The following is a 57,671-nucleotide window of genomic DNA, read 5'->3' on the forward strand; positions in this document are numbered from 1 at the left end:
GAAAATATTATCGCATAAAATAATTAAAAAGTATAGTGTGTTATCTATAAAAATTTAAAGTTTTTAAATTCTATCTCTGACAAAATAGCGAGGTGAAGAACTAAACCTTATAATCTGTGATTCAATTTGTTAAGCTCACCATAGAAATAAGCACGTTCCCCATGTTGTATATAATCCAGACCTACTTCTTCTTCATCTTCTGTTGTGCCTAATTCACTAAAGCGGCCAATAATCTTAGCAATAAGGAAGGTCATGATACCACTGAAGAGCAGTGTCACAGCGACTGCGATGAACTGTACAACAACTGCATACCAATTGCCTCCTAACAGCAGACCATCCGCAATTTTAGAATTGATTTGATGGGATTGAAAGACACCTGTCAATAAAGCGCCGATAATTCCGCCGATACCATGTAAACCAAAAGCATCTAAAGCGTCGTTGTAGTTGAGCTTGACCTTAATATAATTAATGGTGAAGAAACAACCTATACCACCGATACCAGATAAGATTAATGCACTGATTAAATGGACATATCCCGCAGCAGGCGTAATGGTAACAAGTCCTGCCAACACACCTGATAACATACCCACTAAGCTGGTTGTACGTTTAGTGAGGTATTCCATTGCCATCCAAGAAAGCGCACCTGCACTTGCGCCGAGTACTGTGTTAACGAACGCAGTCATCGCAATTGCATTGAATGTGTATGCACTGCCTGCATTAAATCCATACCAGCCCAGCCAAACCATGATGGCGCCGATTAAACTAATAACAAGATTGTGCGGCGGTCTTTTATCAAAGGTGCGTCCTGCGCCAATCATCATAGCTAATACAAGTCCGGAAACACCAGATGAAATATGTACAACCGTACCGCCTGCATAATCAATTGCGCCAAGACGATCAATCCAACCGCCGCCCCATACCCAATGTGCGACAGGACTATATACCACAATGACCCAAACAAAGACAAAAATGAGGTAAGGGAAAAACTTCATCTTCTCAGAAATCGAACCAGATAAGATTGAAACAGCAATCGTACAAAACATAAGTTGGAAAATCATAAATAAAGCAAAAGGAATATGCGGTGAAAGTTCCGATTGTGTTGAAAAGCCGACATGCTGCGCAAAGAAATATTGAAGTCCGCCGATCCATGATGTTCCTGGCGCAAAACTAAGTGTAAAACCTAATACAATCCAAGCAACAGTCACCACCACAATGGCAGCCATACTTTGCATTATCGTATCTAAAACGTTTTTAGACTGCACTAACCCTCCATAAAATAAACTCAACCCAGGTGTCATTAACCACACTAAAAGCGTACATAAGAAAATAAATAAAGTATCGTTGATATTCATGATGTCTTCACTCCTTAAAAAGAGCATAGCGTGTCACACTTTAAAGTACAAAAATAGGTGAGAAAAACTGACATAATAGGTAAGAAAATATAACATGGCAGTCTAGCGGAGTGTCTTAAAAAATTAGAAAGGGCAGAAGAATTGTTGCTCTTTTAGTTATTAAAAAAATACCCAGTCAATCAATCATTAAAAAATAAAATCCTCAAACAGTTAAGCATACGTTTGGGTCGAGTAGGCACACACCTCCGAATAACTGCAAAAATATGCTAGGGTAAAATCAGAGGTTTATGGTAAAAAAAGAGGCAAGGACTTTTGAATTTGTCCTTGCCTCATCTTTAATTTCTTATTGTGTGACTAATGCATCAAAGTTTTTAAGACGTCTTTCTTTTTCCTCATCGCTGATGTTGTGTTTTGCGACATAGCGATTACGTTCGTGCTGTGCACATTCTTTACAGCAAGCACCTAAATAACGGTGTTCGTTTTCTTCTGAAACTAAGATTTGTTTATTGCAGTCAGGGTCGCTGCAATTGATATAACGTTCGCATGGTGTACCGTCGAACCATTCTTTGCCGATGACTGTTTTTTCTACTTGGTTGACGTCTACACTGATACGTTCGTCAAAGACGTACATTTTACCGTCCCATAATTCGCCTTGTGTTTCTGGATCTTTACCGTAAGTTGCGATACCGCCTTCTAATTGTGCTACATCTTCAAAGCCTTCTTTAAGCAAGAAGCCTGAGAATTTTTCACAGCGGATACCGCCGGTACAATAAGTGACAATTTTTTTGTCCATGAACATGTCTTTGTTTTCTTTGATCCAATCTGGCAAGTCACGAAAACGTGTAATGTTCGGACGTACTGCACCGCGGAAATGGCCTAAGTCGAATTCATAATCATTACGTGCATCAATAACGATTGTATCATCGTCTTGTAATGCTTCTCTGAATTCAACCGGAGATAAATATTTACCTGTTGTTTCGCGCGGGTCAATATCATTTTCTAAGTCCAGTGCAACAATTTCTTTTCTTGGGCGTACATGCATTTTCTTGAATGCATGGCCTTCTGCTTCATCAATCTTGAATGTAATATCTTTGAAGCGTTCATCTGCACGCATATGTGCAATATAAGCATCCGTATCTTCTTTTGTGCCTGAAAGTGTACCGTTGATACCTTCAGTAGACACTAGAATACGGCCTTTTAAATTATGTGCTTTGCAGAAGTCTAAATGTTCTGCCGCATAAGTTTCTGGGTCATCAATAGTGACATATTTATAATATAATAATACTCTATAATCCATAATATGATACTCCTCAATCTTTCTATCTATTTCTCATTATAAAGGAAAAAGCCAAGACATAAATGATGCATAAGACCTATTTTTCTCTCACGAGTTTCATTTTTCCACTATGATAGCTTAACAAATAATTGTAAATATGCAATAAGTTCGTTTCGAAAATTAAAATATATATGCCTAATTAACCCTTTAAGCATAATCCGATTGGTTTCACACTTAACCGGGTATAATAAATATATGAACAACTTTAAATGAGGTGAATAAGATGGCTGAAATTAAACACAATAATAATAGATTCTATGTAGGCGATGAATCTAAACCAACTGCAGAAATGGATTATACTCCAAATGGTGATGTAATGGTTATTACGCATACAGGTGTAGATCCAAGTTTAAGAGGTCAAGGCGTAGGCAACCAGTTAGTTCAAGCAGGTGTAAAATACGCAAGAGAAAACAACATGAAAATCGACGCAAAATGCTGGTTTGCGAAGAAACTCATTGAAGATAATCCAAATGATAAAGACTTATTAGTCGAAGAATAAATTTGATAGTCAGTATGATAGGCAAACATTTTTAATAGGTGTTTGCCTATTTTTAATGGGTTATATCAAGGAATTAAAGAGTGCCGGGGGTGTCTAGGATGTTTGATAAAACCTTGTATAACAAGTACTCGTAGTATTACCTGGGAAATAACATGGCAGTCTAAAATGAAGTGTCTTTAAGGTAGAGTGTATACTGTCGAGGAAGCTGCAGGCAATAGAAAACGCACACCTTGAAGATGTGCGTTAACTGTTATTTATGGCTGTTATCTTGATTTTGATTTGAGCTTTGTGCAGGCGGTGCCTGTTGCGGTTTTGCTTGTTCAGGTTTAGCCGGCTCAGGTTTTGGTTCTGGTTTAGGCTGTGGTTTCTCTTCAGCTTTTTCTTCTTGTTTCGGCTCTGAATTTGAGTCAGGTTGTGCTTTAGGTTGCGGTGCAGGTGCTTGGTAAACAGGTTGTTGCTGAGGCTGCTCATAGTGCACCTGTTCTTGTGCTGCTGTATCTTGCTGATTGTCGTTTTGTTCTTCTTTTTTCTTATGTTCTTTTTCTGGCTGCTTTTTATGTTCTTTCTTATCTTTGTTTTCAAAGTATTTAGCCGCATCGATATTACTGCTGTGTTTATATTTATCATAAGCGATCATACCGCATATGATGATTGCGGTGATTAATAGCGCTGTTATTACTACTGCTGCGATTCTCTTGAAAGCTTGTAACATAACTGATTGTCTCCCTATATCTATAGTTTACTCTTGATGCATGGTGTAGAGCTACATGTTAATTTTATAGAATTGTTCAAGGTATTTCCACCTTTTTATATGTTCTTTAGAATGAGGTGTCAGATATAAAAGGTTTGAGAAATATATTTGCGTGTAAAATGAATAAAGAATGAAAAGGTGTGATGTTTAGAAATAGTACTAAGTGGTATAGTTTTTATATCAAACAATTCATAAAGTGAGGTTGATACAATGGCAGAAGTAAAACATGGCAATAACAAGTTCTATGTAGGAGATTCTGAAGCACAACCCGATGCAGAAATGACATATGTACCGACAGGAGAAGACAAAATTATTATTGACCATACAGGTGTAGGCGAAAGCATGCAAGGCCAAGGTGTCGGGAAACAATTAGTAGAAGCAGGCGTTAATTGGGCACGTGAAAATAACGTGAAGATTTTAGCGACTTGCCCATTTGCTAAGAAAGTCTTAGAAGAAACACCTGAATATCATGATGTATTGATTAAACACTAGACTGAAGGGTGTCTTAAAAGCTTATCATAACAACCTTTCGACTTATATTTATAATAAAGCAGCGCCCTAGTTTTTGAAGCTTAGGACGCTGCTTTTTAACGGTCTAAATGTCTGTATAAAGTTGCTCGGCTGATATTGGTTTTAGCTTTGATTTCATCAAGTGTATATTTTTTCGACATGTACATTTCAATCGCATCTTTCAAGTTTTGATCATTACGTTTTGGACGTCCAGGCGACTTGCCTTCTCTAACATATTTTTCGATACCGAGACGTGTTCTGAACTTAACGACATCGCTTTGAAATTGGGTTAAATATTTTAAATGCGTATGGAAATTTTGATGAGTATTGCCTGTAAGTACTTGATCAAGATTAATAACATACAAGGAGATGTGCTGTTTTTCAAGCAAGTCTAAAATATCTAAAAGCTGACGTGTTGAATCTGCCAGGATACACAAGTCAGTGACATACAATGTATCGTTTGGTTTGAGTGTAGTATGCAGCAGTTCATCTAATACAATGCGCTTTTTAGCTTCAGCATGCTTTTCCTCTAAGAGTTTATCGGTATAATTTTGGATTTTTTGACGTTGTACGGTACATGTATCATTGATTTCTACAGGACGGAGATAGCCGTATTTCATTATATTCACCTAACTTATAGTCAATTAGTTTCAAAAAGGGATAGAAATATGAAACTTTTCTGTTATACTTGCTTAGTAGTATTTCACGTAAAGGAGATTCATTATGTTTGAGACATTTAAAACAGAATGGCTGCAGCAGCCTGGCAAGAACTTTATGGCCGGCTTAGTTGTTGCTTTGGCATTAATACCTGAAGCGATTGCCTTTTCAATTATCGCAGGTGTCGATCCGATGGTCGGCTTATATGCTGCGTTTATTATTGCGACTGTTACGGCAATTGCAGGCGGACGTCCAGCCATGATTTCCGGCGCTACAGGTGCTGTTGCCTTAGTTGTTACACCTTTAGTACGCGACCATGGTTTAGAGTATCTATTAGCAGCCACTATCTTAATGGGGCTGATTCAATTTATTTTAGGTGTACTTAAAATCGGACGCTTGATGAAGTTTATTCCGCGTTCTGTCATGATAGGTTTCGTAAATGCTTTAGGTATCATGATCTTCATGTCTCAACTTGAACATATCTTTGGTATTTCGATTCATACTTATATCTACGTTATTGTAACACTTCTCATGGTATATATCATTCCGTTGTTTAAGCGTATCCGCATACCCGCACCGCTGATTGCGATTGTCGTATTGACTGCGATTTATATGATATTTGGGTCTGATGTGAGAACGGTAGGAGATTTAGGCAATATTCAACAGAAATTACCGCATTTCTTAATTCCTGATGTGCCTTATAATTTAGAAACTTTACGAATTATTTTCCCTTATGCGCTCTCAATGGCGATTGTAGGGTTAGTAGAAAGCTTATTAACAGCTAAAATTGTAGATGACTATACAGATACGTACTCTAACAAGAATAAAGAGTCCAGAGGCCAAGGGATTGCGAACATCATCACAGGATTATTTGGCGGTATGGGCGGTTGTGCAATGATTGGACAATCTGGTATCAACGTACGTTCTGGTGCCAACAGTCGTCTTTCTACACTGACTGCAGGAGTCATGCTGATGTTCATGATTATGGTCTTAGGGGATATTGTAGTTAAAATTCCAATGCCCATTTTAGCAGGTATTATGGTGATGGTTTCAGTAGGTACAGTCGATTGGGGCTCTTTCAAATATATTAAGAATGCTCCGAAAACAGACGCTGTTGTAATGCTGTTGACCGTTATCATCGTCTTATTTACGCACAATCTTGCGATTGGTGTAGTTGTCGGGGTTGTCTTCAGTGCTTTATTCTTTGCTGCGAAGATATCCCAAGTGGACGTGCAGCAACATCAGCAAGGCGATCATGTACAGCTGGCAATTAATGGACAAATCTTCTTTGTTTCGATTGATAGTCTGATGGGACAAATCGATTTGAATCAGCATCATAAGACAATCACGATAGATTTAAGCCGAGCACACTTATGGGACGATTCTGCAGTAGTTGCGATTGACAATCTCGTAAATAAACTTAAGCACAAACAGAATCATGTAACAGTGGTAGGGTTAAATGCACAGAGTCATAAAATCATTAAAGAACTCAGCCAATTAAATCACAATCATTTTAAAGTCTGAAGCGCTTTGCTTCAGGCTTTTTCTGTGCGCATAAAAAAACACAAAGCACCAGAAAACTCTGTGCTTTGTGCAGTAAAATTATTAAATTTCTTTTAATTGGCGTTCGATTTCATCACGTTTATGTTCAAGGAAGTCAGGTAATGTCAGTTTGCTTCCTAAGTCTTTAACATCAGTATCTACAGTGAAGCCAGGTGCTTCTGTCGCAAATTCATAAAGGATTTTATTGTTGCGGTAGTAGATGGATTTAAAGAAATAACGGTCGATAATACCAGAGTTGTTGCCTGGCAATTGATCTAATTTTTCAAGTACCGTCTGCAAGGCTTCATCAGTCGGGATACTGACAGCGATATGATGGACATAACCGCGGCCTGGTTTAACACTTTCGCCTTGCTCTTCCACTAAGACAAAGTCGCTGTAACGTCCGCTTTGGTCAAGTGTATATACATTTTTATCGCTTGGGTGTGCTTGGTAGCCTAATACGTTTGTTAAGAAATCGATGGTAGGCGCTAAATTACGCAAATGCAATTCTACTGGCCCCATACCTAGAATTTGATGTTCGCTCGGTACATCTGTATATGGATTATAATGCCATACTTTTGGAATCGTATGGTCGCCGTTAACCATTAATACTAACTTCAAACCGTCTGGATCTTCAAAAGCTAAAGCCGGTTGATTTAAGTACGTTGTTGTTTCAGCATCTACATTATGCTGGCTTAAACGTTCTTTAAAGTATGTGATGGCAGCTTCATCTGGTACTAATAAAACTAAACGTTCAATACTGTTTGTACCTGAATGATGTTTGCCCAGCATACTCATTTCAAAGAATGTTAATAATGTGCCCGGTGCACCTGTTTCATCCCCGTAGAAGATATGATACATCGATGGATTATCTTGGTTTACAGATTTTTCGATTAAGCGCAAACCTAATACTTCTGTGTAAAATTGTTTATTTTCACGTGCATCTTTTGTGTACATTGAGATATGGTGATGTCCTGTAATCAGTGTCATACTATCCCTCCTGTTTATCTAGTATAATTATTATACCTACATCATACAATGTTTCTACAAATAAAGAAAGCTTTATGTTCTTCTACCCGAATTGTTAATGATATATGATAAAACACATACTTTAAGGGATATACTTTGTCGCACCTTACTGTATCCGTCATAATGGAATTAAGACCAAAGAGAGATAGATGGGGTGAAAGTATGAACTTTGTGAAGATATCACTCATAGTCGCGTTAATGTGCTTATTAGCACTGATTGAGATGATAGCAGCCGCAACAGTCGGTTTAAGTTATATAGTCGCAATAGCCATTTCTATTGTAATGGTTATATGTATCATCATTATTATCATGGAGATACTCAAAGGAAGGAAGAAGTCCTAGCATATACATAACCTGATCGCTGACAGTCCGTCACTGCTGGCAATCAGGTTATTTTTCTGTCGAAAATGAAAGAAAGTACTCGTATACGTAACAGTGTTATGTTACATTATTCCTAGGAGGATAATTATGACAGAACAATTAATCAGCAAAAAGGATTTGCTCGTTGAATGCGATATTACGTATGGCCAACTGTATCGCTGGAAAAGAAAAAAATTAATCCCAGATGAATGGTTTATTCGAAAGTCCACATTTACCGGTCAAGAAACGTTCTTGCCTAAAACGAAAGTACTTCAAAGAATCAAAGCGATTCAACAATATAAAAATGACTATGCTTTAGACGAAATGGCCAAGTTATTCGAAGCAGCATCTAATGAGCCTAAAGCAGAATACTGGGATAATGAAGCACTCATCAAAACATGGGCAGGTTTCTTTAAACAAGAAATCGGTGAAAAATTGTTAGCGCAATATCCGGAAGATACAGCGGTTTATGTCGGTACGATTCTAAACGAAGTCATTACACGCAGTATCTTATCGATGGATGAAGCACAAGCGCTGCAAGCATTCCTATTGGAATCTGCGCATAACAATAAAACGGCAGAGTTGTATATTTGCCGCAAGTTCGCAGTCACATTCTACTTGCTTGTGGAACAGAATACTCCTATTCAATTAGATAACAGTGTGAGGGTAATAGAAATAATCAGCGCAGAAAACTTATTTAAGAAAGAAGGCTAAACATCATGAGTCAGTCTATCAGAGGTATGGGAAAAAGAATCCTGGAAGCACACACCTATGACACTATTTTATTGCTTGGCGAAATAACAATATTAAACGAAGCCATCATCAATGACATCAAACTTACCGGAGACATTACCACAGCGGATAATGTGGAAATCCATAACTTGAAGCTGCTTGGAGAAATGAAATGCGATAAGAATGTGCGTATCGCGCAAGCATCTATTATCGGTAAAGTCCAGATCGCAGAGGATTTGGACTTCACTGATTTCAAAGTGAAAGGCGAAGTAAATGTTTCAGGGCGTTTGCGCGGAGATAATATCGATATTATCGGTATGATTCAAAGTACGCGCGATTGTGAAGTCGATACTTTTAATGTGAACGGCAAAGTGCAGATTGAAGGTATGTTAAATGCGGATTCAATAGAATTCAAAGTACAAGAAGACTCTTATATCCGAGAAATCGGCGGGGACCAAATTAAAATTCTTGAACAAAACAAAGAGAACAGTAAGAAGTCGTTCATCACTGTTGTTTCTAACCAAAAGACACCTGCTTATCTGACGGCAGAAATCATTGAAGGTGATACGATAGAGGTGAATGCGGTCAAAGCGAAAGTGATCAGAGGCGACCATGTGGTCATTGGAAATAACGTCGAAGTGGATAAAGTAGAATATACCAATTCGCTGGAATGTGCGCCGCACGCACAAGTCAAAGAGGTCGTGAAATTATAACATCATAGGTGAATTATCAAAATTCCTCAAAAAATATCAGAATAATTAGATTGTTGTTACTATTATTTTGATTATGTGCTAAAATAAATTTTTATTATCAAACTAATCGTTGGTTGACGATTAGTTTTTTATAGTTAAGGGGGAATTATGATGGGATTTTCTACTGAACCGATATTAATATGGTTTGTGTTAGGCTACGGTTTATTAATGATCGTATTAGGTTTTATTTATTCTAAGAAAGTTGAAAGCAACGAAGACTTTATCCTTGCGGGTAAATCATTAGGGCCTGTGGTGTTGATGGGGACATTGCTTGCGACATGGGTCGGCAGCGGTTCTGTAACCGGCGGTCAAAACTCATTAGCCTACAGTTTCGGCTTATGGCCGGCAATCGGCTATATGATTCCGAGTATTATCGGTATTGGGACGATTTACATAATCAGCTCTAAGATTAGAAACTACGGGAAGTATACAGTAGCGGAAATCCTTGAGATGAAATATGGTAAAGTCGCAAGTTATATAGCTGCAGTGATTATTATTTTAGCTTTCGTAGGGATTGTTTCTTACCAATATCAAGGTTTAGCGTATGTCTTGCATGTTTCAACAGGCATCTCTGTTGAACTTGGCACGATTATTGCGGCCGTGATTATTATCTTGCTTGCGACAATGGGCGGTTTAATGTCAGTCGCACCGACAGATGCCTTAAGTGCATTCCTGATTACTATCGCATTGATTATTGCGGTACCTGTCAGTATCGCAGTTGCGGGCGGCTGGGACAACATTGTCAGCCATGTACCAGATACACATTTAGAGCCGATGGGGACGTTAAGCTTCATGCAGATTCTCGGCTTCTATATTCCAATGCTATTCTTATTATTAGGCGACCAGAACATATACCAGCGTCTTGCTTCATCAAAGGACAATAAAGTAACGCGTGTCGGTACTATCGGCTGGGTTGTCGGCTTATTGATTGTAACACCATTGATTTCACTTCTTGCGTTTATTGCACGTTCGATTTTCCCGAAAATCGAACCAGGGATGGCTTTAATCGCATTGACAAGTCAATTACCGATTGTGATTGGAGGCGTCTTAATCGCGGCACTTACTGCATTCATTACGACAACAGGGAACTCTTATTTATTATCCGCTGCGACAAGTGTGCTGTATGATTTATTCGGCGATAACTTTAAACATAAACACGAAAATAAAATGCTGATGATGACGAGAATATTAGTGCCGGTTTTAGGTGTCATCGCATTCATGCTGACAATGTACTTCCCGTCAGTCTTATCTGTACAAATGTATGCTTATACTGTTTACGGTGCAGGTATTACTCCAGCATTGCTTGCAGTGTTCATTTATCCAAAAGTCACAAAACCAGCTGGTTTAGCTTCAATGGCTGTAGGATTAGTCGCAACACTGTTTTGGGAGTTTGTCTTTGTTCAAAGTACAGGTATCAACTCAGCATTGATTTCTGTACCGCTTGCGATTATCGTCTTAGTAGTTGTGACACTATTTACTTCTAAAGGAGGCAGTCAAAGTGAACTTGAAACAACGCATTGATGCGTTTAGAAAGACTATGAAACAAGACAATATTGATTTAAGTATTGTGATGAATTTTGAGAATCAGATGTATTTCACAGGATTTAAAGCAGTTATTTATTCTAGACCGATCATCTTATTTATTTCCCAGGAAAAGATTGAAGTGATTGCGCCGAAGTTAGAAGAAAATCACTTTAAGGATAAGACGGGTATTCAATCGATTCATACGTATACTGAAATTCCGACAGAAGATGACACACCGACACGTTATCAAGATGTCTTTAATGACTTGCTGAAACAATATGAAGAGGCAAAAACGATTGGTATCGAAACAGCTTTCTTGCCGGCGCAATTCTATACTGCTGTCAAAGCACATAATTTCGAAGTAAAAGATATCAGTGAAGCATTAGTTAAACAAAGAACGTATAAGTACGAAGATGAACAAGCAGCGATTCGCGACAGCGGTAAGATTGTCAGTGAAGCGGTAGCAAAAACAATTGAAAATACAAAAGAAGGTTTGACTGAAATGGATATTGATAACTTTGGGAACAGTTATTTATTCGATACCATTTCTCAAAATTACCCTGATGCAGAATTCGGATTCTTCGTCATGTCGCCTTCAGGTATTAAACGTTCTGCAATGCCGCATACCTTCTCTAATACGAAAACCATTCACTCTGGAGATGTTATTGTACACAGCCGCCAGTTAGAACTGAATGGTTATCGTGCAGAATGCGAGCGTACTTTCTTTGCTGGTCAGCCTAATCCTGATCAAAAGAAAGCTTTTGAGACTATGGTGAAAGCACATAAAGCCGCATTAGATTTCATCAAAGTGGGTGTAACCGCAAAAGAAGTCGACCAAGCAGCGCGAGATGTGATTGAGAAGGCAGGATATGGAGATTATATCAGCCACCGTACAGGACACGGCATCGGTATCGGGCAACATGAAGAGCCATCGCTTCGATTTGATAATGACCTTGTTTTAGAAGAAGGTATGGTCTTTTGTGTAGAACCTGGTATTTATATTCCTGGCGTAGGCGGATTCAGACATTCAGATACTGTCATCTTAAAAGCTTCAGGTACTGAAGTTGTGACAGATTATCCGCATGACTTAGAGGATTTGATACGATAAAAATCAATATGTGAAACAAAAACAACACCTGCATCTTGTTATGCGGGTGTTGTGTAATTTTGTTTCAATTCAATCTTATTTTGTTCTTTCTCTGATTAATAAACCGAGAATTGTAAACGTCGTAACCGCAAAGACGATGTTCATAATAGATAAAATCTCAATAATCACAACATCTTTACCCAGACGTTCAAATGCATTGTTTTGAAGTTCTTGATCAGTAGTAAATGTTTCTTCGCTGATACGAGGATCGTCTGTTAAATCTTCTTTCATTCTCTTTTTAACAAAAGGCATAATCAGTTCCTCCTTTATTGCTAGTAACATTCCCTAATCACAAAAAGCAAAACTTTTTAAACGGTTTTTTCATTGCGCAAAGCACGATAACTGATGACGCTGCTGATAAGTCCGATGATTAAAATGACCGTCGCAAACAAGAGTGCCGCATTGTAATTTTCTGATTCTCCGATTAGGAAGCCGGAAACAAACGGCGCAATCATTTGACCGATACTATAAATAACAGTCAATGTGGCGATAAAGTTAGACTTGCCTCCAGTCTCAAGCATCAACATTTGTCCTTTAGACATGAAGAGTGTCGTTAAGCCTAGGAACGTACTGCCGAAAATCAGAGAACTGATAATCAAACTGACAATGTGATGAGAGAATATCGGTAAAGCCACACTAATGATCTGCAGGCCGAAGGCCATATATGTAGCTTTGCTGTAATCGATTTTCTCCGCAATCATAGACCAAACTACTGTAGAAGGTATGGCACCTAAACCGACAAACATCCAGCTTAAAGCCGCATATTCTGAGAAAGCAGGGATTGTTTTAACAATCGCAACTAAGAAAGTACCTGTAATAATATAGCCCGCACCTTCACAGAAATAGGCGATAGAATACCAGCGCATGAAGGTCGGATTAAGACGGACGGCAGTCTTCTTTTCTGTTTTGGCAGTGTCATTGACTTTGATTTCTGGGTTCTCTCTCATGAATAGAATAACTAAGAGACTTAGCACTAAAGAAACAAGTCCTAAGATAATCCAAGTCATTTGCCACGTGTCGACGTTTGTATAGAAGAATACGTAGATACTGCTGGTAAAGAGTCCAATCCCTACAGCACTATACAATAGTCCGGAAATCCCTTCTTTATGTGCTTGTCTTAACGCTTCTAAGACAACATTAGAGGCTAAAACAAAGACTGTACCGCTGGTAATTCCTGCGATTAAACGAAGCACTGACCATAGGAAGAAGTCGGATGTAAAGCCCATGAAGATAGTGGAGAGCACGTTTAGTATCAAGTAGATTTTGACATCAACGACTTTGCTTTTGAAGATAAACCACATTGGAATAATGGCACCGATCAAATAACCTAAGTAGTTAATTGTCGCAAGTAATCCGGCACCTTTACCATCCATATGTACCGCTTGCTGCATAAAAGGCAGGATAGGCGTATAGGCGAAACGGCCGATTGCCATCACCACAAATAAAGATGCCATCCCAAGTAATAATTGACGATGTGCGTGCTGAGACATAATCGTCACCTCTCAATCTAGATAGTTGCCCTCATTATACGCCGAGTTTAATATTAATAATAATTATGAAAAGTGATAGCTATGATAATCAAAAGTTATCAATAGAAAGATGATGGTGAAATTTCAACAAAATTAAAACGCGCTGCTTTCAATTTTGAAAACAACGCGTTCTATAAGTGAAAGGGTTGAAAAACAACCGCTTATTTTTTATCATCTTTTTTTTCGTCTTTTTTGTCGCCGCCTAATTGGTCTTTAGCGAACTCTTTACCTTTTTCAATGTACTCGTCTTTATGTTCGTTTAAGTGGTCTTCGCCTTTTTTCTTGATATCATCAAAATTCATAATCAAATTCCTCCTTAAAATTTAAGTACAGTAATACGTTACCCCGCCTCGAGATTGTGAAACATGTCGTTTTCGATTGATTACTTATTTTTCTTGTTAAGGTGTAGTAAATCTAGTTGTACTAAGAGAGGATCATGGTCGCTCGCACGTCCAGACATGTCTGTGAAGTCAGAGTTTACATGAATCATATCTAATTTTGCGTGCGGTGCGAGATGATTAGATACGAAAATATGATCTAACGTTTGTGAATTACCTTGATAGACATACGAATAACGCTGGTTCATCGGCACAAAATTAACAAGATTGGTCATTTGGCTGCTTTCTAATGTTTTTAATGGTTTCGACCATTGGAAATCATTAAAGTCGCCAAGCGCTACTACATTTGCTTTAGGATTGTCTTGTTTTACTTGAGTGATAAAGTTGGAAACTGTTTTGGCAATAGCTGTACGTTGTGCTTCGCTGCCAAGGTTGACTGGCTGGCGTTTGCCGAATAACGCATCATCACCGTTTTTAGAGTTCCAATGGTTCACAATCGCAATGACTTGTTTGCCTCTGAATTTAAACTGAGCTGCTAATGGTTTGCGTGAATCTTGGAAAGCTTGATTATCTGGATCGATACGGCCAGGGTTATGTGTTAAGTTACCTTTTTGATATGAAACAGCAGTGTGCGCATCGCCTGCAGGAACTTTTGTATCGAATTTCACTCGGTTTGGATTATATAAGAAGCCGACACGGATGTTCGCACCTGGTTGACCGCCGTCTTGATTCATCTCTGGATCAATATTGACGTATTTATATTCTGGACCGCCTGCAGCTTTAATGGCTGCGATAAGACGTTCATAAGATTGGTCGCCTTGAGGGCCGCCTTTGCCAGGGCCATCATTATCTTGAACTTCAGTGACACCGATAATATCAGGCTGCTTCATATTTTTGACTATACCGTTCGCAAGCTTTTGGGCTTTATCATCAGAAGATGATTTTACGTTATTTGAGAAATTCTCTAAATTGTAAGAGGCCATCGTCAGCTTTTGATGATCCGGTTGAATCGATGTCGGCTGCGGTGCTGTAGTTCCTTTTTGGTGTGCATTCTGCATAGTGCTTAAGTCAACATTGATTTTATAGTTTTGGTAGCCATAGTTCATGTAGCCGATGATAGGGCCTTTGAAGCGGTCGCCTGTTTTTACATCAAAGTCGCGTGCTTGATAATTATCGTACATTTTGAATGGAATGCGCTGACCGTTGGCACTATTGTGTTTCAACAAAATTCCGCCGTTTTGAGTTTCTTTTGGTTCGCTGTCTAATACTGTGAAGATGTCTCCATGTTCTTGCGGTCCGACAGCACGGACATCACCTGTCTGTACGCGCATACCTTCTAATGACTCATAATAGTCCATCGCATAACGGTTGCGGTCGAATGTTTTCAGCTGATCATTTGCTGAGATGGCTTTAGGAACTTGTTTGATTGTGTAGGGCTTCGGCAAAGGTTGATTGCTTTGTGCCACAGTGATTTTGCCGCCGCGATCATCACGGGCCACAATTTCAGTGACCGGCAAATCTGTATTCGCTTTATCGTTATAACCATCAATGGCATATTCATTGACTGTTCCGGTTACTTTAATTAAATCGCCGACTTTTACATCAGCTTTATGTTTGCCTGTATAAACGATAATACCTTCTGATGTATTGGCATTGTTGTCTGCTTCGTTATCAGGTGTCTGCATATGAAAATAATGCTGTCCGCGCAATTCATATTGATAAGTAACAATCCCTTTAACGTCTTGGACTTTCTTATTGTTATAAGGGGAGTAGTGACGTTCTCCTTGAATGTCGTGAATTGCGACAGATTGCGAGGGAGTTTCTGCACTTGCATCATTTGGCATCAATAATAATGCCGCAAGTGCAGATGTAGATAGAAGGGTTATTAATTTTTTATTGTGCATAGTGTGCCTCCAAAATATATGTATTTAATTGTAATTATATCAACGGTTCAATTAATTTATTGTTAAATTTGAGTAAATGTTTTTTGGAGTATATATATTTAAAATTGTGATGAACAGGGAAAATACTCCATATATAGATTATGTTGGAGGATGATAGTATGGATTATAACTTACTAGGAAATTCAGGATTGAATGTTTCAAAATATGCTTTAGGCTCTGTACCATTTTCTGCCACAAACGGATTTGAGAATGCGGGCGGTCTGACAGAGAAAGAAGTAGAATATTTTGTAGATTATGCGTTAGATCAAGGGATTAATCAGTTTGATACCGCAAACCTTTATGCCAAAGGCGATGCGGAATTAGCCCTAGGCAAAGGTATCCGAAATCATCGTGATGAAATGGTCATCAGTACAAAAACAGGCTTCCCATTCAACGATAACCCGAATAACGTCGGTGCAAGCCGTTTGAATATTGAACGTTCTATAGATCATTCCTTGAAGCGTTTAGGTACGGATTATGTAGATTTATATTATGTGCATACATGGGATGGACAAGTACCGGTCGAAGAAACGATTCAAACAATGAATGACTTAATCAGAAAAGGTAAAATCCGCTACTGGGGTGTATCGAACTACAGCGGTTGGAACTTAGCCAAAACGTATACGACAGCAGTAGAAAATAATATGGCACCGCCGATTGCGCAGCAAATCTATTACACACCTGAAGCGAGAGAAGCGGAATATGAATTGCTGCCTGCAGGCAAAGAACTGGGTGTAGGCAATAGTATTTGGTCTCCTTTAGGAGAAGGATTATTAACAGGTAAAATCACACGTGATAAAAAAGGCGAGCCGAATACACGACAAGGCGACGGCTGGGCTGAACCGTATGTAAAAGATCATGAATTATTCTATCGTTTGATTGAACTGGTTCAAGAAATTGCACATAATCATCAAGCAACAGTACCGCAAGTTGTACTTGCTTGGTTAAGAGAACGTCCGAATGTAGATTCACTCGTATTGGCTGCACGTAATAAAGAACAGCTGCAAGAAAATATTGCATCTTATCAGTTGAAGCTGACAAAAGAAGAAATTCAAATGATTACAGACTTAACGACACCAGAACCGATTTATCCGTTATGGCACCGTGCAATGAATTCTGCACAGAGAGGTTCTGAAGCTGAAAAAGTCTATTTAGAAGAATATCAAAGATTGATGGAACGAAAAGACAACTTGGTAGACTAGAACATTTCTTCTTAATTGGATAGACGAAAAGTTAAAAAAGTATATTAATTATTATTAAAAAAGCAGTAAGGATTTTAAGCGGAGTATGGACGTATAACTTGAGAATTAGTATACTGATGTTAATAATTATATTGATTTTATAATTTTACTATTTGCTATTACAATTAAGGAGGAACACAATGATTAAACGTACAGGTGAACACGTTTTAACATGGATAGGTGTTGGGCTAACAGCCTTAGCAGTTTTAATGACAGGTTTAATGCTTCCGTTAATGCATAGCGAGGACTTTATAACAGGTATGCAAGAAGGCAGCACAGGGGATATAACTTATGAGGAAATGATGCAATCAGCAACAGTTCTTCAAGGATTTATAACATTTGCTTTAATCATCAACCTTATTGCCCTTGTTTTAGCAGTCATCGGCGGTATCTTTATCAGTAAGAAAGCAAAAACAGCTGCAATTTTATTATTGATTGCTGGTATTATTTCATTATTAGGCAACTGGATTTCAGCAATTTTATGGATTATCGCCGCAATTATGTTATTCAGCAGAAAACCGAAAAACAATTCATTGACTGAAGATGGTTATTATAACTACGATAAAGCCAATGCCATTGCACAAGAACGTACAAGCGAACAAACAAAAGAAGAAGATCCATACAAATATTAATACACATGAGCCGTCTCATAAGAGGCGGCTTTTTATTATGATTTGAAATAATAAAATGATGTCAAACTGATTTCAAATATTAGTTTTCACTCCTTTAAATTGAGAAAAATTATGAATATGTTAAAATTTGATAGATTGATTAACTTGATTTAAAGAAAGGGGATTACTTTATGTTTAATAGAGTAAACAAGGCATCATATGCAATAGCTCTAGCTTATTTAAGCTTTATTGTCGGTGCTGGATTTACTACTGGACAAGAACTTTTACAATTCTTTGTTAATCATGGAAATGTAGCATATATTGCAGTTATTGTAACGGGTATTATAGTTGCATTTGGGACGCGGCAAGTTGCTAAGATGGGGTATCGCTTAGACGCTGACAGCTATGATATTTCACTGCATAGCTTGTTTGGTAAGGTATTAGGAACAATTATAGATTATCTCATTATTTTCTTCTTGTTCGGAATGACTGTCATTATGATTGCCGGGGGAGGCTCTGCATTAAAACAAGGATTCGGACTCCCAAGTTGGATCGGCTCACTCGCAATCGTTGTTTTATTATTTATTGTATTGCAGCTTAACTTCGGCAAGATTTTAACTGTATTAGGTGCAGTGACACCATTTTTGGTTATTGCTGTTTTGATTATTGCAGGGACGAACATATTTAACCCATCAGTACATTTTTCTGAAGTACACAAATATACAGTACCGTCTAAAACAACGAGTACATATTGGTGGTGGGATGCGATTACGTATGGCGGATTGATTGTCGGCAACAGTTTCAGTTTCTTAACAATTGTCGGTAATGATGCAATGAATCATAAGGTGGCACGCAGAGGCGCTTATTTTGGCGGTATTACATTTAGTGTATTATTGTTAATCATGGTTGGTGGTTTGCTGGCAAATTTAGAAAAAGCAAACACAGTAGATATTCCGACATTAGTGCTTGCGAATGATATTCATCCATTAGTCGCTTATTTAATGTCAGCGGTGATGTTTGGTGTTATTTTCAATAGTTGTATCGGAATGCTGTATCCGTTTTTAACACGCTTTACAGATCCGAAATCCAAGAAGTACGTAGTATTGCTTACAATTTCGCTCATACTGGCATTTGTATTGAGTTTTGTAGGGTTTGCAGATTTAGTTAATCTTGTTTTCCCATTGTTTGGTTATATCGGTTTATTCATTACAATTTCATTGTTTGTAAGATGGATTATGAATAAGTATTCTAAGAAACCATTATTATAGTTTATTGACATATAAAGAGGCAGAGCATCCACTAAGGATAGCTCTGCCTTTATTCTGTCATTATGAGATTAAATCATTTCTCCGCCGCCGCTGACCGGAAGATAGCTGCCGGTAATATAAGCACTGTCTTCGCTTGCATAAAATGCTACTGCTTTAGCGACGTCTTCAGGTTGTGCCAATCGATGGATAGGAATGCTGTTGGCATAAGCTGTTTTAGCTTCTTCTGGTGTATGTGCAGTCGCGTCTGTATCGACCATACCAGGTGCTACGATATTTGAAGTAATACCTGTATCTGCGAACTCTTGAGCGATATATTTCGCAAAAGCGTTTAATGCACTTTTAGACGTCCCGTGGGCTAAGAAATCGTCCATCGGCTGATGGCTGAGACCACTTGAGATATAAACAAGTTTGCCGTAGCCTTGTTCTTTCATAATGGGTACAACTGCTTTAGTCGAAGTGAAGGCTGCTTTTAATTCGTCATCAGTTTTAGCAATAAATTCGTCCCACTCCATGTCTTCAAATGATTTGAAAGGGAATTGCATTCCAGCGTTATGTACTAGAATATCAACACTGCCGAACGTCGCTAATGCTTGTTTGACAATATTTGCGACATCTTCAGTATCGCGTGCATCGCCTTTGACTGCGATGGCTTTACCGCCGTTATCTTCAATGTCTTTAACAACACTTTCTGCTGCTTGAGCGTTGTTGAAGTAATTGACTACGACATTTGCACCGCGTGATCCGAGCAAACGTGCTGTTTGAGCCCCAATACCGCGGCTTGATCCTGTAATAATTGCTGTTCTGCCTTTCATATTTATCTCTCCTTTTAATAAAAGTTCAATATATTAATTGTATGGCTGACTATCTATTTTCTCAAATTATCAGGCAATAAACTTAAGTATTAACGCTTTTGATACCAAAAGTGTTTCTCGAAACGTAAAATAAATGCGACTAAGAAAATAAAGATAGTATGCCCGAGCATCCAAACAAAATAGTCGCTCCAATAAAATTGATATTTTGGATTTACAGACCAATTAATCAATGACAGATAAATGACCGCAAACAGTACAATAATAATTAAAATTCCGGCAGGATAGACATAAGAATCGCGTATGCCTTGAAAGACAACGTAAATCAATGTGGTGAAAATAATGTGAAAGATAAATTTGAAGCAGAAATTCGCATATTCAAATACAGGGATAAAATCAACATTCAGCAGCAAATCTGCGAGTGAATGGGTATAAAATAAGTCAGTAAGGCTAAAGAATGCATATAAAGATACGGATAAGATGAGTATCGCAACAATATGATACAGTGTTTTCATAAGAGGTCACACCCTTTTATATGTGTCAGGTGACATTGAGCGTACCATACTTTAGTGAATTTTGGAAAAATATTGTAGAAAGCAGTTGTTTAAAATGAAGGAAATTATATATCTTGCAGGCGGATGCCTTTGGGGTGTTCAAGCCTATGTTAAAACCTTGCCAGGTGTGCTGGATACGGAAGCGGGCCGTGCTAACGGAACCTCAAATCAATTAGAAAGCGACTATGATGGTTATGCAGAGTGCGTCAAAACTACTTTTGATACAACACAAACCAGCGCTAAACAGTTAACAGCACAGCTTTTTAAAGCGATAGATCCTTATAGTATAAATGCACAAGGAGAAGATACAGGACCTAAATACCGTACAGGTATTTACAGTGAAAATCCTGAACATTTAGCACAAGCTAAAGCGTATATTAATCAAAGAGGTGACACTGCCCGCATAGTAGTGGAAGTCTTGCTTTTAACCAACTATATCCCGAGTGCTGACGTACATCAAGACTATCTGGAGCGGCATCCAGAGGCTTATTGCCATATCCCGAAAGCATTGTTTCAACAACACAAAGACTAGGAAAAGTATTCACAGTCAGAATGCTTTTCCTAGTTTCAGAAACAAAATACATAATTGTTTAAGTTGTGATATAGTAGCGTTAATTTAGTTTCACTGTTTAGAAAAAGAAATGGAGTAATCTATAAAGTCCTAAACCGAGAACGACAATAAGCACGATTAATCTTGGTTTGGTGAAGATGATGCTTTTTTTCTTCTTTTCATCTTCTTTAGGGTCATAGTTTCTCAACTCTTCTTCAATTTCTTGGTTGATTTGATCTAGACTTTTATCATTATCTGTTGCCATTATCAAAAGCCTCCAGTTTTTTGAAGTTATTAACTATACATTAAACCATAGGGCTTTGAGAATGCAAAATTATCATTTGCCGGGGGTCATCATGTATACATTAGAAACGATTGCACAAATCTTAGAGACAGAACTGTTAGATGCACAAGGAAAAGCACATCAAGTGATAGATGATTTTGAATATCAAATGCTGCATGTTAAGTCGCCTTCCACAGCATTTATTTCTATTAGCGAAGCGTCGTGGCAAAAGTACTTGAAGAAGTCAAAAGTCATGCGAGAAGGCAATGCGCAAATTCCCAAAGATGTTTCAAATATCGGTTTAATTATCACTGAACAGTATGTGGAAGGCTTAACACATAAAATTCCGCAAATTGTAGTGAAAAACAGTATTAAAGCGATGAAAACTTTAGCTTTGCACATTAGAAGCCGCTACCGTAATCCATTAATTGCCTTAACAGGTTCTATGGGGAAAAGTTCGACACGTTTAATGCTTGGGGCAGCGTTAAGTCCTTTAAAAGTTCAACAAAACAGAGGCAACAGTAATACGAGAAGTGCCATCTATTTACATATGTGCAAATTAGCTTCTAATCCTGATGTTGCGATATTTGAAACCTCTTTAAATGCGTTGAATAATCGCGGAAACATGGCAAAAGTATTAAAGCCGCACATTGCGATTGTGACAGGCATCGGTTCAGCACATTTATCGACAATCGGTTCGACACAAGAGATAGTAAAATTCAAATCGCGTATTTTCGAAGGGCTGAACGCAGAAGGTATTGCAATCTATAATGGTGACACGCTGCATCATGATGTTTTAAGAGAGACAGCCGCAACCTATACAAAGCACGTCTATCGCTATAGTACGAAAGATGTGACAGCGGAAACTTATGCTGAAGAGATAACACCTGTTAAAAAGGCTGTAAAAGTTACGACAAATGACGGTTATACATTTGAAGTGCCTTCTGTCAGTAAAGGGATGGTTGAGAATGCTTTAGCAGTGTTATTGACGCTCAAACATTTGAATGTGGATGTGAAAGAAAAGCTCAATCATTTAGCCCAAACACAACTCTTTAAGAAAGTTTTGGAATTCAGAACAGTGAAAAGCGACCATGAACAAGCAACAGTCTTAGATGATACACATAATGCATCTTTACCGGCGATGTTGAATGCGATTGATGCCTTTAATTCACAAAGCCCATTTTTTAAGGGGCATAAAATTATAGCGTTGGGTCAAATTAGTGATTTAGGTGATCAAACAGATCGTGTTCACGCTGAATTGGTACCAGCTTTGGAACAATCAGAAGCGGATTATATTTTATGTATGGATAAGCCTTTGCGTAAAGTGGTTAATAAGGTCAAAGGAAAACATATTACATGGTACCAAAATCAGGATTTGATGCTGAAAGACTTATGTTATTTGTTAAATCAAGATGCATTGGTGCTGATGAAATCTTCTGTTACACAAACAGACTTCCCGAAAGTTGCTGCGCGTCTGCAAGGTGCGTTTTTGCATTATGAGAGAAGCGGCGCAGAAGATGCTCATTTTACAGAAACAGCACGAAAAGGCCGTGCTTATGCCATTTATGATTTAGAAACAGGCGAAATAGCAGCACAAGATAACATGAATCAATCCGCGACAATCGAAGGACTTGCGCCTATTCTTTATTACTTAGATGCGAAACAGCGTGGTATCAATAATTATCACCTTAACCTCAAACAATGGCCGACGAATAACCACCAATTCTATGAAGGGCTTGAAATGACATGGGAGGCTTTAGTTGAAGCTATGACAGATACACCACATGCATCGTTAGTCTATCAATTAGCAGATGAGCTTTATGAAAGCCATAAAGCGAGAAAAGCTTATGTGAAGTCTGTCATTCAGCAATTGCATTTAACTGATTCTGTTGCGATTAATTTAACAGGACGTTTCAGAGTGAAGGAGCGTCAAAATTTCACAGTTCGTGATTTAACAGCTTTACTGAAGCAGTATGGCGCGCTGTTATATGATAATTCAAAAGGCGGTATAGTGATAGGCGAATATGGTAAACACGGTATCGTGAAAGAAGGAAATAAAGCGATAGTATTTACGGGTCTGGAAAATGAAGATGAAGCACATCATCTTCTTCAAAAAGTCTGAAGTAACATTCAGGCTTTTTATTTTCCTTATAATTTAAAAGCAGCCTAGTAATTAAGGAGTTTTAGATGAATTTAATTTATTACATATAAATAGTAAAACAATCTAAATATTTAAGTCTTTAATAAAATCCGATTAATTGCATGGGACTAGTCTTATAAAAACGAATTGTGTCTGTTCTGAAACAATTGTACTTAATTAATAAAATTGTGTTTATTAGTTGTGCACTTATGCAATTGTATAAGGTACCACTTTTTAATTTTTTTAGGAGGGATTTTTTGAATAATCAGGACTTTTTCAAGAAACGTAATCGCTATTCCATTCGTAAAATCACAGCAGGGGCAGCCTCAGTTATTGTTGGGGTGACTTTATTTGCGAATGCGAATGACGCAGACGCAGCTGAAACAACGACAAACACCAATGAATCAACAAATCCTACAACTCAAACAAGTACATCAGCTGACACAGCACCAACGACAGATACAAACCAAACACAAGATGCAAAAGCGCCAACAGCTGACACAGCAGCACAACAAGACACTGCCGCTCAAAAGCCAGCTGAAACAGACACAACAACAGCGCCTACTGAACAGTCGACAGACACAACTGCAGATCAAACTGCATCAACAGATGCACAAAAACCAGCAGCTGATACTGCGGCTTCAGAACAACCAGCACCAGCTGAAAATACTGCAACATCAACAGAACAGCCAAAAGCTGATACAACTCAAACAACAGAACAACCGACAGAAAAAACAGCAGAACAACCAGCAACAGAGCAGCAATCAGGTACAGCATCGAAAACTGATAGTGCTCAACCAGCAGCTGATTCAGAAACAAATACATCAACACCAGCAGAACAACCAACACAAAATACATCTACTACAAGTGCAAAAGAAACAGCAGCACCTGTAGCGCCGACTGAAGCACCAACAACAGAACCTTCAGTTGCGCCAACTGCAGATAATCAAACAACACAAGCACCTAATGCGGATCAAGCACCGGCAGAACAACCAACAGCACAACAATTTACTGCACAAGCAGCACCGACAGATGGTGTAAACCAACAACCTGCTTATGATCCGAATGCAGCACAAGTTTCAGATGCGAACACTGCCGAAAATGCGACTTTAGGCGATACTTCTGGTCAAACAGATTTAGCAAACGCTTCTAAATCAGCACAAGACTATTCAAATCAAAAAGATAGTTCTGAAGCACTTGCGACATCACCTAATACAGCCGCAAGATTCGCAGCACCATCATCACAAGAAGGTACAGCTGCACAAACATATGCATTAGCAGCCGCAACACCAACAGGTACTAATGTAAATGATCAAGTACAAGCTTCAGACATTCAATTAAGTCCGAACACTATCCAAGCTAACGACAGTGAATCAACTGCAATGTCTGCGAATTTACAAGTAAACGATAGTGTCAAATCAGGTGACTACTTCGATGTACAATTCCCGCAGTACTTAAACTATTACGGTAATACAACACCGAATACTGCAATTATTCCTGACTTAATGAATGGCGAGGAAGTAGTCGCTTCAGGTCAATTCAATGAAGCTGACAATTCATTACGTTATACATTTACAGATTATGTAGATACACATGATAACGTGACAGGTAAATTCAATATTCCGTTATATGCTGACCGTCAACAAGCACCAACTTCAGGTACTTACCCAGTTACTACAACAGTTGCCGGCGAGCCATACAGCACAAATGTTGATATCAATTACAGAGTTTCTGATTCTCAATATCCATCTAACGTAGACTCATTCATCGTATCAGCGGATAACCAAACAGGTGATTACCAACAAGTTGTATATGTGAACCCTCAAGGCAAACAATCTTACAATGCTAAAGTGAACTTATACAACTACTGGCCGAACACTGCAGATGGTACACCAGCTGACAGTTCAGCACAATTAGATCCAAGCGTAACTAACTACAAAATCTATGAAGTAAGAAATGGTGAAACACTTAACCCAAGTTTCTACTTTGACGAAACAAATCCAAACTTCGTAGATGTAACAGACAGAACAGATGGACCATATAACTTCAATCCGCAATACTCAACAACAGCTGACGGCGGACAAATGTTAACATTAGATTTCAAAGACTTGCCATCAAACGGCAGCCGTTATGTCATTGTGTTAAACAGTAAAGCAGAAGAAGGTTCATACCAAGAAATCAAAACAAGAGCAGAAATGGTTTCTGATGCGACAGACGATGGTCAAGGTCACACTTACTACACTTGGGACAACTACAACGTATACAATAGCGGTTCAGGCGACTTAATCGGTGACGATACTGATGCCGATGCCGATGCAGATGCCGACGCAGATGCCGATGCCGATGCGGATGCCGATGCGGATGCTGACGCTGACGCTGACGCAGATGCAGATGCGGATGCGGATGCCGACGCCGACGCGGATGCGGATGCGGATGCCGATGCGGATGCTGATGCGGATGCAGATGCCGACGCGGATGCGGATGCCGATGCGGATGCAGATGCTGACGCCGACGCCGATGCCGATGCTGATGCCGATGCGGATGCAGATGCTGACGCTGACGCTGATGCAGATGCCGATGCAGATGCCGACGCAGATGCCGATGCTGACGCCGATGCCGACGCAGATGCGGATGCTGACTCAGATTACCCTAATGAACCAACTGAACCAGTAAATCCTGATGAGCCGGGTGAACCAGGACAGCCGTCTGAGCCAGGACAACCAACTGAACCAGGACAACCAGGTGAACCTGCTGATCTAACGCCAGAACAAGGTGTTGAAAATGGTTCAAATGGTGAACAACCAAGCCATGCTGAAGGTAATGGAGATAAAGAATTACCTGATTCAGGTGAAGAAAATAATAATAAACAAGCTACTTTATTCGGTAGTCTATTCGCAGCACTAGGTTCTGCACTATTATTAGGACGCCGTAAGAAAGATAAGAAACAATAATTCTATTTGAATAGTGGGCTGGACGATGTCCGGCCCATTTATACATATTTAATGAGAAGGGGTTTGGCCATGATGATAAACAACGAGATTGAACAAGTACTACAAAAAGCAGATCAACAATTGTTAGGCAAAGATTATGTGTTTGTGAGTTTAGGCAATCCTAATATGAAAGCGGTCGTTAAGTTGTTGAAAAACTCCAACAATCTCAAAAGAGATATTGTGAAACAATATGATCAGTTCAAAAAGAAAGCTGGAAAATATCCTCAATGGGTCAAGATTGATTTTGTTTATCGTACGAGGGGTGTTGTATTTGAAGAGGTCAAACGCGATTTAGAGGAAACACGTCGTAATTATATAGATTACGGTATCGCTTATGACCAAAATTGGAATTTGGCTTTTATGGCAGAAGAGATCAACATCAATGCATTTGTCAGACCTACGAAAGATAAAAAGAAATTCTTCTTATCAGAAGACAATATCAATAATTATTTAAAAAAGTATACGAAACATAAGCAGTTTTATAAACATCAAGATTATGCTGGAAAGCCTATCACAACGTTTTATACGAAAGGCTATTTTATCGAAAATCATGAAGTGTATGAGTTAGGAGCAGAGGGCCGAGAAAAAGGATTGCGTAAAGTAGGTAATTTATCTCGTGAGATTGATAAGATGCTAGAAACTTCTACGGATTATTTAGCGAATGAATTACAACCTAACGGAAAATTCTTCTATGGCTACTTCCCGCACTTTGATAAGAAAATCAGCTTCTATAATAATTTGAGACATGCTTCATCTACTTATGCTTTGATGGAAGGACTGCATTATTTAAATAAAGATATCAGTGTGGCTGAAAAGGCGATAGATTACTTAATCGACAACTATTTGTTTGAACAAAATGGCACAGCACATATCTTCGATGACACTAAAAACATCAATGAAATTAAACTAGGTCAAAATGCGGCGTTTATCTTTGCGGTCTGCGAGTATTTGAAAATCAAACCTGGTAATGAGAAGTATTTAGAAGCGGCACAAAAAGTGGCAGAAGGTATTATTTCTATGATAAATCAAGAAACGGCTGAAACGATACATGTTTTGCATTATCCAAGCATAGAAGTCAAAGAACAGTTTCGTGTGATTTATTATGATGGAGAAGCCGCATTAGGATTATTGCGTCTCTATCAAATCGATAACAACGAAAAATGGTTAGATACTGTAAGAAGTATGTTTGATCGATTTATTAAAATGAATTACTGGAAGAACCATGACCACTGGTTAGGTTATTGTACAAATGAATTAATTCAAATAGACCCTAAAAAAGAATATATTGAGTTCGGAATCAGAAATGTTTCCAGCTATCTAGACTTTATCAAACATCGTATTACAACGTTCCCGACTTTCTTAGAAATGCTGATGGCGACGTATCATATTATTAGAAAAGCAAGAGAAAAAGGATACGGAACACTTGTTGATCAACTCATCAATGTGGATGCACTCATGGAAACCATTCATACTCGTGCAGATTATCAGCGGACAGGTTATTTCTATCCTGAATTGGCTATGTATTTTAAGAACCCAAAACGTATCCTAGGTTCATTCTTTATCAAACATCATGGTTACCGTGTCAGAATTGATGACATAGAGCACTATATTTCAGGTTACGTTCAATATCAAAAAGTATTTAAAGAGAATGAATAATACGATAGGCCATGCTTCACAGGGAGGCATGGCCTATTTATTAAACTCCTAAATGTTCTCTGAATGTATGTCCTTCATATGATGTACGGTAGATTCCGCGTTTTTGCAGTTCTGGAACAATGAGATTGACGAAATCTTCTAAGCTCCCTGGCAGAGTTGGAGGCATGAGATTGAAGCCATCTGCGACGCCTTCGTTGAACCAGTGTTCCATTTCATCAACGATTTCTTCTGGTGTACCGATTAGTGTGAGATGACCGCCGCCTGCATTAAGGTAGCCGAGCAATTCACGTACTGTCGGATCTGTATCGCGGATGATTTCTAAGACTGTTTCATATCTTCCGACAGGTCCTGTAAATTCTGAAACAGGGGGCAGTTCTGGTACTTTCTCATCTAATGCCCATTTAGAACAATCTTGCTGTACAAAGAAGCTGAGTTGATTTAATGCTGTTTCAATAGGAAGCAGGTTGTCTAATTCAGCTTTCTTCGCAAGTGCTGCTTCACGTGTTTCAGCGACATAAGTCACAAGACCTGGGAATACTTTAAGTTCGCGGTCAGTCTGTCCGGAGGTCTTAATTTCATCATCTAAACGCTGTCTGAACTGCTTTGCTTGCTGGATATTCCATGATACAGAATAAACAGCGTCCGCATATTTTACAGCTAAAGCGACACCTTGTTTAGAAGCACCCGCTTGCATGGCAACGGGTTTACCTTGCGGACTACTCGGTGTAGATAGCGGACCGCGTACTTGGAAATTGTCGCCTTTATGCTGGAATGGTTGAATGTGTTCAGCGTCAATCAGCTGATTGTTTGTGCGGTCATGTTTAAAGTCATGCACAGACCATGATTCGAATAATTGATTCATTACTTCTGCGAATTCATCTGCGACCGCATAACGTTCAGCGTGATTCGGAAGTGCTTCCATACTGTGATTTTGCGCTTCGATATCTGTCATGGATGTGACTAAGTTCCAACCTACACGTCCGTTAGTGATATGATCTAAACTTAAAAGCTGCCTTGCGGCAGTATAAGGATTAGAGAATGTACTGGAAATAGTAGACACCAAACCGACATGTTTTGTCGCTTGCGATATCGCTGTTAAGTTGACGATAGGGTCAAACCAGAATGCGGGCATGGTTGTGTCGTTGTTTGCGGGAAAAGATTGGTTATCCGCAAAGAAAACAGCATCGAAATAACCGCGTTCTGCGATTTGTGCGAGTGTTTGATAATATTGGATGGTTCCGATTTGTTCAATACTGGAATCAGGCATTAACCAAGCTGCCTGATGATGGCCAGTACCATATAATAATACGCCTATATGCAACTGTCTCTCTTTTGGTACAGGCATGTTGTTTCACCTCTTAGTTCATTGTTAAGCCGCCATCGACTGTAATATTTTGTCCTGTAATTCCGTCTGCTTGTTTTGAAACTAAATACGCCACCATATTTGCGACTTCTTGCGGTGTCGTTACTTTGCGAAGTGGTGTAGTTTGGGCAATCAAGTCAAAGACTTCAGGTGTTGTTGCGGAACTTGCATCGGTAGTTTTAAGCAAACCGCCGGATACTACATTCGCATTGATACCGTATTGGCCTAATTCAGCGGCGATATTGCGCGTAAAACCGATTAAGGCAGCTTTTGCAGTTGTATATTCGTGATAAGGAACAACTGGGTTTTGATATAAATTAGTACCGATAGATACGACAGTACCGCGTTGGCGTTCCATAAATTGAGGGATGACACTTTGAACGACATTGAACGCAGCTTTTAAAGTGCCGTCGATTTGTGTTTGATAGTCTTCCCAATCCATATCTTTGAATGCTTTTTGGGCAGTCGGATCAAATTTGAATCCGATTAATGCATTATTGACAACGCCGTCAATTTGACCGAAAGCTTTCGTTCCTTCTTGTACTAAGCGTTCTACATCTTCACGCTTTGTGACATCTGCTTGAATTGCGACGGCACGTTCATTACCGATTTCTTCTGCGAGTGCTTTTGCTGCTGCTTCGCTTTGATTGTAGTTAATGATGACATTAAAACCTTGTGTGCCTAAAGTACGGCTGATCGCTGCACCTAAGCCGCGTCCGCCGCCTGTTACTAATATTGTTCTTGCCATAATCATTCGCTCCCTTTATGAAATTAGACATAAAAAAATACACACCTGCAAAACAGCTGTGCGTAAAAGAGCGAGACAAAGTCCTATTATAAGACATACTTCATTTGCCGCTATCTCACACTTTCCTACGCTAGTTTCAGCTAGATCAGGTTCAAAGGGTCTGAGGCAAGGCCTCATCTCAGTTTTAAAACGCCCCTAGTGCATTATTCTTGTCATTACACTCAATGTATCGAGTTTCATATAACGTGTCAAGAAAGTGTGGTTTTGTTTCAAATAGTAAAAAAGCATGAATAGAAATGTTATGATGAAATGGAATAAAAAATACGGGATAACCCTGCAGAATTGGAGTGAGTGGAATGTTCTGGTTAGGTATGTCATTCCCTTTATTAGCAATTATTTTTATTGTGTTCGCAGTACGTGAAGAAAAGCAGCGTAAAATAAGACAACAAGAAAAAGAAGCTAAATGGGAAGCACAAAAACAACAAGAAGCAAAAGCTCAAAATGAAACACAGCGCGTCGAAAATGAAACAAAATCTGAGACACAAACTACAGATGAAACAACAACTTCAGACAACCAAAAATAAGGAAAACAAAGCTGACCGAAAATACAACGGTCAGTTTTTATATGTAATGGCGCATGACTGTTCCTAGAAATTAATACGACTATTCCTGATGGATTAGGTTATATAATCTAAAATAAGAAAATTCAGATAATAACTGAGTTGGGGGAATGTGTATGAAAGAAAAGGGACAGAAGCATTCAGAGGATCAAACGTCTAAATTCAAACTGAAGACACCGCACACCTATGCATTATTAATGATGATTATTGCGGTGGCTTGCGTGTTAACTTACGTTATTCCGGCAGGTGAATACAAACGTGTAGATAAGGGCGGCCAGACTTTAGTGGTCCCGGGGTCTTATCATGAAATTGCACAGCATGGTGTCGGCTTTTTAGATTTGTTCAGAGCAGTGCCTGAAGGGTTATTAACCGGTGGAGAGATTGTCTTTTACATCTTCTTAGTCGGCGGTGCATTTGGAATTGTACATCGAACAGGTGCGTTTGAAAACGGCATTAACCGTGCGATTCAAATTTTAGGTTCTTCAAAAATTTTGATGATTCCTTTAACTATGATTGGCTTCTCTGTATTAGGTTTCTCTATAGGTTTAGCCGAAGAAACGATTATTTTTGTGCCAATCGGTGTCTTGATTGCACGTACGTTAGGTTATGATGCGATGACAGGTGCAGCGATGGTCATATTGGGTGCTGCAAGCGGATTTATCGGCGGTATGCTTAATCCATTTACGGTCGGAGTAGCCCAAACTGTCGCAGAATTGCCGATGTTCTCAGGCTGGGGTTTGCGTTCAATTATTTACCTATTCATACTAGCAGCTGCTATTACATGCGTCATGTTGTATGCACGTAAAGTAAAACGCAATCCAAAGAAAAGTATTGTCTATGAGCTTGAACAATCTGAAGGCAACAGTCATGAAGCGGTGGATTATGGCCGCTTTACTAAACGTCAAGCACTCGCTTTATTAATGATTATCTTTGCGATTATTTTTAATGTCTATGGTATCTTTACTTATGAATGGAGCTTTAATCAAATGAGTGCCAATTTTGTACTGGCAGGTTTAATTGCCGGACTAATCAGCGGATTAGGCTTGAATGGCACATTCGATGCGATGATTGAAGGCATGAAAGACATTTTATTCGGAGCGATGATTGTCGGCTTTGCGAAAGGGATTGTCGTGATTTTAGAACAAGGGAAGATTATTGATACGATTATTCACGCTATGACAACCTTGCTCAATGATGTCCCGTCATCTATTGTGATTATTGTCATGTTTATTTTCCAATTCTTCTTAAACTTCTTTATCCCGTCAGGTTCAGGCCAAGCACTGACAACGATGCCGTTGATGGTTCCGATTTCTGATTTGCTGGATATTAACCGACAGCTGACTGTTTTAGCATTCCAGTACGGTGATTCCATCAGCAACGTCTTATTCCTGACTTCTGCTATTTTGATGGGAGCGTTGGCAGTCGCGAAGATTTCATATATACAATGGCTCAAATTTGCGTGGAAACTGATTTTGCTTTGGGGTATTATTTGTGCCGTCGCGATGTCGATTGCGTTGCTTGTCGGCTATTAGTAAAGAGAAGATGAACGATAGAAGAGGAGCATAGATAGTGAGTCAATATACAAAAGAAAAGCTGTGGCGCACCTACAAATATGAAGCCATGTGGTACAGTCAAAAGTATTATTAGCTGATTCGCGATAAGATGAAAGAAAATATCAGTGAAGCGGAAATAGATGATTTTATCACAGCTGCTTTAGCTATTACACCGACCTCAGGGTCTGTCATCAATACATTTGATCATATGTGGGGATACTTTAAGAAGACTGCGGATGAAAAAGAAAAAGCACAGCACACAACATTCAAATCAGAGTATCTTCAAGGACAAACTGCACAGGAAGACTTGCTGCGATTTATTAGAAGTCTTGCACAAAAATATGACAGTACGTACTTGTTGAATAGCTCATTTTTGAAAAAAGGGTGACAATCTTTCATTCAGTCATAAATATTTACGCAAATGTACAGGTTATTAAATGACATTCACAGTGTTTTCAATTAGTATGAGACACAAGTTCAAAATATATAAACCCAGCAAAAACTGCGGAATAACTTTATAAATATCCATTTAGGGTATATATCCCTGTGATGAATATAGACAACAAGGTGTGATTTGAGTGGAACAATTAATAAATGAGGATTATGAATATTGCAGGCAAATTATGGAGGAGTACTCTAAGACTTTCTCTTATGCTTTTAACAGTCTGCCTGAGGCAGAACGTAAAGCAGTCTGGGCAATTTATGCCGTTTGTCGAATGATAGACGACAGTATAGATGAATATGAAGATCCAAAACGCTTGGATCAAATTCGCCATGATTTAGAAATGATTTATCAAGGCAATTCACAAGATGCAGCATTTCAAAGCAATGCTTCCGTAATGCGTGCATTTCGCGATACTTTGCAATCTTACCCAGTCCCATTACATGCATTTACTACATTAATGGACTATGTACAAAGCGATTTGACGATGACTGCTTTAGAGACAGATGAGGAACTTTATGCCTATTGCTACGGTGTGGCAGGCACCATCGGCGAACTTTTAACGCCGGTATTAGCTTATGAAGCACATTATAAAACTGCCGATAAAGTTGGAATCGAACTCGGTAAAGCACTTCAAATCACTAATATCTTACGTGATGTCGGAGAAGATTTTGAGAACGACCGTATTTATTTAAGTGCAGAACGCTTAAAAGCTTATAATGTGGATTTGAAGGAAAACTTCGAACATGGTGTGACACAAAACTACATTGATTTGTGGGAAAGCTATGCTAAAGATGCAGATGCTATGTATGAGAATGCATTAAGTCATTTGGATTACTTCCATGAAGAAGCACGTCCGATTATTGAAGTGGCCGCAAAAGCGTATCGCGAAATCTTAGAAGTTGTACGCAAGAAAAAATATTCCTTGCATCAACGTGCATACGTCAGCCGTTTGAAAAAAGGACAAATCTATCGACGTGTCATGAAATCTTATAAATAATATAAAATCAGCACGCAATTCTTAGGAGTTGCGTGCTGATTTATGCGTTTTAAAGTTTAATCAAACTCTACTAATTGCGGTCCGTCTTCACTGTCGCTGTTCATTAGGCGAATCGAACGCGGCATGGCACGAATGACACAAAGTCTCGGGTCAGACTTATTGTTGAAGAAGCTTTTATCAGATTCTTCCCAAATCCAATCAATGACATCAGGATCTTCTGTGACTTCTAAGTCTGCATAGATTTCTAAGAAACTGTGATTTTTAGTATCGTCATATCCCAGTAAAATATGTGCAACTGGATTATTCTCTATTTCTTCGATTTTTAATGAATCTCTGCTTGTTTTCGTATATAAGTCGAATTCTTGGTCATAGAAAATCATATAACGGCTGTCAGGTACATTTTCATGTGCAGTAGAAAGTACCCCGATACGGGATTTTTTCATGATATCTTTTATCTTTTTCAATACAACTTGTCTGTCCATTTTTCTTCACCTCGACATTTAAATACCCAAGAACAATGTCTTTTAAAAGTTGTGTCATATAAGCATATTTTGTGATGCATTAAAAAGCGGATATAATGAAGTTAAGTAAGGAGGAAGCGGTATGGTTATTCATAAAGTAGTGATTGCGCCGGATGCATTTAAAGAATCATTAACAGCAGCAAACGCAGCGCAAGCAATCGAACAAGGTATGCGTGCGGTGCTGCCGGATTCAGTCGTATATGATAAAGTTCCGATGGCAGACGGCGGAGAAGGGACGATGCAGTCCCTGCATGATGCTTTAGGCGGTACATTTCATACTGTAAAGGTCATAAACGCAGCAGGCGGTATTATCCCAGCGACGTATTCATATGTCTCGCATACAAAGACCGCAATCATTGAATTAGCAGAAGCCTCAGGGTTAGAAAAAGTGCGGCGTACCAAGCGTAATCCTTTAATAACATCGACTTATGGAACTGGACAATTAATTGCGGCTGCACTTGATCAAGGTGTAAAGAAAGTCATTTTAGGGATAGGCGGAAGTGCCACGAATGACGGCGGAACAGGTATGATGAAAGCTTTAGGTGTAAAGTTTTTAGATGATTTCTCTAATGAATTGCCTGAAGGCGGTGCTGCGCTTGCACACTTATCACATATTGATATGTCACAATTGGATCCGCGTTTAACAGATGTCGTTTTCGAAGTCGTATGCGATGTAGACAATCCGTTGCTCGGGCCGCATGGCGCAACTCATACTTATGCGAAACAAAAAGGTGCGAATACAGATGATATTACACAGCTTGAAGCGGCACTGTCTCGCTATAATCAAGTACTTATACAAACGTTTAAGCATGACTATTCGACAGTTCCGGGTGCTGGTGCTGCAGGCGGAACCGGAATTGCTTTAGTCGCATTTTTAGCTGCACAACTATCGAGAGGTATTGATGTCGTTTTACATGAAACAAAGTTAGAACAAAGACTCTCAGATGCTGATGTTTGTATAACCGGTGAAGGCAAAATCGATCAGCAGACCATTTACGGCAAGACCCCGATTGGTGTCGCAAAAGCCGCAAAACAATTCGACTTGCCTGTATATGCATTGTGCGGTGTGACAGGAGAAGGGTATGAAGCGGTAAAAGCACATGGGATTGATACCGTTATGAGTATTACAGGATTAGATGATCGCCCGCAAAGTATAAAACCGCATCCTCCTATTCACAAACAGGATGCGATAGACCATGCTTTTGAACATTTAGAACAATTAGGGTATGAAGCAGGAAAATGGATTAAAGAGAGCGCTGAAGAATAGGCGTTCTCTTTATTTTTTTAAAAATTTTGTAACCGATTACTTGTTGAGCATGCAAGTCTTCAAGAGAATATAGAAAAAATGTACTCGAAAAAAGATAGAAGTTTATTGTTGACATTGGTTAACTATGCGTTTAATATTATAAAACGTACACAGGGTGTACAATTAAAAATAACAATATTGAATGAGAAAAAATACAACGTGAAAGTGCAGTGATTAGCCTTTTGCGTTTAAAAATCAATAATAGTACATGGGGTGTACTATAAAAGGAGTAAGTAATATGTGGAATGAATTCAAATTCATTAAAAACAATAAGATGTTAATTGTCGCATTGATTGCGATTGGATTATTGCCGCTGATATATGTGGCACTCTTCGTAGGTTCGATATGGGATCCTTATGATAAAACAGACAATCTGAAAATAGCGATTGTAAACGAAGATAAAGCCGCAGAGTTTCAAGGCAAACAAATTACTATAGGCGATGACTTAGTAGATAAGCTGAAAGATAATAAAGACTTTAAGTTCCAAGAGACATCTAAAGCAACAGCAAAGAAAGAACTTAAAAACGGTAAATCTATCGGAACGATTATTATTCCAGAAGATACTTCTAAGAATGCGACTACATTATTAAGCAAGCATCCTAAGAAAATAGAATTAGAAACACAAGTCAATCCAGGCTCCAGCTATACAGGCAGCCAAGCAGCACAAAAAGCGATTGATACTGTGACTAAATCGATGCAGAACAATGTAAGAGCGAAATATTTAGATGAATTGTTTGCGGCGAATAAAGAGTCCAAACAAGGTTACGCGGATACTTCTAATGCACTAGGACAAATGTCAGATGCTGAAGGGCAATTAATCGATGGTAATGAACAAGTCACTTCAGGTTTAAAACAAATGGCACCTATAGCAGGTCCGCAAGGCGAACAACTCGTTCAAGGCAATGAAAAGGTAACAAACGGTTTAGAACAGTTGAAACAAAATAATGATCAACTTAAACAAAAAATCGATGACGCAGTGAAAAAACAAACGAATGTCCACTTTGAAAACGAAAATGAAAAAGCGTTGAATGACATTGAAAAAGTCACAGAAAACAATCCGACTAAAGCAGACCATTATGGCGAAACAGTCTTGCCTTACATGGCAAGTGTGGGACTCTTTGTAGGTGCAGTTTCCTTTGCGGCTATCTATCCATTGACGAAAACATTACGCAAAGAGACAGCACCATGGAAACAATTTACCGGAAAAGTATTGTTATATGTCTTGCAAGGGGCATTCAGTGCATTAATGTTAAGTCTGTGGGTCATCTTCGGACTTGGTTTAGAGATTCAAAATCTAGGCAAATTCTTGCTTGTCGGTTTCTTATGGGGTATTTCATCACTCGCAGTCACATCGTTATTGGTCTTATTCTTAGACCGTGTCGGACTGTTCTTATCGATGTTATTGCTAGTCTTACAGCTAAGTTCGAGTGAAGGTATGTTCCCGATTGAAATGTCAGCCGCATTCTTTAGATTTATTCACCCGTTCTCTCCTATGTCTTATGCGATACAAGGTTACAGAGAAGCGATATTTACCAATGCCGGACACTTCAGTTTCGGTTTCGTGATGGCAGTCTTAGGCGGTATTGCCATTGGTGCGTTATTGATACAATATCTTGTATTAGTTTGGTTCAATAAACGCGGCAAACCTTTAATTCAAATGAAATTCAACTAATGATAAATCTGTGCAGAACGATTAGAATAATAAGTGAATGAATATATAGAGAACGGAGGCGCACCGATGAGTTACGACATGGAAGAAGCACTGACAAGGTTTGATATTTCCTTAATGAATATTAATAAGACCATTTCAGAAATGCTTCAAGAAGCAGGGCTTCAATATACAGTATCTCGTGAACAATTAGAGGCATTGATTATTATTCACACGCACCGCAGGCTGACGATTAATGAACTTGCTCAAAAGCAAGGTATCTTTAAGACAGCCGCATCTAAAAGAATTTACAAGCTTGAGAAAATTGGATTGGTGCAGCAAGCACCTTCTGAAAACAAACGCATCAAATTAATGGAAATGACAGAAGAAGGCGCACAATTTCTTGTCGATGTGAAACGCAAAATGGCACACATTGTAGAAGATGCGCTGGATGGTCAATTGACTACAAAAGAAATTGTCCGCTTTGTTGATCAGCTTCAAATTATTGAGGAAGCTTTGAAACATCGCAGAGCATCATTATAAGGTGACAAGCATCGCAATGGTATGATTGCGGTGCTTTTTTATTTATACACAATTTTATGGTGAATTCAATTGAAGTAATATGAATATACGTAACAAGATAGTATTTCTCAAAATTTTTGTTGTATTGCAAGGAATATGTTTATATAATAAATTTATTGATACTGGCAACAGTTGAAGAGGTGTAATTTAATTTAGGAGCTGTTTAATATTATGGGATTTTTTGGAATGCTTTTGTTAGTAGGTATGTCTATACTGATATTTAAAAAAACTAATTTTTCTTTAATAATTTCAATTGGTTTATCAGTAGCTATATCTTTTGCATTATCAATCTTAATGGGAGTTTTTATTTTAATTGGTTTTTTACCAATGTTAGTTTTAATTGTAGTAGGAATAGGGACGGTTTATTTTCTTTATAAGAAACAAGAAACGGATTGGAAGAAAAAAGAATTTCCCTCATTATCTGCTGTGGAAATAGCAAGAGAAATAACCGAGCTTGCAACTCAAGAGGATATGGTTTTAGAGAATATTCCTATAAATAGAGCAGAATATTTTAATATGGATTCAAAACTTAAATACTCAGATGATGTATATCCGATTATTTATAATGCTCAACCTGCGAAAAATGAAATGACTTTTGTAGAATACGGATATCTTATCACTACTAATGAGTTGGTATATAAGTGGCAAGTAAGAAATAAAGAATCGAAAAATAAAAATGATAAATATACTTTCGAAAAACATTCTATCTCTATGTCAGGGTTGTATAAACAGTATAGTTTGTTCAATCACTTGATTTTATTTTATATTGATAATCACAAACCGATTATAATAAAAAACCCTCCAGTCATATTTGAAAAAGTAATAGATTATGTTATAGCTTCTGGTTGGAGTAAGCAGGCTGAATCTATTTTGCAAGATAAAGCTATTGATATAGAGAAAACTGTTGAACTGGAACAACAGATTGAAAAAGTTGAGAAATCATTTTTAGAATTGAAAAAGCAAGCCCAACAAAAAGAGTGGAATAAAAACTTCATCAACGCTCAAACACTTTCCTATGTAAAAGGGAATATTGGAGAAATAAATGCCAATGCTATAAATTCAAGGTTTAGCAAACAATCAAAAAATCCTAATGTCAGTGCGAAAGGTCATGGATTTGTAGGTGAACAGGCAGGAAATGTATATGACCGTCTTTTCTTAAAAAATGCTATTCCTTTAGGAACGAAAAGAGATCCTAAAACTCAGCGTATCATAAAAAACGGTGCAGATAGACAAGTCAACAATATGCTAATACAAACTAAATTTTGTAAGACTGCTGGAAAGTCTATTGGTCAGGCATTTTACAATGATGGTCCGAAATATATAAACCATAAAACTGGTAAAATGATGCAAATAGAAGTGCCTAAAGAACAGTATTCTCAAGCAGTCAAAATTGTAGAGAAAAAAATAAGACAGGGATTAGTACCGGGAGAAACTAAAGCGACAGCTTCCAAAAATGCACATAAATATGTTAAAAAATCCCCAATGACGTATGAGCAAGCTCAAATTGCTACTACTAGCATCTTTGATAGACGTAGTCAATCGCTTATTGAGACTGGATCAAATGTTAAAAAAGAAGTTACTTTTAGGCAAAAGCTAATGTATTCTGCTGGATTAGATTTTTTCACAGGGGCTACTATTGCATTACCTTCAAGTATTATCTCAGGTGTTTGGGTATATTGTTCATGCAAATGGAATGGTTTAGAAGAGAAAGATGCTAGGAAGCAAGCTATTATGGGTACAATTAAACCTATTATGTTTTCTGGATTTACTTATATGATTGCAAGCCAATTTGCAGGAAGCCATATCGGAAAAAATATTGGTAAGAAAGCTATTGCTTCAAAATTTTTGAAAAATATAAATACAAAGGATCAAGCTACTAAAATGATTACGGGCAGTACCTTAACATTAATAAGTGTAGGTGTCACTGTAGGCCCTGATGTTTATAACTTTTTAAGAGGCAGAATATCTTCAAAACAAATAATTAAAAATACATTAACTTCAGGTATAGGTGGGGTAAGTGGACTGGCTGTAGGTGCTGCGTTAGGGTCTTTCGTACCAGTAGTAGGAACTTTTGTCGGTGGAATGGCAGGAAGTGCAATGGGTACAATGATTAGCAAAAAGGTTTTTGATGGATTTATTGAAGACGATGCTGTAGCTATGCTTAGAATTGCAAAAGAAGAATTTATTCAAAACGTTATTTTTGCAGGGCTTACACAAGAGGAATTTAATAAGGTAATGGAAGATACATTCTTAAAGAAAGATTTTGATAAGGTATTGAAGATTATGTATGCGAGTGGTGATGCACGAGAGTTTATTAAAAAAACTTACATGGATTTAATTAGCCAAGCATATAGTGCCAGACCATTACCTGATGCGGAAGAAGTGGGTGAATATCTCAGAGAAATGTACACTGCTCAAGCAGAAATAGCTTAGTTTATTATGATTTTATAAGTATCGTGCATTGTAAAAATGTTGCGATACTTTTTTGCTTTACTAGAAATTCTATAAGATACTTAAAAGAAGTATAATTATTAATGATGAAGTAACTATATCTCCCATTATCATTTATGGTATAAAGCTATAGTTGAAACGCAATCATTAGTCCTTTTGTTGTGCGGGTATTATGCATTACACATCACTTTTAAAGTTATAGAATATCAGTAAATAAGGAGTGAGTTGTATGTCTGAAATGATGAAAGCGATGGCAGTGAAAAAATACGGGAAAAACCCTGTAGAAATGATAGATGTGCCTGTACCTGAAATCAATGCAGAAGAAGTATTGATCAGGGTGAAAGCCGCAAGTATTAATCCGGTGGATTTCAAAATCAGGGACGGTAAATTAAAACAAGTGATGAAACATCAATTTCCGCTTATTCTCGGTAATGATTTAGCAGGTGTAGTGGAAAAGGTCGGTAAAGATGTGACACAGTTTAAAGTCGGAGATAAAGTATACGGACGTCCGGATAAAACGAAAATCGGGACATTCGCGCAATATTTTGCGATAGACCAGCATGATATAGCGTTGATGCCGAGCAATTTAGATTTCGTAGAAGCCGCAAGTATTCCGTTAGTCGGCTTAACAACGTATCAAGCCTTTCATGAAGTCATGCATCTTAAAGAAGGCGACAAGGTATTAGTACAAGCAGGTTCTGGCGGTGTCGGTACTTTTGCGATTCAGCTGGGACGTGTGATGGGCTTACATGTCGCAACGACAGTCAGTGAAAAAGGCGAACGCTTAGTTCATGAACTGGGCGCAGATGAAATCATCAATTATAAACAAACTAACTTTTGGGATGTATTATCTGATTATGACGGAGTGTTTGATTTGATGGGCGGCGACAACCTGAAACAATCGTTCACCATCTTAAAACGCGGCGGTGCGATTGCGTCATTAGTCGGCCCTCCTACTGAAAAGTTCGCAGACGAATGGCATTTAGGTCTAACAAAGCGTGCAGGTATTTGGTTCTTATCAAGGGATGTGCGCAAGTGGGCCAAACAATACGGCGTGCATTATGAGTTCTTCTTAATGCATCCGAGCGGAAAACAACTGCGTACGATTAAGAATCTGATTGAAGAAAATGAAATCAGACCGGTCATTGATCGTGTCTATCCTTTCCATGAAACACAAAAAGCCCTTGATTACTCAGAACAAGGTCATGCGAAAGGTAAAATTGTCGTTAAAATAGAAGACTGACCGAGACATAGGGAAGTCTAAAGATAATGTAAAAGGCGCACCGAAATGGCGCGCCTTTTAAGAATGCTTACATGAATATTAATGTGATTAAAATAACTACACTTGCTGTAGCGTTATTGAGTACATGGACCATATAACTGTCCCAAATATTTTTGCGTCGGTGATAAGCAAGATAGAAACAAGCACCCATTCCCATATATAAGAAGAAGCCTATAATGTTGCCAGTGGCATGGTTGAGTGAGAATATCGCAGAGGATATCAGCATCGGCCACCAAAATGAAAACTTAGAGAAGAGTGTTTCTTTGAATATGCCTCTGAATGTGATTTCTTCAAAAAACGGACCTATAAAAGAGATGTGCACAAGAAAGATAACTAAAGCAATAACGATGATAGGATTGCTGAAATCTTTCAAGTTTTGTACTTGCTGCAAGAGTGCTTCGTCATTAGGAGAACTTTGTTCCTTAAAGATCAATGCAATTAAAATCATGCAAACAGCGGTCCAAATGCGTGTCGCTATGAAGTATAAAATATTCCAAGCGATATCGACGAGACGAAGCGGTTTCATTTTTTCATAACCTTTTTTGCGGTAATACCAGACGAGCAGTAAAGCTACGAGTCCGGACCAAACGATATATAACGCGACCAGTGCGATAAACGGCATAGCATTCATATTCGGTTTAGAAGCAGCAAAACCAACCATCAGCATCGCAACAATTGTAGGTGTTGTGCATACAAACATAAAGACAATCCACAAAATAATGTTTAACCAGCGTCTGCCTTTAGGACGAAGATTATCTGGGTGATTGCGCTGCTTAGGTCTGTGCTTTTTGGGTTCAGATGGTGTTATGTAAGAGGGGTCAGAATGCTCGGATTCTGTATGATAAATATAATCGTTGTTTTGTTCGCGCATGATGCGACTCCTTTCTCTATCTAGTTACTTCAAGTCTATCATATGAAAGGTGTTTATCGGTAAGTCTAGCGCAAGTGGCTGTTTTTTCTTCTTAAGCGTAGATAAGTTTAAGATGAGCTGAAATAGAGAATGAATAGAAGTAAGCGTCTAGTTATTAAAAAAGTTCTGTTAATCTCTAAAATCAAATAATTTATAAACAAAATGTTTTGGAATTTTGTCACAAATGGTTTAAGATAGATAAGTAAAGCAATGAAGGTCAAGTCATCTGATGACCGGATAATTAAAATGAGGAAGGTGGTTTCAAATGAGTCAAGAATCAAAAAACGTTATTTTGATTGGTGCAGGGGTCTTAAGCACAACATTTGGTTCATTTTTAAAAGAAATTCAACCTGACTGGAACATTAAGTTATTTGAACGCTTAGATGGTCCTGGGTTGGAAAGTTCTTATGATACAAGTAATGCTGGTACTGGGCATGCCGCATTATGCGAATTAAACTATACGGTAGAACAACCGGATGGTTCAGTAGATGTAGAGAAAGCAAAAGAGATTAATGAGCAGTTCGAGATTTCTAAGCAATTCTGGTCTCACTTAGTGAAAACCAATGCGATTGAAAATCCGCGCGAATTTATCCATCCATTACCGCACATCAGTTTCGTGCAAGGAATTAAAAACGTACAATTCTTGAAGAAACGTTATGAAGCGTTAAAAGATTTACCGATGTTCTCTGATATCGAATATACTGAAGATCGCGAAAAACTCGCTCAATGGATACCATTGATGATGCATGAACGTTCACCGCATCTTGCGATTGCGGCAAGTAAAATCGATAAAGGTACAGACGTGAACTTCGGGGAATTAACGCGTAAATTAGCGAAAAACTTAGAAGCACATCCGAATGCGGAATTAAACTATCGTCATGAAGTCTTCTCATTCGAACAACGTGCTGACAAAAAATGGGAAGTGCAAGTCCGCGACTTAGATGCAGATACAGTTAAAACGTATGTAGCTGACTATATCTTCATCGGTGCCGGCGGTGCAGCAATTCCATTACTTCAAAAAACACGTATTGAAGAAAGCAAACACTTAGGCGGTTTCCCTATCAGCGGTGCTTTCTTAGTCTGCAACAAACCAGAAATCGTACAGCAGCACGATGCGAAAGTTTACGGCAAAGAGCCGCCAGGCACACCGCCGATGACAGTTCCGCACTTAGACCGTCGTTATGTACGCGGAAAAGAAAGTCTGTTATTCGGACCATTCGCAGCTATCGGACCTAAATTCTTAAAACACGGTTCTAACTTGGATTTATTCCGCTCACTTAACCGCGATAACTTATTAACAATGGCTGCGGCGGGTGCGAAAAACTTATCATTAGTGAAATACTCAATCCAGCAAATGCTGATGAAAAAAGAAGACCGTATGAAAGAATTACGTCGTTTCGTTCCAGATGCGAAAGACGAAGATTGGGATTTACACATTGCCGGCAAACGTGTTCAAGTCATTAAAGATACAAAAGAACATGGCCGCGGCTTTATCCAATTCGGTACAGAAGTCGTACACTCTAAAGACCATACAGTGGTCGCAATGTTAGGTGAATCACCAGGGGCTTCAACTTCAGTGTCTGTTGCTTTAGAAATTATCGAACAAAACTTCCCAGACTATTTAGATCAATGGTCAGGCAAGTTGAAAGAAATGATTCCATCTTATGGTCAATCATTAATCGAAGATACGAACTTATTAAACAAAGTACGTAAAGCATCTGCAGAAACATTGGAATTAAATAAAAAATAAGATACATGCGCAGTATAAAGAAGCGGAGTTGTCTGTAACAGGCAGCTCCGCTTTTGTTATGCAGAATTATATTTTTGAGGGAAAAGGGTGTATATTCAATTACCCACTTATATTCCCTGAATCTTGTAAGATAACCGTATTAATTTCAATTTTCAGAATTATTTGCACAATTGATTTAATTCTGTATATAATAACCCCAACTCGCATAAAACAGGGGGGACTGTGTATGAAAGAGAATGCAAAGAAAAAGGGGTTTATGGACAAATTTCTGGATATCATTGAGAAGTCGGGGAACAAACTTCCAGATCCAGTCGTTATCTTTATTTCATTATGTGTGATTATTTTAATTGCTTCGTTTATTACAGGGAGCTTAGGTGTAAAAGCGAAGAATCCGGCTGATGGGAAAGTCGTTGAAGCAGTGAACTTATTAACACCTAGCGGTATTGCGAAAATGATTTCTGAAGCTGTAAATAACTTCGCAACCTTCCCGCCGCTCGGCTTAGTACTGGTCGTTATGATCGGGGTAGGGATAGCAGAAAAGACAGGCTACTTTGAAACTGTGATGAAATATACAATTGAAAAAGCACCTAAACAAATTATTGTACCGGTGATTATATTTGTCGGGATTTTAGGGAACGCAGCCGGGGATGCAGCACCGATTGTATTGCCTCCGATTGCGGCGATGGTCTTTATTAAATTAGGCTATCATCCGATTGCAGGGCTGGTTATGGCTTATGCCTCAGCGCTCGGCGGATTTTCAGCCAGTTTAGTCATCGGGATGACTGACGCATTAGTGGTTTCCTTTACGGAACCCGCAGCTAAATTGGTCAGCGACGCTGTCCATGTGAATGCGGCGATGAACTATTATTTCTTATGTGCTTCTACAGTATTATTGTTAGTTGTGGCTTGGTTTGTGACGGTGAAAATTGTCATACCGAGATTCGGACATTACGAGAACCGTGTAGAAGAAACTGAAGCAGATGTAACACCGCTTGAACGTCGTGCCATGATTTGGTCGAACATTGCTTTAGTTGCGGTATTGCTTGTCATTGCGGCGCTGACAATTCCAGAAAACGGTTTGCTGAGAAATCCGAAGACAGGCAGTATTATCAATGATTCACCATTAATGGATGGCATTGTGCCGATTATTACGATTTTATTCTTAGTACCTGGTTTAGTGTATGGGTTTGTCGCAAAGACGATGCGTACGTCACGCCAATTTGCTGAAATGCTTGGCGAAGCGATGAGTACAATGGGACCATTTATCGTGATTGTCTTCTTCGCATCGCAGATGCTCGCATACTTTACTTGGAGTAATTTAGGAACAATCTTAGCCATCAAAGGCGCAGATGCTTTGCAAGGTCAAAATGGTGTAGTACTTATTTTAGGAGTGCTGATTCTCTCAGCCGGTATTAATATGCTGATGGGAAGCGCCTCTGCGAAATGGGCTATCTTAGCACCGATACTGATACCTATGCTGATGCTGCTCGGTTACCATCCGGCATTTACACAAACAATTTATCGTGTCGGGGATTCGATTACGAACCCGATTACACCGATGATGCCGTACTTGCCGTTGTTGTTATCCTTTGCACAAAAATACCAAAAGAATATCGGCTTAGGTACATTGATTGCAGGACTTATGCCGTATTCTGTCGCATTCGGTATTTTTTGGACGTTATTGCTTGTGATTTGGTATCTGTTAGGTATTCCAGTAGGACCGGGCGGACCGATTCACTTGAAGTAAGGATGAGCTGTTAAGGGGGACAAATTATGAACTATGAACAATACAAAGATCGCATTATCGCATATCGCAGACATCTGCATGCACATCCTGAAGTTTCTTTTCAGGAATACGAAACAGCCGCATTTATTCGCGAGCAGCTTTATAATATGGACTGCAAAGTGGTAGAACTGACTGAAACAAGTACAGTTGCGGTATTCAACGAAGGCAAAGGCAAAAAGATTGGTCTGCGTGCAGATATTGATGCCTTGCCGATGCAAGAACAACGTACCGATTTAGAATTTATGTCGCAAAACAAAGGGGTGATGCATGCATGCGGGCATGACGGCCACACTGCCGTTTTACTCGGTGCAGCTCATTATTTTGATGAACATCGTTCTTCGATTCCACATGAAGTCCATTGTATCTTCCAGCACGCAGAAGAACTGATTCCAGGCGGTGCGAGAGAAATGGTGGCGACAGGGTATTTTGATGACTTTGATTTTATATACGGCCATCATTTATGGACCCCTTTAGAATTAGGGTTCATTGATATTAAAGAAGGGCCGGCCAGTGCCAACTCAGATATTTATCATATTACGATTAAAGGGCATGGCGGACATGCCAGTCAGCCGAATTTGGCACTAGATCCGCTAGTGCTTGGTGCACAATTCGTCAATAACTTGCAGACGATTGTTTCAAGAGATGTCTATCCGTTTGATCCGGTAGTAGTCTCCAATACTATCTTTCAAGCCGGTAATATCGGTGCTGAAAATGTCATCGCTGATAAAATCACACTTGGCGGTTCTGTCCGTACAACGAAAGAAGAAAACAGACAACTGGTTAAAAGACAAATGGAACGTCTGCTCGCAACGACATGCGAAAGTGTCGGTGCAACGTACAAATTAGATTATCTTGTCGGTTACGATGGTGTCTATAATGACCCGGAAAAGACACGCTTTGTAAAACAATTAGCAGAAACTTATTTCCCAGGAAAAGTCGTCACGAAAGATCCGATGATGGGCGGAGAAGATTTCAGTGCCTTTTCTAATATTGTGCCGAGTACGTATGTCTTTATCGGTGCAGGTACTAAAGCAGGAGAATATGACAGACCGCATCATCATCCAAGATTTGCCTTAAATGAAGATGCATTCGAAATGGCCTTTGATATGTTTGTGGAAGTGGCGAAACATTATAAATAATGTATGATAAGCCAATGTTTTTGTAACAAATATAAGGGTTTTTACAATTAATTATTATTTCACTTCACCTTGTAAAAACAATTAAACTATTACCAAAATTTTATATATACACGATTAATAGGTTGTGTTACGATATAAATAACTGACAGGCTATTACGTGTGTCCTCAATACTTCAATGCTATTGAGGACTTTTTTATAGCATCTAACATCAATCATTGATAGGTATCTATTACTTTAATCGAAAACTTGAGTATTCCGATAAAGTAAGTGCAGTTTATGACCATAATTATACATAATGAACCATGCGTTGAACTACTTGAGCCGCCATCTTTAAGGTGCTTGAGCGTTTGATATAAATATATAAATAAAAAGTACTGGAGGAGTAAAGTTGAAATTTACGAAATTAGGAATTTTTATTGGATTTATCGCATTATTTATTATTTTAGCCGGATGTCAAAGCCAAGAGGACAAAGAGAAAGAGTTTAAAAAACAAACCAACCTATACATTGATAAACTCGCAAAAAATGTAGACAAAGTAGATAAAGCAGGTACAGATAACCCTGAGGACCATAAGAAAATTATCAGTGCTACAGACAAAGCGAATAAACAAATCAAATCTGACTTTAAAAAGTATAAAGAAGACTTCAACAAAGATGCATTAGATAATAAAGATAACAAGAAGATCTATCAAACTGTCAGCAACATCACAGATATCTATACACAGTCTTATGATAACTTGCACAAAATTTCAAAAGCAGAAGGCTTAGATAAAGAATCATTTGCAAAACATGCATTGAATGAATTTACCAATTCATATGTGGCATTAGGAACACAAATGAGCAACTTAGAGAAAAGCAAAGCGAAGAAAATTTTAAATGAAAAAGCGTATGACCACTTAAAGAGCACGATTGATCGTTCAACGAATGAAGTGGATACAGTAGCTAAAGGCTATGCGATGCTTCAAGGACAAGGATTTGATCTAAAAGCAGAAGATATGCCTAAGTTCGACGCTGTGAAGTATGGAAAATATCATAAAGACGGCGAAACGAAAGAAATTTCTGCAGATAAATACAACCAACTTGCGGACAAAGCCAACAAAATCTATGACAAAGACTCACAAGTACCGCATGTCGATAAAAGTGTGAATGAACTTTCATACAAACTCTTAGAAGAAAAATACAACTATGCAAAAGCAGTGAAAGAATTAGTCGACAGTTTAGCAGAAGCAGCATAAAAATTTTGATATAAGCATGAAACACAGCCTCCGTATTGAATGCGGGGGCTGTGCTTGTCTTTAATGTAATCTATACTTCTACTTTGAAATCTGTCACATTCGGAATATCCAATTCAGGATGTGCTTGCAAGTAATCAATAATCAGCTGTGCACCTTCAGTCGGAATCGATTTGATGATTTTATCTTCACTGAACATTGGATAGTTGCCGCCGCCGACAGCACGGTAATTATTCAGTACGACTTCATAAGTTTGATGCATAGCAATCGGCTGTCCTTGATGTGTCAAACGTGTAATACGTTCGCCTTTAGGATTGCCTGCTTTGATAGTATAGGCAATACCTGACCAAATATCATAATTGTAATGCTGAGGCTTGGGTTCAACATATTCAGGGTTCACAATGACTTCTTGGTCTTGTACTTCAAAGTATTCAGCTGTTTGTTCCAAAGCATCTTTAATATCTTGTCCGCTGAGTTTCAGTACATTGAACGTATTAGGGAAGGGATAGTTGTTTAAGACATCCCGCATTGTGACTTCACCTTTAAAGCCGCGCGATAAATCAAATAAGGCAGATGCCGCAATCGGAGCATTGCTTGCTTCCATTAAGATGTAATTCAAGAAGTTAAGATATGGATGCGGTGCAGTGCGTGCTTTAAATTGATCTTCAATGACCATATCTTCAGATAATAAAGTGATTGGTGCATCCAGCCATTGTTCAATATAATCGCTGAATTGCTGAAGCTCATCTGTCAGTACAGCCTTATCAGGATTATCATCTGTTAAAAGCTGTGCAGCCGCATGATGCACACCTTGATCATGGTAATCTAAGACAATTTTGCCGACAGTATTGCCTTTAGAACCAGGCTGGATGACTGGGACACCGTGAATGACTTGTGCGATTTCACGATGCTGGTGGCCGGTGATTAAGAGGTCGATGTCGGTGTGGAAGCGGTCGAGTAATGCATAACCTTCATTTTCTCCAGTTAAGGCTTCCGTAGGCGCACCGCTTTCTAAATCTCTTTCAAACCCGCCGTGGTAACATACTGCCACAATATCAGATTTGGCTCTGACTTCAGGCAGCCACTGTGCCAATGTGCTTTCAGCACTTTCAAATGTCAGATTTTCAATGTATTCTGCTTTCTCCCAGTGCGGGATATATTGTGTAGTTAAACCAATCACGCCAATCGTTAATCCCTCTCTTTGTAAATACGTGACACCATGACCGGTGAAGGGTTCGCCGTTTTCTAAAATGTTCGCAGATAAGACTGGATAATCTAAATCTGCTAGTGTGTCTTTGAGATAATTTAAGCCGAAATTAAACTCATGATTTCCGATTACACCTAAGTCAAAACCGAATTGATTATAAATCGCCGCCAGCTGTTCTGCAGATTCTCTTTCTTTCGCAAGATAATGTCCGATAGGCGATCCTTGAAGAAAGTCGCCGTTATCTATACGAATTGTATTTTTGTACTGTGCACTATCTTCTTCTATGATGGCTTTGGTATGCAAGAGCCCCATCGGTAATCGTTCTGTCTTGTCTTGATAGTCGGTTGGAAAGAGATAGCCGTGTACATCGCTGACGATATAGAATGCAAGTTGTGTCAATGTAAAATCCCCCTATGTGCGTATCAGTTAATCGTTATAGATTGTGTTTTCAGGTTATGCGAACCTTGTTTTAAACGCAAGTGTGCAGACCCTGAAGCATCAGATATTGTTTGACCTTTCAAGGTCAGTGTCGCATTGCCGTCACTGTCTGTTTGAACAGATTGTGCTGCACTATAACCTGGTGATGATTGTGTGCCGAATGTCGCAAGCTGGCGTCCGCCATCTGCATAAATACCGGCACGCAAATCTTTTAAAGTTTGGTTGGCAGGCTGATCTTTAAATTGGATTTTGATAGTAAATGTCTGTCCTTCTTGAAGCTGTTCAGGCACATCGAATGTAATGCCATTCGTATTGATAGATGTACTGCTTGTATCCTCATCTGGTGATGAAGGCTGCTCTTCTTTTGGAGTTTCAGATTGTGAGCCTCCATAGCTGCCAGCCGCAAAAGTGGATGGATCGTACCATTTATAGCCTGCTTTAGGTTCTGAACAAGGTTCTTTTTGCGGTTCTGTTGATTGCTTTGGCTGTTCGAAATCTTTCAATGGTGTGGCTTGGTCTTTTGACACACCGAGTGCTGTTATCGTTTCGGCATCTTCTTGTTTGCCGAGCCACGTTGTTAAGTTAGAGAGCAATTGCTGATTATCTGCTTCTTTAAAGCCGTCATAAGTTTTCTTTGTATCTCCGCTGTCTTCTCGTTTATATTTCGGTGTGCTGTCTTCAACTAAAGATGAATCGCCGATGAATGCCGCTTTGCCTTTGCCGACTTTAGACACCGCGACATAAGGTCCTTCAGCTTTACCGCCCCCGGCATAAACGCCTTGATCTACCGCATGCGACCATTTTTGTTCTGAAGATAAACCTTCAGGTGTATAAATAATGCCTTTTGCTTTATCAGGGTCAGTAATGGCTAACGTTGAGCCTGCATGCATAGACACACTGTTGACGTTATCTGTGATGCCCATCGCATCTTTGCCTGTTACCATATTTTTCGTTGTAAGATTATTTAAACCATTGTATCTAAAGCGTACACCAAAGTTTTCAGCTAACCAATCAGAACTGTTTACACCTTGCATAGCCTCTGACTGCTTTTCATCTTGCGACATATCTTTGGTCATATCGTTGTATGCACCGCGGCGATAGCCGTTCATGGCTTCAGATGAATCAATTCGGTTCAAGTTGCGGTCTGCGTTGTAGTGATCAGAAATGAAAATAATACTGCCGCCTTGTTTTGCAAAATCAACCATAGCTTGTTGTTCAGAAGATTTGAAAGGTGTATTCGCTTCAGGAATGACTAGAATCTTTGTATCTTTTAACTTTTCAGGCGTGATACTTGCCTGTCCGCGTAATTCTTTCACTTGATAACCTTGCTTTGCGATTTGGTTGGCATAATCAGAAAAACCGCCGTCTAAGACCCAATCTGCTGCACCTGCGGTTTGGGCATGTGAATTATCCATAAGTACTTTGCCTTTTTCAGCTTCTCCGATAGTCGGTGCATCAGTGGTACTTTGTGCGTATGTATCAGGTGCTGCACTGAGTAGTGTAGATGCAATCAAAACAGAACTTGCGACGTAACGATGGATTACTTTCAATTGAATGTTCCTCCTAAAATGGTTATGTATTTATTTTTATTTACTTGTCCTTTCATTATATTCGTAATTCTAGAAAGTTACATTCGATAAATTTAAGATTTACGATAACTTAACTAAAGTTTCAAATAATTTAAAGTGAATCAATAGCGCATAAATTATTTACTCAATCTACACAAATATTGTGTTGTTTCTCACTTTAATTCACTCATATAATAAATGTGTAACACATCACAATACATATGGAGGAATGTTGAATGAGAAAGAAACATGCGTTAAAGTCACTCTTCGCTTTAATGATGGCAGTTATTTTATTCGTATCCGCTTGCGGCAACGGCAGTTCTTTAGACAATAAGAAAGAAAGTGATAAAGAGGGAGGCAGCGGGGATTACAAACCTAAAGAATTAACAGTTCAATTCGTCCCTTCTCAAAACGCTGATAAGTTGGAAGCGAAAGCAAAACCGTTAGAAAAATTATTATCTAAAGAGTTAGATATCCCAGTGAAAGTTTCAGTTTCAACGAACTACAACACAATTGTTGAAGCGATGAAATCTAAAAAAGTAGATGTTGGTTTCTTACCTCCGACAGCTTATACATTAGCGCATGATCAAAAAGCGGCGGATGTATTGCTTCAAGCACAACGTTTCGGAGTGAATAAGGACGGTTCAGATTCAAAAGAACTAACAAAGGACTATAAATCAGAAATTCTTGTTAAAAAAGATTCAGGTATTAAAAGTGTTAAAGATTTAAAAGGCAAAAAAATCGCGCTGCAAGATGTGACTTCAACTGCAGGGTACACTTTCCCGCTTGTTGAATTAGACAAAGAAGGCGTAAATGTCTTAAAAGACATGAAAGTTGTGAACATGAAAGGTCATGACCAAGCAGTCATTTCATTAATGAACGGCGATGTAGATGCGGCAGCTGTATTCAATGATGCACGTAAAATCGTGAAAAAAGACGAACCGAAAGTCTTTGACGAAACTAAAATTTTAAAATTAACTAAACCGATTCCAAACGACACAATCTCAGTGCGCAGTGATATGGATTCAAAATTCCGCGACAAATTGAAAAAAGCCTTTAAAGATATTGCGAAAACAAAAGAAGGACACAAAGTCATCAGTGAAGTTTACTCTCATGAAAACTACGTAGACAGCAAAGATGAAAACTTCGATATCGTTAGAGAATACGATAAAAAAGTCAAAGAAATGAAGTAAGCACAAAGCAAACAGATGTGCACTATCACACCATTTTAATGAGCGTATTTCAACGCAGTGAGGCTTGCAAGAGCACATTGAGTCCGTTGAATACGCTCGCTTTGTATTAAAGTGAGAAGGAAAGGAAATGAGTATGAGTCAAATTGAATTTAAAGATGTACGCAAAGTTTATAGTAACGGTCATGTCGGTTTAGACCGTATTAATTTAAATATTGAAAAGGGTGATTTCGCAGTCATTGTCGGCTTGTCAGGTTCAGGAAAATCGACATTACTGCGTTCTATCAATCGGCTGCATGATATTACAGAAGGGGAAATTCTGATTGACGGCAAATCGATGACGAAAGCCAGCGGCAATCAACTGCTTGAAATGCGCAGAAATATCGGTATGATTTTCCAAAATTTCAACTTAGTCAAACGTTCTTCGGTGATGCGTAATGTACTCAGCGGACGTGTCGGCTATCATCCGACTTGGAAAATGATTCTCGGTTTATTTCCGAAGGAAGACAAAATCAAAGCATTAGAAGCTTTAGACCGCGTCAATATTTTAGATAAGTATAAATCACGTTCTGATGAATTATCCGGCGGTCAGCAACAGCGTATTTCTATCGCCAGAGCGCTATGCCAAGAACCTGCGATTATTTTAGCAGATGAGCCTGTCGCTTCATTAGACCCCTTAACAACCAAACAAGTGATGGATGATTTGAAGCGTATTAATCAAGAATTAGGCATCACAATTATTATCAACTTGCACTTTGTGGATTTAGCACGTGAATACGGCACACGTATTATTGGTTTGCGCGATGGTCAATTGGTCTTTGACGGGCCTGTTGAGCGTGCAACAGATGAAGCCTTTAATGAAATTTACGGCCGTTCTATTCAAGACGAAGAGAAGTTAGGAGTGAATTAACATGGATCATGCGAAAGATTATGCGTCGATGTTAAATAACAAGAAATCGTTTAAGACGACTTTCAGTGCAGTCCTTGTACTCTTCTTAGTAATATGGAGTTTGAATTATACGGGATTTAGTATCGGTGATTTATTATACGGCTTGCCTCAAATCGGTGTCTTATTTACAGATATGTTTTCGCCGGATTTAAGTTATTTACCTCAGATATTGAATCCAATGTTAGATACGATTCGCATGGCAATCGTAGGTACATTTATCGGTTCTATTATTGCAGTACCCATTGCATTATTATGTGCCAAGAATATCTCACGTACGAAATGGATAGCGATGCCGGCACGTTTCGTGCTGAATATTGTACGTACAATCCCAGATTTATTGCTTGCGGCTATTTTCGTTGCGGTCTTTGGGATTGGTCAAATTCCAGGGGTGCTTGCGGTAATTGTATTAACTATCAGTATCGTCGCAAAATTATTATATGAAGTTTTAGAAGCGATTGATCCAGGCCCTTTAGAAGCCATGACGGCAGTAGGGGCGAATAAAACCAAATGGATTTTGTTCGGTGTCGTTCCGCAGGCACTAGCTTCTTATGTGTCTTATGTATTATTCGCTTTTGAAATCAATATTCGTGCAGCAGCGGTACTTGGTTTAGTCGGTGCCGGCGGTATCGGTCTCTTTTATGACCAAACACTCGGCCTGTTCCAATACGATAAAACGGCAGTGATTATCTTATTTACACTATTGATTGTAGTCATTATTGACTTCATCAGTTCGAAAGTGAGGGAACAACTCACATGACGACAATGAGTAAAACAGAGTTATTGAACAACTACAGCAATAAGCAGAAGAAAATCAAATATACCTTAACAGCACTAGTGGTTGCGGCACTTTTGATTTGGGCTTTTGCCGGTATGCCGGCTTTAGAAATCAAAGATAAATCTCGTCAGATTCTAGGTTCTATCTTACAAGGCTTAACTCACCCGGATTGGGGCTTTGTCTATCAAAAAGGCGGAGAAGACTTGCTGCATGGTTTGTTAGAAACCTTTGCGATTGCAGTGGTCGGAACAATATTAGCTGCGATTATCTGTATTCCTTTAGCGTTCTTAGGGGCAAAGAATATTGTCAAACTCCGCCCAGTCACAGGCACAAGCAAATTTATCTTAAGTATTATCAGAGTCTTTCCAGAAATTGTAATGGCTTTAATCTTTATCAAAGCAGTAGGACCAGGATCATTTTCAGGAGTGTTGGCACTCGGTATTCATTCAGTAGGGATGCTTGGAAAACTCTTCGCAGAGGATATTGAAAATATCGATTTAAGTGCAACGGAGTCGCTTAAAGCAAGCGGCGCAAATAAAATTAAAACATTAGTATTTGCGGTCATCCCGCAAATCTTGCCGACGTTCATGTCATTAATTCTTTACCGTTTTGAGTTGAACTTGCGTTCCGCATCTATCTTAGGCTTAATCGGTGCAGGAGGTATCGGTACACCATTAATCTTTGCCTTGCAGACACGTTCATGGGATCGTGTCGGAATTATCTTAATCGGCTTAGTAATCATGGTCGGTATCGTGGATTACATCTCTGGCAAGATTAGAGAGAAAATTGTATAAGTTAAATAATTATTGCGCGCTCAATCATTGCGGTTGAGCGCTTTCTTGCATTTAAGATACGATTTGAGGTCAGACTGAAGTTTGTCTGAAGGGACAAAGCGGGGTGTCTAAAATACATATAAAAAGACCACTCCCTAAGCATAGGAAGTGGTAAGAAAATGTGGTTTTAAGCATCTTATATTCTCTGATATCTATTTAATTGCTTTGTTTATAACCATAAACGTCTTGTGCTTGTTCTGAGGTGATGATGCCGTTTTTTAAATCGCGTGCGACAGCTTCTCGGCTGCGTGCTTTAGGATCACCGTAACCGCCGCCTGTCGCTGTGCGCAAGACTACTTTATCGCCTTTGTTTAACGGATATTGATTGTATTTGCCGTAAGGACCGTCTACTGTACCGTCTGCTTTGACGAATAAGAATTCATTATTTGAGCCTTCATGGCCGCCGTCTGCGCCCCATGTATTGCTTTTATGGTGGCCGAAGCTGCCTGTGAAGAATTGCCCATCTGTCAGTGCTTTGTAAGTACGGATGGCACCTGAACCGCCGCGGTGTTTGCCGGCACCTTTGCCGTCTGTACGCATTGAGAATTCTTCCACTTCAATACCATAAGTGTGTTCAGCAATTTCAACAGGCACATTAAAGGTTTGACCGTCAGAGATACAGAATTGACCCGTATCACCGTCAAAGTCATCTGCTGCACCCCAACCGCCGACAGAAGGCTCGACGATTAAGAAATTCTCATCTTTTTCAGGCAGTTTGCCGCCCATAATAACTACACATACAGAAAGCAAGTGGCCTGCGGTTAAGCGTTTAGGCAAGACAGGTGCTAAGGCACGCCAAATCATTTCTGTACCGTATAACATAGATTCCCAATACATTGAGACTGGGGCAGGGCGTTTTGCTGAAATAATAGACCCCTCGTCTGTGATGATTTTAAGTGGTCGAAAGGCGCCGTCATTCACTTCTTGTGAAGGGTTTGTGATGGCTAGGAAGATGGTTCTGACTGCTGAAACAAGTCCGGTATAAGAACTGTTAATCGGACCTTGGACTTGCGGTGAGGAACCTCTGAAATCACAAATGAATTCATCATCTGTAATTGTCAATTTCAGCTGTACTGGAATTAAATCATCAGTAATACCGTCATCATCAATCCATTCTTCAACTTCATAGACACCGTTCGGCAGTTTGGCAATTTCTTTAAGTGTCAATGTTTCGCCTTGGTCTAAGAAACGATCCATGCTTTCTAAAATGGCATCGGTAGAATACTTTTTGCATAAGCCTTTAATCCGGCGTTCTCCTGTTTTTAAAGAAGCGATTTGCGCCCACATATCGCCGATAGACAGTTGCGGGAAACGCACATTGGATTCGATGATTTTAATAATCGCTTCGTTTTTAACGCCTTTATCGAACAGCTTGATACAAGGGAACTGCAGTCCTTCTTGATAGACTTCTGTAGAGTTGGTAGACATAGAGCCTGTATCTTTACCGCCGACTTCTGTCCAGTGTGCTTTGTTTGCGACAAAAGCGACCAGTTCGCCGTCTTCGAAAATCGGCAATACTAATCCGACGTCGCATAGGTGAGAACCTCCGCCGTTATAAGGATCGTTAAGGATAAAGACATCACCTTCATGAATATCGTCGCCATACGTCTTTAATGTTTCTTTGACCATAAACGACAGCATGCCGATAAACCCAGTGACACCATTGCCTAATGTCACGAGTTCACCTTTTTTATTCGTTAATCCGCATGCATAATCCAATACTTCATAGATAATCGGACTCATTGATGTTCTTGCTAAAGCGATGAACATTTCTTCACCGGTAGAGATTAATGAGTCTTTAATCACTTCATACGTAAACGGATCTGTGTTATAGCTCATAATTATCGCCTCCAATGTGAATCAATAGGTTGCCGTATTCATCTTTGACTAACCGGTCATCAGGGTTAAGCGGAATTGTCGTAGATTTTTCTTCAATCACTGCAGGCCCTTCAATCGTTTCGTTAATCGGCAATTTGTCACGATCGTAAACTTTAACATGTTCCCAACCTGTCGCTTCGAAGTAGACATCGCGTTCTTCTTTAACAGGGTCGCCATGTGCAGCTTCGGCTTTTTTGATGACAGGTTTCTCGATTTTGCCAAGCACTGAAATCTTAACATTTACAATTTCGATGCCATTACCTAAAAGTGTGTACGTGTATAACTGTTCGTGTTTTTGATGGAAGGCTTCAATAACCTTGTTTAAGTTGTCTTCTGTCAATGTATCGAAAGGCACAGACACTTCTACTGGATGGTCTTGGCCTTGGTAGCGCATATC

Annotated in this window: 52 protein-coding genes and 1 riboswitch (1 of these 53 only partly in view); of the genes, 32 read left to right on the forward strand and 20 right to left on the reverse strand. The window is 38.9% G+C overall.

What is annotated here, in order from left to right:
- Positions 1–107: 107 nt before the first annotated feature.
- Both DVJ99_RS11135 and trhO read right to left on the reverse strand, forming a co-directional pair.
- Positions 108–1,352: an ammonium transporter gene (locus DVJ99_RS11135; protein WP_114604257.1), complete on the reverse strand. Its 1,245-nt coding sequence runs from the start codon at positions 1,350–1,352 to the stop codon at positions 108–110.
- Positions 1,353–1,695: 343 nt separating this feature from the next.
- Positions 1,696–2,649 (reverse strand): oxygen-dependent tRNA uridine(34) hydroxylase TrhO, encoded by a 954-nt coding sequence (gene trhO / locus DVJ99_RS11140; protein ID WP_114604258.1) that lies wholly within the window; start codon positions 2,647–2,649, stop codon positions 1,696–1,698.
- A 262-nt stretch (positions 2,650–2,911) separates the two neighbouring features.
- On the opposite strand from trhO, the gene DVJ99_RS11145 reads away from it, so the two are divergent.
- Positions 2,912–3,187 (forward strand): GNAT family N-acetyltransferase, encoded by a 276-nt coding sequence (locus DVJ99_RS11145; protein ID WP_114604259.1) that lies wholly within the window; start codon positions 2,912–2,914, stop codon positions 3,185–3,187.
- A gap of 250 nt (positions 3,188–3,437) precedes the next feature.
- Here DVJ99_RS11145 and DVJ99_RS13240 read toward each other — a convergent pair whose 3' ends face one another.
- Entirely contained in the window at positions 3,438–3,899 is a 462-nt protein-coding gene (locus DVJ99_RS13240) for a hypothetical protein (RefSeq protein ID WP_205527064.1), read from the reverse strand.
- Positions 3,900–4,148: 249 nt separating this feature from the next.
- Between DVJ99_RS13240 and DVJ99_RS11155 the strand changes: the two genes are divergently transcribed.
- Positions 4,149–4,430: a GNAT family N-acetyltransferase gene (locus DVJ99_RS11155; protein WP_114604260.1), complete on the forward strand. Its 282-nt coding sequence runs from the start codon at positions 4,149–4,151 to the stop codon at positions 4,428–4,430.
- A gap of 95 nt (positions 4,431–4,525) precedes the next feature.
- On the opposite strand, the gene DVJ99_RS11160 is transcribed toward DVJ99_RS11155, so the two are convergent.
- Entirely contained in the window at positions 4,526–5,068 is a 543-nt protein-coding gene (locus DVJ99_RS11160; protein ID WP_114604261.1) for a recombinase family protein, read from the reverse strand.
- A gap of 103 nt (positions 5,069–5,171) precedes the next feature.
- Between DVJ99_RS11160 and DVJ99_RS11165 the strand changes: the two genes are divergently transcribed.
- Entirely contained in the window at positions 5,172–6,629 is a 1,458-nt protein-coding gene (locus DVJ99_RS11165; protein WP_114604262.1) for a SulP family inorganic anion transporter, read from the forward strand.
- A gap of 81 nt (positions 6,630–6,710) precedes the next feature.
- Here the strand turns inward: DVJ99_RS11165 and DVJ99_RS11170 are convergent, their stop codons facing one another.
- Positions 6,711–7,637 carry a VOC family protein gene (locus DVJ99_RS11170; protein WP_114604263.1) on the reverse strand — a complete coding sequence of 309 codons (927 nt, stop codon included), beginning with the start codon at positions 7,635–7,637 and terminating at the stop codon, positions 6,711–6,713.
- 162 nt (positions 7,638–7,799) lie between these two features.
- Between DVJ99_RS11170 and DVJ99_RS11175 the strand changes: the two genes are divergently transcribed.
- The 5 genes from DVJ99_RS11175 (at position 7,800) to DVJ99_RS11195 (ending at position 12,152) form a co-directional block, all read left to right on the forward strand.
- Positions 7,800–8,018, forward strand: a complete 219-nt coding sequence (locus DVJ99_RS11175) for a hypothetical protein (RefSeq protein WP_162912192.1) — start codon at positions 7,800–7,802, stop codon at positions 8,016–8,018.
- A 126-nt stretch (positions 8,019–8,144) separates the two neighbouring features.
- Positions 8,145–8,750, forward strand: a complete 606-nt coding sequence (locus tag DVJ99_RS11180; RefSeq protein WP_114604265.1) for a DUF4004 family protein — start codon at positions 8,145–8,147, stop codon at positions 8,748–8,750.
- Positions 8,751–8,755: 5 nt separating this feature from the next.
- Positions 8,756–9,481 (forward strand): hypothetical protein, encoded by a 726-nt coding sequence (locus DVJ99_RS11185; protein WP_114604266.1) that lies wholly within the window; start codon positions 8,756–8,758, stop codon positions 9,479–9,481.
- A 150-nt stretch (positions 9,482–9,631) separates the two neighbouring features.
- A complete protein-coding gene (locus tag DVJ99_RS11190) occupies positions 9,632–11,041 on the forward strand; it encodes a sodium:solute symporter family protein (RefSeq protein ID WP_114604267.1) in 1,410 nt (469 codons plus the stop codon).
- On the forward strand, positions 11,019–12,152 hold the full coding sequence (locus DVJ99_RS11195; RefSeq protein ID WP_114604268.1) for a M24 family metallopeptidase: 1,134 nt from the start codon (positions 11,019–11,021) through the stop codon (positions 12,150–12,152). The genes DVJ99_RS11190 and DVJ99_RS11195 overlap by 23 nt, the downstream gene beginning before the upstream one ends.
- A gap of 75 nt (positions 12,153–12,227) precedes the next feature.
- Here DVJ99_RS11195 and DVJ99_RS11200 read toward each other — a convergent pair whose 3' ends face one another.
- From DVJ99_RS11200 to DVJ99_RS11210, 4 genes are all read right to left on the reverse strand, one after another.
- Positions 12,228–12,443, reverse strand: a complete 216-nt coding sequence (locus DVJ99_RS11200) for a hypothetical protein (protein WP_105993918.1) — start codon at positions 12,441–12,443, stop codon at positions 12,228–12,230.
- Between the two features lie 56 nt (positions 12,444–12,499).
- The gene (locus DVJ99_RS11205) at positions 12,500–13,681 is read right to left on the reverse strand and encodes a YbfB/YjiJ family MFS transporter (RefSeq protein ID WP_114604269.1); all 1,182 of its coding nucleotides are present in this window, start codon (positions 13,679–13,681) and stop codon (positions 12,500–12,502) included.
- A 200-nt stretch (positions 13,682–13,881) separates the two neighbouring features.
- Complete coding sequence (locus tag DVJ99_RS13160; RefSeq protein ID WP_162912193.1) at positions 13,882–14,022, reverse strand: hypothetical protein; 141 nt, start codon at positions 14,020–14,022, stop codon at positions 13,882–13,884.
- A gap of 80 nt (positions 14,023–14,102) precedes the next feature.
- Positions 14,103–15,962: an endonuclease/exonuclease/phosphatase family protein gene (locus DVJ99_RS11210; RefSeq protein WP_114604270.1), complete on the reverse strand. Its 1,860-nt coding sequence runs from the start codon at positions 15,960–15,962 to the stop codon at positions 14,103–14,105.
- A 158-nt stretch (positions 15,963–16,120) separates the two neighbouring features.
- Between DVJ99_RS11210 and DVJ99_RS11215 the strand changes: the two genes are divergently transcribed.
- The 3 genes from DVJ99_RS11215 (at position 16,121) to DVJ99_RS11225 (ending at position 19,121) form a co-directional block, all read left to right on the forward strand.
- On the forward strand, positions 16,121–17,203 hold the full coding sequence (locus tag DVJ99_RS11215; RefSeq protein ID WP_114604271.1) for an aldo/keto reductase: 1,083 nt from the start codon (positions 16,121–16,123) through the stop codon (positions 17,201–17,203).
- Between the two features lie 179 nt (positions 17,204–17,382).
- The gene (locus DVJ99_RS11220; RefSeq protein WP_114604272.1) at positions 17,383–17,874 is read left to right on the forward strand and encodes a DUF4064 domain-containing protein; all 492 of its coding nucleotides are present in this window, start codon (positions 17,383–17,385) and stop codon (positions 17,872–17,874) included.
- Positions 17,875–18,044: 170 nt separating this feature from the next.
- On the forward strand, positions 18,045–19,121 hold the full coding sequence (locus DVJ99_RS11225; RefSeq protein WP_114604273.1) for a YkvI family membrane protein: 1,077 nt from the start codon (positions 18,045–18,047) through the stop codon (positions 19,119–19,121).
- A gap of 68 nt (positions 19,122–19,189) precedes the next feature.
- Here DVJ99_RS11225 and DVJ99_RS11230 read toward each other — a convergent pair whose 3' ends face one another.
- Both DVJ99_RS11230 and DVJ99_RS11235 read right to left on the reverse strand, forming a co-directional pair.
- On the reverse strand, positions 19,190–19,933 hold the full coding sequence (locus DVJ99_RS11230; RefSeq protein ID WP_114604274.1) for an SDR family NAD(P)-dependent oxidoreductase: 744 nt from the start codon (positions 19,931–19,933) through the stop codon (positions 19,190–19,192).
- Between the two features lie 89 nt (positions 19,934–20,022).
- Positions 20,023–20,445 carry a hypothetical protein gene (locus tag DVJ99_RS11235; protein ID WP_114604275.1) on the reverse strand — a complete coding sequence of 141 codons (423 nt, stop codon included), beginning with the start codon at positions 20,443–20,445 and terminating at the stop codon, positions 20,023–20,025.
- Positions 20,446–20,539: 94 nt separating this feature from the next.
- Between DVJ99_RS11235 and DVJ99_RS11240 the strand changes: the two genes are divergently transcribed.
- Complete coding sequence (locus tag DVJ99_RS11240) at positions 20,540–21,016, forward strand: peptide-methionine (S)-S-oxide reductase (RefSeq protein ID WP_114604276.1); 477 nt, start codon at positions 20,540–20,542, stop codon at positions 21,014–21,016.
- Between the two features lie 97 nt (positions 21,017–21,113).
- On the opposite strand, the gene DVJ99_RS11245 is transcribed toward DVJ99_RS11240, so the two are convergent.
- Positions 21,114–21,299, reverse strand: coding sequence for a hypothetical protein (locus DVJ99_RS11245; protein ID WP_105993909.1), 186 nt, complete (start codon positions 21,297–21,299; stop codon positions 21,114–21,116).
- Positions 21,300–21,390: 91 nt separating this feature from the next.
- On the opposite strand from DVJ99_RS11245, the gene DVJ99_RS11250 reads away from it, so the two are divergent.
- The 3 genes from DVJ99_RS11250 (at position 21,391) to DVJ99_RS11260 (ending at position 28,103) form a co-directional block, all read left to right on the forward strand.
- A complete protein-coding gene (locus tag DVJ99_RS11250; protein WP_114604277.1) occupies positions 21,391–23,439 on the forward strand; it encodes a Mur ligase family protein in 2,049 nt (682 codons plus the stop codon).
- Between the two features lie 275 nt (positions 23,440–23,714).
- Positions 23,715–26,408, forward strand: coding sequence for an Ig-like domain-containing protein (locus DVJ99_RS11255; protein WP_162912194.1), 2,694 nt, complete (start codon positions 23,715–23,717; stop codon positions 26,406–26,408).
- Positions 26,409–26,477: 69 nt separating this feature from the next.
- Positions 26,478–28,103, forward strand: a complete 1,626-nt coding sequence (locus DVJ99_RS11260; RefSeq protein ID WP_114604279.1) for a poly(glycerol-phosphate) alpha-glucosyltransferase — start codon at positions 26,478–26,480, stop codon at positions 28,101–28,103.
- 40 nt (positions 28,104–28,143) lie between these two features.
- On the opposite strand, the gene DVJ99_RS11265 is transcribed toward DVJ99_RS11260, so the two are convergent.
- Both DVJ99_RS11265 and DVJ99_RS11270 read right to left on the reverse strand, forming a co-directional pair.
- Positions 28,144–29,448 carry an LLM class flavin-dependent oxidoreductase gene (locus DVJ99_RS11265; protein WP_114604280.1) on the reverse strand — a complete coding sequence of 435 codons (1,305 nt, stop codon included), beginning with the start codon at positions 29,446–29,448 and terminating at the stop codon, positions 28,144–28,146.
- 13 nt (positions 29,449–29,461) lie between these two features.
- Complete coding sequence (locus DVJ99_RS11270; protein WP_114604281.1) at positions 29,462–30,214, reverse strand: 3-oxoacyl-ACP reductase; 753 nt, start codon at positions 30,212–30,214, stop codon at positions 29,462–29,464.
- Between the two features lie 105 nt (positions 30,215–30,319).
- Positions 30,320–30,421: riboswitch (TPP riboswitch) on the reverse strand.
- A gap of 149 nt (positions 30,422–30,570) precedes the next feature.
- On the opposite strand from DVJ99_RS11270, the gene DVJ99_RS11275 reads away from it, so the two are divergent.
- The 4 genes from DVJ99_RS11275 to DVJ99_RS11290 all read left to right on the forward strand — a co-directional run bounded on the left by DVJ99_RS11275 (position 30,571) and on the right by DVJ99_RS11290 (position 33,829).
- Positions 30,571–30,798, forward strand: a complete 228-nt coding sequence (locus DVJ99_RS11275) for a hypothetical protein (RefSeq protein ID WP_114604282.1) — start codon at positions 30,571–30,573, stop codon at positions 30,796–30,798.
- Positions 30,799–30,950: 152 nt separating this feature from the next.
- Positions 30,951–32,366 carry a YfcC family protein gene (locus DVJ99_RS11280; RefSeq protein WP_114604283.1) on the forward strand — a complete coding sequence of 472 codons (1,416 nt, stop codon included), beginning with the start codon at positions 30,951–30,953 and terminating at the stop codon, positions 32,364–32,366.
- Between the two features lie 130 nt (positions 32,367–32,496).
- Positions 32,497–32,775, forward strand: coding sequence for a DUF1722 domain-containing protein (locus DVJ99_RS11285; protein ID WP_114604284.1), 279 nt, complete (start codon positions 32,497–32,499; stop codon positions 32,773–32,775).
- A 190-nt stretch (positions 32,776–32,965) separates the two neighbouring features.
- On the forward strand, positions 32,966–33,829 hold the full coding sequence (locus tag DVJ99_RS11290) for a phytoene/squalene synthase family protein (RefSeq protein WP_240430844.1): 864 nt from the start codon (positions 32,966–32,968) through the stop codon (positions 33,827–33,829).
- A 56-nt stretch (positions 33,830–33,885) separates the two neighbouring features.
- On the opposite strand, the gene DVJ99_RS11295 is transcribed toward DVJ99_RS11290, so the two are convergent.
- Positions 33,886–34,311 (reverse strand): pyridoxamine 5'-phosphate oxidase family protein, encoded by a 426-nt coding sequence (locus tag DVJ99_RS11295; protein WP_114604285.1) that lies wholly within the window; start codon positions 34,309–34,311, stop codon positions 33,886–33,888.
- 121 nt (positions 34,312–34,432) lie between these two features.
- Here DVJ99_RS11295 and DVJ99_RS11300 point away from each other — a divergent pair, with 121 nt between their 5' ends.
- From DVJ99_RS11300 to DVJ99_RS11320, 5 genes are all read left to right on the forward strand, one after another.
- Positions 34,433–35,617: a glycerate kinase gene (locus DVJ99_RS11300; RefSeq protein WP_205527065.1), complete on the forward strand. Its 1,185-nt coding sequence runs from the start codon at positions 34,433–34,435 to the stop codon at positions 35,615–35,617.
- 277 nt (positions 35,618–35,894) lie between these two features.
- Positions 35,895–37,328: a YhgE/Pip family protein gene (locus tag DVJ99_RS11305; protein WP_114604286.1), complete on the forward strand. Its 1,434-nt coding sequence runs from the start codon at positions 35,895–35,897 to the stop codon at positions 37,326–37,328.
- 33 nt (positions 37,329–37,361) lie between these two features.
- Positions 37,362–37,847: a MarR family winged helix-turn-helix transcriptional regulator gene (locus tag DVJ99_RS11310; RefSeq protein ID WP_240430845.1), complete on the forward strand. Its 486-nt coding sequence runs from the start codon at positions 37,362–37,364 to the stop codon at positions 37,845–37,847.
- Between the two features lie 210 nt (positions 37,848–38,057).
- On the forward strand, positions 38,058–40,319 hold the full coding sequence (locus DVJ99_RS13165) for a hypothetical protein (protein ID WP_162912195.1): 2,262 nt from the start codon (positions 38,058–38,060) through the stop codon (positions 40,317–40,319).
- Positions 40,320–40,578: 259 nt separating this feature from the next.
- Entirely contained in the window at positions 40,579–41,580 is a 1,002-nt protein-coding gene (locus tag DVJ99_RS11320; RefSeq protein ID WP_114604315.1) for an NADP-dependent oxidoreductase, read from the forward strand.
- Positions 41,581–41,647: 67 nt separating this feature from the next.
- Here DVJ99_RS11320 and DVJ99_RS11325 read toward each other — a convergent pair whose 3' ends face one another.
- Positions 41,648–42,490: a CPBP family intramembrane glutamic endopeptidase gene (locus DVJ99_RS11325; RefSeq protein WP_114604288.1), complete on the reverse strand. Its 843-nt coding sequence runs from the start codon at positions 42,488–42,490 to the stop codon at positions 41,648–41,650.
- Between the two features lie 304 nt (positions 42,491–42,794).
- Between DVJ99_RS11325 and mqo the strand changes: the two genes are divergently transcribed.
- The 4 genes from mqo (at position 42,795) to DVJ99_RS11345 (ending at position 48,439) form a co-directional block, all read left to right on the forward strand.
- Positions 42,795–44,279: a malate dehydrogenase (quinone) gene (gene mqo / locus DVJ99_RS11330; RefSeq protein WP_114604289.1), complete on the forward strand. Its 1,485-nt coding sequence runs from the start codon at positions 42,795–42,797 to the stop codon at positions 44,277–44,279.
- 226 nt (positions 44,280–44,505) lie between these two features.
- On the forward strand, positions 44,506–46,026 hold the full coding sequence (locus DVJ99_RS11335; protein ID WP_114604290.1) for an AbgT family transporter: 1,521 nt from the start codon (positions 44,506–44,508) through the stop codon (positions 46,024–46,026).
- Between the two features lie 26 nt (positions 46,027–46,052).
- Positions 46,053–47,204, forward strand: a complete 1,152-nt coding sequence (locus DVJ99_RS11340; protein WP_205527066.1) for a M20 metallopeptidase family protein — start codon at positions 46,053–46,055, stop codon at positions 47,202–47,204.
- A gap of 389 nt (positions 47,205–47,593) precedes the next feature.
- A complete protein-coding gene (locus DVJ99_RS11345) occupies positions 47,594–48,439 on the forward strand; it encodes a hypothetical protein (protein WP_114604291.1) in 846 nt (281 codons plus the stop codon).
- A gap of 70 nt (positions 48,440–48,509) precedes the next feature.
- On the opposite strand, the gene DVJ99_RS11350 is transcribed toward DVJ99_RS11345, so the two are convergent.
- Both DVJ99_RS11350 and DVJ99_RS11355 read right to left on the reverse strand, forming a co-directional pair.
- Positions 48,510–50,042 carry a bifunctional metallophosphatase/5'-nucleotidase gene (locus DVJ99_RS11350; protein ID WP_114604292.1) on the reverse strand — a complete coding sequence of 511 codons (1,533 nt, stop codon included), beginning with the start codon at positions 50,040–50,042 and terminating at the stop codon, positions 48,510–48,512.
- Positions 50,043–50,065: 23 nt separating this feature from the next.
- Positions 50,066–51,631, reverse strand: a complete 1,566-nt coding sequence (locus DVJ99_RS11355) for a DNA-binding protein (RefSeq protein ID WP_114604293.1) — start codon at positions 51,629–51,631, stop codon at positions 50,066–50,068.
- 254 nt (positions 51,632–51,885) lie between these two features.
- Between DVJ99_RS11355 and DVJ99_RS11360 the strand changes: the two genes are divergently transcribed.
- The 4 genes from DVJ99_RS11360 to phnE (DVJ99_RS11375) all read left to right on the forward strand — a co-directional run bounded on the left by DVJ99_RS11360 (position 51,886) and on the right by phnE (DVJ99_RS11375) (position 55,357).
- Entirely contained in the window at positions 51,886–52,842 is a 957-nt protein-coding gene (locus DVJ99_RS11360; protein WP_011303198.1) for a phosphate/phosphite/phosphonate ABC transporter substrate-binding protein, read from the forward strand.
- 133 nt (positions 52,843–52,975) lie between these two features.
- Entirely contained in the window at positions 52,976–53,749 is a 774-nt protein-coding gene (phnC, locus tag DVJ99_RS11365; protein ID WP_026034723.1) for a phosphonate ABC transporter ATP-binding protein, read from the forward strand.
- A 1-nt stretch (position 53,750) separates the two neighbouring features.
- Positions 53,751–54,545 carry a phosphonate ABC transporter, permease protein PhnE gene (gene phnE, locus DVJ99_RS11370; RefSeq protein WP_114604294.1) on the forward strand — a complete coding sequence of 265 codons (795 nt, stop codon included), beginning with the start codon at positions 53,751–53,753 and terminating at the stop codon, positions 54,543–54,545.
- On the forward strand, positions 54,542–55,357 hold the full coding sequence (gene phnE / locus DVJ99_RS11375) for a phosphonate ABC transporter, permease protein PhnE (protein ID WP_114604295.1): 816 nt from the start codon (positions 54,542–54,544) through the stop codon (positions 55,355–55,357). Before phnE (DVJ99_RS11370) ends, phnE (DVJ99_RS11375) begins: the two co-directional genes overlap by 4 nt.
- 195 nt (positions 55,358–55,552) lie before the next feature.
- Here phnE (DVJ99_RS11375) and DVJ99_RS11380 read toward each other — a convergent pair whose 3' ends face one another.
- Together DVJ99_RS11380 and DVJ99_RS11385 are read right to left on the reverse strand one after the other, a co-directional pair.
- On the reverse strand, positions 55,553–57,235 hold the full coding sequence (locus DVJ99_RS11380; protein ID WP_114604296.1) for a hydantoinase B/oxoprolinase family protein: 1,683 nt from the start codon (positions 57,233–57,235) through the stop codon (positions 55,553–55,555).
- Positions 57,225–57,671, reverse strand: the 3' portion of a protein-coding gene (locus tag DVJ99_RS11385; RefSeq protein ID WP_114604297.1) for a hydantoinase/oxoprolinase family protein. Its footprint extends 1,602 nt past the window's final position; 447 of the gene's 2,049 nt are visible here — the last part of the coding sequence; the start codon falls outside the window, past its right edge; the stop codon is at positions 57,225–57,227. Before DVJ99_RS11385 ends, DVJ99_RS11380 begins: the two co-directional genes overlap by 11 nt.

The sequence above is a fragment of the Staphylococcus sp. EZ-P03 genome (genome assembly GCF_003344575.1).
GTDB lineage: Bacteria > Bacillota > Bacilli > Staphylococcales > Staphylococcaceae > Staphylococcus > Staphylococcus simulans_B.

What these genes read in the sequence shown, in the direction of transcription:
- DVJ99_RS11135 (WP_114604257.1), bottom strand. Translation starts at nt 1,352, where the DNA reads ATGAATATCAACGATACTTTATTTATTTTCTTATGTACGCTTTTAGTG.
- DVJ99_RS11300 (WP_205527065.1), top strand. Translation starts at nt 34,433, where the DNA reads ATGGTTATTCATAAAGTAGTGATTGCGCCGGATGCATTTAAAGAATCA.
- DVJ99_RS11260 (WP_114604279.1), top strand. Translation starts at nt 26,478, where the DNA reads ATGATGATAAACAACGAGATTGAACAAGTACTACAAAAAGCAGATCAA.
- DVJ99_RS11165 (WP_114604262.1), top strand. Translation starts at nt 5,172, where the DNA reads ATGTTTGAGACATTTAAAACAGAATGGCTGCAGCAGCCTGGCAAGAAC.
- DVJ99_RS11325 (WP_114604288.1), bottom strand. Translation starts at nt 42,490, where the DNA reads ATGCGCGAACAAAACAACGATTATATTTATCATACAGAATCCGAGCAT.
- DVJ99_RS11320 (WP_114604315.1), top strand. Translation starts at nt 40,579, where the DNA reads ATGAAAGCGATGGCAGTGAAAAAATACGGGAAAAACCCTGTAGAAATG.
- DVJ99_RS11210 (WP_114604270.1), bottom strand. Translation starts at nt 15,962, where the DNA reads ATGCACAATAAAAAATTAATAACCCTTCTATCTACATCTGCACTTGCG.
- DVJ99_RS11190 (WP_114604267.1), top strand. Translation starts at nt 9,632, where the DNA reads ATGGGATTTTCTACTGAACCGATATTAATATGGTTTGTGTTAGGCTAC.
- DVJ99_RS11155 (WP_114604260.1), top strand. Translation starts at nt 4,149, where the DNA reads ATGGCAGAAGTAAAACATGGCAATAACAAGTTCTATGTAGGAGATTCT.
- DVJ99_RS13160 (WP_162912193.1), bottom strand. Translation starts at nt 14,022, where the DNA reads ATGAATTTTGATGATATCAAGAAAAAAGGCGAAGACCACTTAAACGAA.
- DVJ99_RS11220 (WP_114604272.1), top strand. Translation starts at nt 17,383, where the DNA reads ATGATTAAACGTACAGGTGAACACGTTTTAACATGGATAGGTGTTGGG.
- DVJ99_RS11275 (WP_114604282.1), top strand. Translation starts at nt 30,571, where the DNA reads ATGTTCTGGTTAGGTATGTCATTCCCTTTATTAGCAATTATTTTTATT.
- DVJ99_RS11160 (WP_114604261.1), bottom strand. Translation starts at nt 5,068, where the DNA reads ATGAAATACGGCTATCTCCGTCCTGTAGAAATCAATGATACATGTACC.
- DVJ99_RS11215 (WP_114604271.1), top strand. Translation starts at nt 16,121, where the DNA reads ATGGATTATAACTTACTAGGAAATTCAGGATTGAATGTTTCAAAATAT.
- DVJ99_RS11180 (WP_114604265.1), top strand. Translation starts at nt 8,145, where the DNA reads ATGACAGAACAATTAATCAGCAAAAAGGATTTGCTCGTTGAATGCGAT.
- DVJ99_RS11175 (WP_162912192.1), top strand. Translation starts at nt 7,800, where the DNA reads ATGGAATTAAGACCAAAGAGAGATAGATGGGGTGAAAGTATGAACTTT.
- DVJ99_RS11360 (WP_011303198.1), top strand. Translation starts at nt 51,886, where the DNA reads ATGAGAAAGAAACATGCGTTAAAGTCACTCTTCGCTTTAATGATGGCA.
- phnC (WP_026034723.1), top strand. Translation starts at nt 52,976, where the DNA reads ATGAGTCAAATTGAATTTAAAGATGTACGCAAAGTTTATAGTAACGGT.
- DVJ99_RS11335 (WP_114604290.1), top strand. Translation starts at nt 44,506, where the DNA reads ATGAAAGAGAATGCAAAGAAAAAGGGGTTTATGGACAAATTTCTGGAT.
- DVJ99_RS11280 (WP_114604283.1), top strand. Translation starts at nt 30,951, where the DNA reads ATGAAAGAAAAGGGACAGAAGCATTCAGAGGATCAAACGTCTAAATTC.
- DVJ99_RS11270 (WP_114604281.1), bottom strand. Translation starts at nt 30,214, where the DNA reads ATGGCAAGAACAATATTAGTAACAGGCGGCGGACGCGGCTTAGGTGCA.
- DVJ99_RS11200 (WP_105993918.1), bottom strand. Translation starts at nt 12,443, where the DNA reads ATGCCTTTTGTTAAAAAGAGAATGAAAGAAGATTTAACAGACGATCCT.
- DVJ99_RS11205 (WP_114604269.1), bottom strand. Translation starts at nt 13,681, where the DNA reads ATGTCTCAGCACGCACATCGTCAATTATTACTTGGGATGGCATCTTTA.
- DVJ99_RS13240 (WP_205527064.1), bottom strand. Translation starts at nt 3,899, where the DNA reads ATGTTACAAGCTTTCAAGAGAATCGCAGCAGTAGTAATAACAGCGCTA.
- DVJ99_RS11240 (WP_114604276.1), top strand. Translation starts at nt 20,540, where the DNA reads ATGAAGGAAATTATATATCTTGCAGGCGGATGCCTTTGGGGTGTTCAA.
- DVJ99_RS13165 (WP_162912195.1), top strand. Translation starts at nt 38,058, where the DNA reads ATGGGATTTTTTGGAATGCTTTTGTTAGTAGGTATGTCTATACTGATA.
- DVJ99_RS11230 (WP_114604274.1), bottom strand. Translation starts at nt 19,933, where the DNA reads ATGAAAGGCAGAACAGCAATTATTACAGGATCAAGCCGCGGTATTGGG.
- phnE (WP_114604294.1), top strand. Translation starts at nt 53,751, where the DNA reads ATGGATCATGCGAAAGATTATGCGTCGATGTTAAATAACAAGAAATCG.
- DVJ99_RS11170 (WP_114604263.1), bottom strand. Translation starts at nt 7,637, where the DNA reads ATGACACTGATTACAGGACATCACCATATCTCAATGTACACAAAAGAT.
- DVJ99_RS11305 (WP_114604286.1), top strand. Translation starts at nt 35,895, where the DNA reads ATGTGGAATGAATTCAAATTCATTAAAAACAATAAGATGTTAATTGTC.
- DVJ99_RS11340 (WP_205527066.1), top strand. Translation starts at nt 46,053, where the DNA reads ATGAACTATGAACAATACAAAGATCGCATTATCGCATATCGCAGACAT.
- DVJ99_RS11295 (WP_114604285.1), bottom strand. Translation starts at nt 34,311, where the DNA reads ATGGACAGACAAGTTGTATTGAAAAAGATAAAAGATATCATGAAAAAA.
- mqo (WP_114604289.1), top strand. Translation starts at nt 42,795, where the DNA reads ATGAGTCAAGAATCAAAAAACGTTATTTTGATTGGTGCAGGGGTCTTA.
- DVJ99_RS11235 (WP_114604275.1), bottom strand. Translation starts at nt 20,445, where the DNA reads ATGAAAACACTGTATCATATTGTTGCGATACTCATCTTATCCGTATCT.
- DVJ99_RS11285 (WP_114604284.1), top strand. Translation starts at nt 32,497, where the DNA reads ATGAAAGAAAATATCAGTGAAGCGGAAATAGATGATTTTATCACAGCT.
- DVJ99_RS11145 (WP_114604259.1), top strand. Translation starts at nt 2,912, where the DNA reads ATGGCTGAAATTAAACACAATAATAATAGATTCTATGTAGGCGATGAA.
- DVJ99_RS11185 (WP_114604266.1), top strand. Translation starts at nt 8,756, where the DNA reads ATGAGTCAGTCTATCAGAGGTATGGGAAAAAGAATCCTGGAAGCACAC.
- DVJ99_RS11225 (WP_114604273.1), top strand. Translation starts at nt 18,045, where the DNA reads ATGTTTAATAGAGTAAACAAGGCATCATATGCAATAGCTCTAGCTTAT.
- DVJ99_RS11265 (WP_114604280.1), bottom strand. Translation starts at nt 29,448, where the DNA reads ATGCCTGTACCAAAAGAGAGACAGTTGCATATAGGCGTATTATTATAT.
- trhO (WP_114604258.1), bottom strand. Translation starts at nt 2,649, where the DNA reads ATGGATTATAGAGTATTATTATATTATAAATATGTCACTATTGATGAC.
- DVJ99_RS11380 (WP_114604296.1), bottom strand. Translation starts at nt 57,235, where the DNA reads ATGAGCTATAACACAGATCCGTTTACGTATGAAGTGATTAAAGACTCA.
- phnE (WP_114604295.1), top strand. Translation starts at nt 54,542, where the DNA reads ATGACGACAATGAGTAAAACAGAGTTATTGAACAACTACAGCAATAAG.
- DVJ99_RS11250 (WP_114604277.1), top strand. Translation starts at nt 21,391, where the DNA reads ATGTATACATTAGAAACGATTGCACAAATCTTAGAGACAGAACTGTTA.
- DVJ99_RS11245 (WP_105993909.1), bottom strand. Translation starts at nt 21,299, where the DNA reads ATGGCAACAGATAATGATAAAAGTCTAGATCAAATCAACCAAGAAATT.